Raw genomic sequence first — 57,671 nt, forward strand, 5'->3', positions numbered from 1 at the left:
GCATGGCGAAGCCCAGGTGGCGCGGGCGCAGGTGCGTGAGTTTTTCGCGGTAGTGCACCAGGCCGATCACCAGGCTGATGGCCAGCACCACCAGCCCGGAACGTGAGTTGGTCTTGGTCATGCCGGCCAGCAACAGCACCACGCAGGCCAGCCAGAACAGCCGCTGCAGGCGGTTGGGGCTGCTGAACACCAGCCACAGGGCCATGGGCACCGCGATGGCGATGAGCATGGCGAACACGTTGGGGTCTTCGAGCAGGCCCGAGGCGCGGCCTTCGTCCTGGTACTTGGCCGAGAACATCGCCATGGCACAGGTGACGCCCACGCTCAGGGTCACCAGGCGGTACATCATCGGCAGGTTGAGTTCGCGTCCGATCAGCAGGGTGAGCACGAACAGCACCAGGCCCACCGCCAGTTCTCGAAAGTGCCCCATGGACATCTCGCTGCTTTCACTGGCCAGAAAGCTCAGCAGGTACAGCGCCATAAAGGCCAGCAGCAGGCGCCACATGGAGCTGCGCAGGCGTTCGCCCGGCAGCTGCCCCACGGCCAGTTGCAGCAGCAGCACCATGGCCAGCGCGGCGCCGATGAATTTCGAGGCGGTCAGCTCGCTGTCCTTGAACAGGCCCTCCAGCGGCACCAGGGTGATGATGGCCAGCAGGCCCCACGCCGGGCGGCGGTACAGCACCAGCACGCCGGCCAGGCCGATCACCGCGCCGGGGGCCAGGAACGGGTACGGACTGGCCAGCAGTACCACGCTGACGATCGCCAGCAGGCCGATCAGGGACAGGGGAATGATCATGCGCAGGTCTCCTTGGCCGCACCTGCCGTGCCGCGATAGACCTGGGCCCAGCGTTGCGCCAGCGTCGGCAGGTGATAACGTTCACGTTGGGTGCGTCGTGCCTGGGCGATCAGCTCGCCGGCCTGGGCCGGGTCGAGCATCAGCGCTTCGAGCTGGGCGGCCAGTTCGTCCACCGCCAGGGGGGGGGCCAGCAGCCCGCTGCGCCCGTGCTCGATCACGTCGGGGATGCCGCCGACACCAAAGGCCACCACCGGCACGCCATCCTGCATGGCTTCGAGCAGGATCATCGGGGTGCCTTCGGTGCGCGAGCTGATCACCAGCGCATCCAGGCGCGCCATCCATTGGCGCATGTCTTCCTGAAAGCCTGGCAGGCGGATGCGCTCGTGCAGCCCGGCGGCATCGACGCGGGCCTGCAGGGCTTCGCGTTCCGGGCCGTCGCCGAGCATCACCGCGTCCAGGTGCGGGTGGCGCTGGCACAGCGGGATCAGCGTATCGAGGAACAGGTCAGGGCCCTTTTCGCTGCTCAGGCGCCCCACGTAGCCTGCCAGCCAGCGTTCGTGGCCGTGGGCATGGGCGGGCAGGGCGCCAGCATCCGGCAGGCCGTTGGGGATGACATCGAGCTTGCGCTGCGCCACGCCGGCACGCAGGTGGATCCGGCGGATGCTCTCGGCCACGCACACCACCTTGCCGATGGTGGCGGTGCGGCACAGTTGCAGGCTCAGCCAGGTGTACAGCCGCTGCTTGCGGCTGCTGGGGGTGAAGCCGTGCTGGGTGGCGACCATCGGCAGGCGCCACAGGGTGGCGCCCACCCAGCCGAACAGCAGGCCCTTGAAGTTGTGGCTGTTGATCAGCGGCTGCTGGCTGCGGTACTGGTCCAGCGCCCGCAGCACCTCGCGCAGTCCGTTGCAGGTGCGACAGTCCACGCCGGCGGCGGCAAAGCGCGCCACCAGCGTCTGCGGCGCGCCCAGAAACAGCACCACGTGCTGTCCCGGGGTGGCCTGGCAGTGGTCCAGCAACATCCGTTCGGCGCCATAGAAGCCGCCACTGCCCAGCAGGTGGATGATCGGCCGCTGCGGGCTCATGGCTGCGTTCAATTGCGCACCCAGTGCACCAGCCGTGGCAGCGACCAGCCCTTGTGCGGATTGTGCGTTTCCGGGGTCTGGTCGTTGATCACCAGCAGTACCGGCAAGCCCAGCTGCTGGGTGATCTGCGCCGGGTGCTTGAAGCGATGGTCGAAGAACTCGCGCACGTACACCAGGGCGATGCCCAGCAGCAGGCCGGTGAGCATGCCGAACGGAATGATCAGCATCGGCTTGGGAAAGGCCGGCTCGGCGGGCTCATAGGGCGCACTGAGAATCCGTGCGTTGGACACGTCACCCGACAGCAGGCGCTCGCCACGGGCTTCCTCGTAGCGCTGGGTGTAGGTGAAGAACGCCTTGTGCAGGGCATCGATCTCGGTATCCAGCTGACGCGCCTTGCTCTGGGTTTCCTGCAACTGGTGCACGCGGCTCTTGTAGTCGGCGATGCGCTGGGTTTTCTGCGCGATCACGTTCTGCACCACGGCCAGGTCCTTCTCGCGCTCCTGGATACGGTTGGCGACGATCTTGAGAAACTGCTGGCGGGTCTTGGCGATCTGCTCGCGCTGCAGCAGCATCTGCTCGCTGCCGGGCTGGAACACTGCCAGGTCGCTGACGTAGGTCAGTACCTGGGTGGTCAGCTGCTCGCCCAGTTGCTTGATCTCGCGGTCCTCGAAGGCCACGTTGTCGACGGTCTGGGTGAAGGTGAAGGGGAAGGCGAAGTCGCGCATGTTGGCGTTGCTGGCCGCAGCCAGGCTGGTCTTGAGGTATTCCAGCCACTGCTGGCTCTGCAGCAGGCGATCGCGGTACTGGTTGAGTGCCTGTTCCTCGGTGTTGATGGCATTGAGGCGGAAGGTGATCTCTTCCTTGGGGTCGGACGAGCCGATGCCTTCGAGCATGCCCAAGCGCTTGCTTTCCAGGTCATCCATGCGCACCTGGTACTGCATCTTCTTCTGCTCGTAGAACTCCTGCGGCAGTTCGTTGGACTGCAGGTTCTGGCGGTTGCGCAGGTAGTTGTCGAGCAGACGGCTGACGAACAGCGTACCGACCTTGGGGTCGGGGAAGCTGTAGGTGATCGACACCACGTTGGAGCCGGGCAGGGTCTCGATCTTCAGGTCCTTGATCGCGTCGTCGGTCAGGGTGTCGAGCTGGGTATCGCGTACCGGGTCGACCTCCAGCCCGAACAGGCTGCGCACCGGGTTGACCACATACTCGCGCAGCGGGTTGACGATCAGGCTGCGGATCGGCCCGAACACCAGGCGCTGCAGCAGGCCGGGGGGCACGTCATACAGGCCCTCGTCGCGCAGCTGGGTGATGGTCTGGCGGATCAGCGTGGGTGAACGCAGGATGTTGCTCTCGGTCTCCATGTCGGCCAGCGAAGGCGGAATGAACTTGTCGGTCTCCTGGGCCAGGGCGGTGTTGGTATCGCTCTGGGAGAGCTTTTTCGACTGCACGATCACTTCGGCCGTGATGTCGAAGCTCTGCTTGAGCACCAGCGGCAGCAACAGGGCAATCACTGCGAACACCAGGAATACCCGCTTCACCAACTGACGGTTGGCGAAGAGGATCCTGAAGAATTCATGCAGGTAGTTTTCTTTGGTAGTCATGCGCGTGCACCTGCCTGGGTTTAGTTATCGCTGTCTTTGTTGTCGACGCGGTAGGAGAAGCTGAAGCCCACCCCCTGGAACAGCACCACGTCGGCCAGTTGCCGGGCCAGTTCGCCGGCGCTGGCCAGCTTGGTCTTGGGCACGTAGAGCATGTCGTCGGGCTGCAGATAGGCCACCTGCGCGGCGCTGGCGTCCAGGGCCTTGTCGACGTTGTAGGGCACGGCCTGCACCTGGTTGCCGTTGCGCCGCATGATCACCACCGAGTCGAGCCGGGCCTTGAGGCTGGGCCCGCGGGCCAGGGTCAGGGCTTCGAGCACCGATACCGGGCGCCGGATCGGATAGGCGCCGGGCTGGGCCACCTCACCGAGCACATAGATCTCGTTGACCGCAGTGGACTTGAGCATCACGTCCACCGTCATGCGCCCGGGCAGGTCGGCGTAGCGCTTGTTGAGGAAGGTCTGCAGTTGGGTGACGGTCATGCCCTGCAGCGGCACCGCGCCCACCTCCGGAAAGCTGGCCTGGCCGTCGGTGCCCACGGTGATCTCGCGGCTCATGCCGGTGGCGGGGTGGTTGAGTGCGCTCTTGAGGTTCTGTTCGTTGGTCAGCGGGCTGATCACCTGCACGGTCATCTGGTCGCGGTTGGGCTGGAACAGGCGCTTGTTGCGGTAGGCCTGCTGGATGGCCTGGCGCGCTTCGTCCGGGGTCATCCCGGCGACGTTCACCGAGGTGTTGGCCCGTGGCAGTTCGATGGTGCCATCGGGCAGCACCAGCTGGTTGCCGTTGAGCGAGCTGGCCGCAAGGAAGCCCAGGCCGACGGTGTCACCGGGCTGGATGCGATAGGCCTGCGAGCCGCTGGTGCTGATATGGAAGATCACATCGAGCACGTCCCCCGGGCGCAGCGCCTGCTCGCCGCGTGGCAGCTCGGTGTCCTGGGCGTTGGCCGCGTTGGCAGTCATGATCTGCACCGGCATCTGGCGTGGCTCCTGGCTGGTGCAGGCTGCCAGAGGCAGCAGCGCCAGCAGGGCGAACAGTTTCACATTCATAGCGTCATCCTTAGCCTGGCTGCTCAGAGATTGTTGTAAAGCCATTTGGGCATGTAGTAGCGGCGTCGGTTGAACACGCTGCCGATCAGCTTGGCGCCGGCCTGGGTCAGGCGCTGGGCGGCGGCCTGGGCGACCTCCCAGCGGGTGTCCTCGGCGGTGACCACCAGGATCACGCCATCGACCAGGGTGCCGATCACCAGGCTGTCGACGCTGGAGTACACCGCCTCGCCGTCGATGACCACGAAGCGGTAGTGCGCGCTGAGCTGGCTCAGCAGGGCACGCAGGCGGTCCGGGTTGAGGCGTTCGTTGCCACGCCGGTACTGGCCGCACGGCAACATGTCGAAAGGCTGGTCGGACACCCGCACCAGGCAGTCCTGCAGCACGGGCGGGGTGTCCTGCTCGAACAGCAGGTCGCGAAAGCCGGGCAGCTTCTGCAGGCCCATCTGCTGGGTCAGGCTGTTGCTGGTAGGGCTGCTGTCCACCAGCAGTACCGGTCCGCCGCTCATCAGCGTCAGCTGCTTGGCGAAGGCCAGCGCACTGGTGCTGGTACCGCTGCCGGTATTGGCCGCGGTCAGCAACAGCACGCGCTGCTCCTGGTCCAGCACGGTGGACGTCAGGTTGGTTTCGCTGGGGGTGGCGATGGTCAGACTTCTCGAAGTAGAACCGTCCATTCAACTTGCTCCGTGGCCGCTGAAGACTTTGAAGGGGGTCTTGAGCAGGATCTTCAGGTCCAGGCTCAAGCTCTGTTCGGCGATGTAACTCAGGTCAAGCTCGACCCGCTGGTCGAAGTCGATGTTGCTGCGCCCCGAGATCTGCCACAGGCCGGTCATGCCGGGGTAGATGCTCAGGCGCGCCAGGTGGCTGTCCTTGTAGCGATAGGCGTTGAAGGAGGTCGGGCGAGGGCCCACCAGGCGCATTTCGCCGCGGATCACGTTGAACAGGTTGGGCAGCTCGTCCAGGCTGCTGCGCCGCAGGAAGCTGCCGATGCGGGTTACGCGCGGGTCCTTGTCGATCTTGAAGTCGATGGCGTCGGCGCCGTGCTTGTTCAGGTGGCGCACCGACTCCTTGAGGTCCTCGGCGTTGGCGACCATGGTGCGGAACTTGTACATGCCGAAGCTGCGCCCGCGGTAGCCGGTGCGCTGCTGCACGAAGAACACCGGGCCGGGGCTGCTCAGCTTGACCAGCACGGCCAGCACCAGCAGCAGCGGTGAAATCAACAGCACGATCATCAGCGCGCCGATGAACGACAGCACGCGGTTGGTGCGCGACAGCGTCCACGGCCGCCCGCCGGCGCGCCCGGTCATCCAGCCACGGCCCTGCATGTGAATCGCCGCATCGATGCGCATGCGGTGATTGGGGTCCATGCGTTTGTCCTGGCGCAGGGCCTGGGTTTCAGCACTTTTCTGTTGGCCTGTCATACCACCCTCCGTTGATGCTCGGGCGCGGCAACCGGCGTTTGCCCGATGGACCGCACAGCGTCGTCGGGCGTGTGCGCGTAATAATCGACGAACCAGGCGACGAAGCGGCGCAGCCCTTCGTCCAGCGAGATGCACGGGGTGAAGCCGGTGGCCTGGGCCAGGGCACTGGCATCGGCGCAGGTGTCCAGCACGTCACCTGGCTGCAGGGGCAGCAACTCGACCTGGGCGGTGCGCTGCAGGTGTTTTTCCAGCAGCGCCACGTAGTCGGTCAGGGCCACCGGCCGTTGCCCACCGATGTTGTAGATGCGCCAGGGCGCGTGGCTGCTGGCCGGGTCGCTGGCCAGGCGGTCCCAGGCCGGGTCGCTGACCGGGGCCAGCGGGATCAGGCGCACCAGGCTTTCGACGATGTCGTCGATGTAGGTGAAGTCGCGCTGGTGCTGGCCGTAGTTGAACAGCTTGAGAGGGTGGCCCTGGCTGATGGCCTGGGCGAACTGGATGGGCGACATGTCCGGGCGCCCCCAGGGGCCGTACACGGTGAAAAAGCGCAGCCCGGTGGTGGGGATGGCGAACAGGTGGCTGTAGCTGTGGGCCATCAGTTCGTTGGCCTTCTTGCTCGCGGCGTACAGCGACAGCGGATGGTCCACTGCGTCCTGCACGGCATAGGGTGTGCGCTGGTTGCTGCCGTACACCGAGCTTGAGGAGGCATACAGCAGGTGCTGCACCGGATGGCGGCGGCAGGCCTCGAGCATGTTGAGGAAACCCACCAGGTTGCTGTCCACGTAGGCGCGCGGGTTGTCCAGCGAATAGCGCACCCCGGCCTGGGCGGCCAGGTGGATCACCACCTCGGGGGCGAACTCGGCGAACAGCGCCTCGATGCCTGGGCCGTCGGCCAGGTCCAGGCGGCGCAGGTCGAAATCGCCGGCCTGGGCCTGGACCCAGCGCACGCGGTCTTGCTTGAGCGCGGGGTCGTAGTAGTCGTTGAAATTGTCCAGGCCCACGACCTGATGGCCGTCGCGCAACAGGCGCAGTGTGCAGTGTGCGCCGACGAAGCCGGCCGCACCGGTGACCAGTATTCTCATGGCGCCGATACCTGCGGTTGTACCTGGCGCAGGCCGATGCCGCTGTAGGTCAGGCCGAAGGTTGCCACCTGTTCGGGGCTGTAGAGGTTGCGTCCGTCGATGATCAGGCGTTGGCGCAGCTTTTGCGCCAGCAGGTTGAAATCCACCACGCGGAAGGTCTTCCACTCGGTGCAGATCACCAGCGCATCGGCATCCTCCAGGGTGTCGTCACGGGTGGCGCACAGTTGCAGGTCGTCGCGGTAGCCATACAGGCGCCGGCATTCGGCCATGGCTTCGGGGTCAAAGGCGCGCACCGTGGCGCCCTCGGCCCACAGCGCCTCCATCAGGTAGCGGCTGGGGGCTTCGCGCATGTCGTCGGTATTGGGTTTGAAGGCCAGGCCCCACAGGGCGATGGATTTGCCCTTCAGGCTGCCGGGGAAGCTACGCTTGAGCTTGCTGAACAGGATCTGGCGCTGGCTGTCGTTGATTTCGCTCACGCTCTGCAGCAGGCGCAGCGGCATGCCGCTGTGTTCGGCGGTATGCAGCAGCGCACGCAGGTCCTTGGGGAAGCACGACCCGCCAAAGCCACAGCCCGGGTAGATGAAGTGATAGCCGATGCGTGGGTCCGAGCCGATGCCCTTGCGCACCGATTCGATGTCGGCACCGAGGAACTCGCTGAGGTTGGCCAGTTCGTTCATGAAGCTGATGCGCGTGGCGAGCATGGCGTTGGCCGCGTACTTGGTCAGCTCGGCGCTGCGGTTGTCCATGAACATGAGCTTTTCATGATTGCGGCAGAACGGCGCGTACAGCTCGGACAACTGCTGCTGGGCCTGGTCATCGGCGGTACCGACGATGATCCGATCCGGGCGCATGCAGTCGGCCAGGGCGCTGCCTTCCTTGAGAAACTCGGGGTTGGAGACCACCCGCACCTGCAGTTGATGCTTGCCCAGCCGGTCGAGCTCCTCGCGGGCGAGCGCGGCCACCTTGTCGGCGGTGCCCACCGGCACGGTGGACTTGATGATCAGGGTGCGGTGCGCCGCCATCAGGCCGGCGATCTGCCGGGTGACGCCCAGCACGTGGGAAAGGTCGGCCGAGCCGTCTTCGTCCGGTGGGGTGCCGACTGCAATGAAGATCAGCTCGGCGTGGGCGACGGCATCGCTGGCCTGGGTACTGAACGACAGCCGACCTTCCTTGATGTTTTCCTCGAGCATGCCCGACAGGCCAGGCTCATGAATAGGTGGAACACCTTGTCGCAACTGACTGATTTTATGGGCGTCTACATCGACACAAAGTACCCGGTGACCTACGTCAGCCAAAGCGGCAGCTTGCACAAGTCCGACATAACCGGTGCCAAATACGCTCACATCCATGCTGGCGTGCCTCGTATGGAGTAATGAAAGTGAAACAGCGGGTGTGAATTCGGTATAGACCAGCTGAGCCGGTTTGTGTCAAACCTATGGCATGTATCTGTAGAGTTACAGGTGGTAGGAGTTCCACTGTTTTGCCATCAACCCTTTTCCAATCCGTACCTTAGCGTCGAAATGGGCTGGCACTTGGCCGGTTGTCAATGCGATGAACGGTCGTAGCCCGCGTAAAACGTGGCTCGTGGAATGTGGGTTGTTTCGCGAATGCATCAGATTCCCGCTTGAAAAACGTCATAATCGGCGCCCTGCATTTCGTCATTTTTTTGACAAACTGTGGTTTGCGCTTTGTCGGCATCCTGCTACCGTGTGGGAAACCTCAGTGGGCTGGGGGGAAACATTTCTGGCGGGGAAGTCATGCGCGTTTACATCAAGGGACTGTTGCTGCTGGTCTACCTTCTGAGTTTCCATGCGTACTACCTCGAGCGTCTCGAGGCGATCGGGCTGGGGGTGGCACTGGTGTTGTATGCCGGTGTGTTCGTGCTGCTGGTGGCTGCCCTGTGGCTGTGCGCGAACATACGCCAGGGCCTGGTGCGCTGGCTGTTTGCAGTGGGGTTCTGTGCCAGCGCGGTGTTTTTCGACGCCTATACGCGCATAACCGCCGAATACCTCACCTACAGCGCCTTCGTTTCGATGGTGTATTCGGGTGGGTTCATCGGCGAGGCGCTTGAGCAGTACCACAGCGTGATCCTGGGGGTCGCGGCCAAGGGGCTGCTGTTGCTGCTGGGGCTGGGCCTGCGCCCGGACCCGGTGCAGCGGCTGCCCGGCACCCTGGCGTGGGCCGCACCGCTGCTGGGCCTGGCGCTGTTGACCGGCATCCTGTTCGTGCGTGCCGGCGAGGGCGCACGCGGCCTGCCGGTGATGTACACGCCGCTGGCCTACCTGAACCTGTTCCTCTACGAATCGCTGCACGACAGCGTGGGCCCGCGCCAGCCAGTGACGCTGGCGCGCAGCGGCCCGCCATTGGCGCGCGATATCGTGCTGATCATCGACGAGAGCGTTTCGGGCAACTACCTGGACCTCAATACCCCCAACGGGGTCACCAGCAACCTCACCCACCCCCAGCCGGGGGCCAGCATCTTCAACTACGGCTATGCCGCCTCCATCGCCAATTGCAGCGCCGACACCAACGTCACGCTGCGCTACGGCGGCACCCGCAGCGATTACCTGCGCATCAACTCGACCCTGCCGTCGATCTGGCAGTACGCCAAACAGGCCGGGCTTGGCACCGTCTACATCGACAGCCAACGCACCGGCGGCAACCTGCAGAACCTGATGGATGCCACCGAAAAACGCGACATCGACCAGTTCATCCAGTTCGACACCACCCCGGTGCGCGACCGCGACATGGCCGCACTGCAAAAGCTCGTGGAGCTGCTGGGCGACGGCAAGCCGCAACTGATCGTGATCAACAAGGTGGGGGTGCATTTTCCGGTGCACGACAAGTACCCGGATGCGTTCATGACCTACACGCCGGCGTTGCCGCGGGGCCACTATGCCGACATCGCCGATACCGGTCAGCGCGACGGGTTCAGTGGTACCCCGCAGGACTGGGTGCTGTACCGCAACTCGTACAAGAACAGCGTGCTGTGGAGCGTGGGCGAATTCTTCAAGCGCCTGTTTGCCCAGGCCGACCTGAGCCAGGCGGTGATCATCTACACCTCCGACCATGGCCAGGACCTGCATGAGCGCGGCAACCCGGGGCTCAACACCCACTGTGGCGAGAACCCGGTGGAGGAAGAGGGCCTGGTGCCGCTGGTGGTGATCCAGGGCCAGGGCCTGAAGACTTTGGACTGGCAGGCGCAACTGGCGACCAACAAGGACCGCTCCAGCCACTACAACATCTTCCCCACGCTGCTGCAGTTGCTGGGGTATGACGCTGCGGCGGTCGAGCCGATCTACGGACACGCGCTCAACGTGCCGACCAACGATCCGTTCAGTTTCAACTACCGCTTCAATGCACGCCTTGGTGCCAAGCCCGAGTTCAAGCATATCGACCTGGACGTGGTGGTCACACCGGGGCCGCAGGGCATGCCGGTGGGCTCGGCCCAGTAAGCTGACCGGCCCGATGCCTCAGGAACCGGAGGCCGGGCACCCGGCCCGGGTGTCATCGGCCGCCTGGGCTATCAGCCCTGCAAGACGCGCCACGTTGCGTTGCTGGGCTGCTACCAGCTCGGCAATCCCGGTGCCCGCCGCACTGCGTACCAGGCTGTGGCAGCGCAGGGCGGGGCGGTTGGCATCGCCGCCCAGCGTACGCAGGCGCCAGCGCGCCTCCAGCAGGGCGTATTGCCCGGGTACCGAGTCGAAGCGCTGCACCTCCAGGCGCAGGCCCAGGGTGCGCGGTGCATTGCTGTTGAGCTGGCCACTCAAGGCGCTGCGCAGTTCATCCACCAGGCTGGCGCCCCACCATTCACTGTCGAGCACCGCCAGGCCGCTGTCGCCCTGGCGCACGACGATCTGCTCGCGGTCGACCTGGGGCGGCACGCTGATGGACTCTATGCGTACGTCTACCGCACGGGTCGCCCCGGCCTGCAGCTGCGCAGGCACCAGGGTGTGGTAGTGCACCGGCTCGCTGCGACAGGCCGCCAGCAACAGCGCGATGCCAAGCAGCGAAGGTTTGAGCAGATAGGTCATGGGGCGGGCTCCAGTGCTCATTGGCGCGAGGAAGGTTGCAAGGCATCGGCAGGGGCATTGTCGGGCCGCCCGCGCAGCAGCGACTCGGGGTTGCGCTTGAGGTAGTCGGCCAGCTCGCGCATCGAGCGGGTCATGCGGCCCAGGTCGTCCAGGGTCTGCGACAGCTGCTCGCGCTGTGGCGAGTCGTCGGCCAGGGTCGCATTGGCACTCTTGAGCGTGGTGCTCATGTCCTGCAGCGTGCCCTCGATGCCGGGCAAGGTCTTGCCGTTGAACTGCTTGAGCGCCTTGCGCAGCTCCACCAGGTTGGCGTCCAGGTTGCCGGCGATGCGTTCGATGGGCAGCTTGTTGATCTTCTCGACCATGGCCTGGAACTGCTCCTGCAGTTGCTCCAGGCTGCTGGGGATGGTCGGGATGGTGATGGGGCGCGCGGTCGGGTCGAAGGTCACCTTGGGCGCCTTGGGGTAGAAATCCAGGGCGATGTACAACTGCCCGGTCAACAGGTTGCCGCTGCGGGCCTGGGCGCGCAGGCCGTTGTCGATGAAGGTGCCCATCAGGCGGACGCCGGCCTGTTCATCGTCAGGGTTGTGATTGAGCACCTTGAGCATCTTGGTATGCGCCTGGCCCAGGCGTTGCGGGTAGATCACGATGCCCACATTCACCGGAAAAGTGCGGGTCTTGGCGTCGAAGTCGAGGTTGATGGCGACTACCCGGCCGAATTCCATGCCCAGGAACTCCACCGGTGCGCCCACCTTGAGCCCGCGCAGCGACTGGTCGAAGCGCAGCGCCAGGTACTGCGCCTTGCCCGCCGGCGGGGCGAGGGCGGCGGGGCGGTCGTCGAACAGCTCGAAGGTCTTGTCCTCGGCTGCCGGCTGGTCGTCGGGACTGTAGTCCGGGGCCCTGAAGGCCACGCCGCCGACCATCAGCGACGACAGCGACTCGGTGCGCAGGGCAAAGCCGTTGGCACCCACCTCGACATCCACGCCGCTGGCGTTCCAGAACCGCGTGTTGTCGGTGACGAAGGCATCGTTGGGGGCGTGCACGAACACTTCGACATTGACCCCTTTGCCGTTGGCGTCCAGCGCGTACGACACCACCTGGCCGACCTGGATCTTGCGGTAGTACACCGGCGAGCCGACGCCCAGCGAGCCGAGGTCGGAGGCATGCAGGTTGAAGCGCTTGCCGGGTTCGCCGTAGGTGATTGGCGGTGGTGTCTCCAGGCCGGTGAAGGTCTTGGCGCGGGTGTCCGACTGCCCGGCATCGGCGCCGATGAAGTCACCGGAGAACAGCGTGTCGATACCCGTTACGCCGCCCGCACCGATGCGCGGGCGCACCACCCAGAACAGCGAGTCCTGGCGGGTGAAGTTCTCGGCCTGCTTGACCAGCTTGATGGTGGCGGTGACGCTCTTCTGGTCCTGGCTGAGCTCCACTTCGCTGACCTGGCCGATCACCACGTTGCGGTACTTCACTGCTGTCTTGTTGGCCTCCAGCCCCTGGCCGGTCTTGAAGGTGACCTGGATACTGGGGCCTTCCTGCAGCCAGTTGTGCACCACCAGCGAGATGCCCACCAGCACTGCCACGATCGGCACGATCCACACCAGCGACACGCTGAAGCGCCGGGTCTGCACCGCCGGGCGAGCCGGTTGTGCCGCGCTGTGGTTGCTGTCTTCACTCATGCGCGGGTTCCTTGCCGTTGGGCGGTTGCCAGATCAGGCGGGGGTCGAAGCTCATGGCCGCGAGCATGGTGAACACCACCACCATGCCGAAAAACAGAATGCCCAGGCGCGGCTCGATGTCGCCCAGGGCCTGGAACTTGACCAGTGCGGCAACCAGCGCCACCACGATCACATCGAGCATCGACCAGTAGCCGATCAGCTCGACGAAGCGGAACAGCTTCGAACGCTGGCGCTGGGCCCAGGTACTGCCGCGCTGCACCGTCACCAGCAGCAGGCCCAGGGCCACGAACTTGGTGGCCGGCACCGCGATGCTGGCGATGAAGATGATCAGTGCGATGTCCCATGAGCCATGGGCCCAGAACTCGAGCACGCCGCTCATGATGGTGCTGTCGTCGCCGGCACCGAACAGCTTGGTGTTCATCACCGGCAGCAGGTTGGCCGGAATGTAGAACACCAGGGCGGCGATCAGGTACGCCCAGGTTCGGGTCAGCGACTCGGGCTTGCGCTCATGCAGCGGCGCTGCGCAGCGAGGGCACTGGGTGGGGTGGTCGCGGTTGTCGCAGGCCAGCCCGCAGGCATGGCACAGCACCAGGCCCAGCTCGCTGGCCAGCGGCGGCGCGTTCAAGACAGGTACACCCACAGGTCGCGGATATCGCGCCCGGCCAGGCGGATCATCAGCAGGCTCAGGGCGGCCAGGGCGATCAACCCCAGGCCTGGCAGCACATCGAGCAGCCCGGCCAGCTTGAACACCGCCACCATCGACCCCAGCAGGCACACCTCCAGCATGCTCCACGGGCGCAGGGTTTCCAGCCAGCGCATGCACAGGCTGAAGGCCGGCGAGCGGCGCCGGCCCAGGGCATGCACCAGCACCCACAGCAGCAGCAACAGCTGGAACATCGGCGCGATGATGATCGCGATGGCGGCCACCAGGGCGATGAAGGTGATCGGCCCGGTGGCCAGGGCGCGCACCGAGTCCCATAACGTGGCGCTGTTGTGCAGGCCTTGCAGGCTGATGCTCATCACCGGGTAGAAGTTGGCGAACATCCACAGGATCGCTGCAGTGAAGCTCAGCGCCAGGCGCTGCTGTACATCCAGGCCGTTATGGCGCTGCAGCACGGCGCCGCAACGCAGGCATAGCGCTTTCTGGTGTTTGGCGAGCTCGACCCGTTCATACACGCAGTCGCAGTGTTCGCAGATGATCAACCGATCGGTGCTGGCCACGCTTGGCACTCGCAACAGGGACTAGCTCAATATAGAAGCGCATGGCAATTGAGCAAATCGGCGCCGTTGGGCCATGGTCTATGCTTGACCCTTTGACCCCTTCCAACGCCGCTTTGCAGGAGGCCTGCGCATGCCTACGCGTCGCCGTTTTCTCGCCACCAGTGCTGCCCTGGCCGCTGGCCTGGGGCTGCTGCTGAGCCGCCCGCACGCCCTGGCGCAGCCCCACACGGCGCTGCTCGAGCGCAAGGTGCCGTCCACCGGCGAGGCCTTGCCGGTGATCGGCGCCGGCACCTCGGGCAGTTTCGAGGTGACGGCGGGTTCCCCCGAGTACCAGCAGCTCAAAGCGGTGCTGCAGGTGTTCTTCGACGGTGGCGGCCGGGTCATCGATACCTCGCCCAACTATGGCGGCGCCGACGCGATACTGGGCCAGTTGCTGGAGGAGGGCGGTTGGCGCGAGCGCACCTTCCTGGCCACCAAGATCGCCGCCGACAGCCAGGCTGCGGCGCAGGCGCAATGGGCCCAGACGCTGCGCAGCCTGCGCACCGACAAGGTCGATCTGCTGCAGGTGCACAACCTGCGCGACTGGCAGCGCCAACTGCCCTACGCCCGTGAACTCAAGGCCCAGGGCAAGACCCGTTACGTGGGCGTTACCCATTACACCGATGGCGGGCTGGACGAACTGGAGCGCATCCTGCGCCGCGAGCCGCTGGACTTCATCCAGATCCACTATTCGGTGAATGCGCCTGGCGCCGCGCGCACGGTGCTGCCGCTGGCGCAGGACAAGGGCGTGGCGGTACTGATCAACCGCGCCTTCGACGATGGCAGGCTGTTTGCCAGGGTCAAGGGCCAGCCGTTGCCGGGCTGGGCCAGCGAAGCCGGCATCGGCAGCTGGGCGCAGCTGTTTCTCAAATTTGCCCTCAGTCACCCGGCAGTGACGACCGTGATCCCGGCCACCAGCCGCCCGGACCGTCAACGCGACCAGCTCAAGGCCGGCAGTGGCGCGTTGCTCGACACGGCCCGGCAGCAGGCGCTGATCAAGATGTTCGGCTGATGCGCCTGCTGGGCCGGCTGTTCACCTTTCACGACGACGAAACCCCGGCGGTGGTGGGCGGCCTTGCGCTGTTCTTCCTGCTGTTCGCCGGCTATTTCATGCTGCGACCGGTACGCGAGACCATGGGGGTGGCCGGCGGCGTCGACAACCTGCAATGGCTGTTCACCGGCACTTTCATCGTCACCTTGCTGGCATTGCCGCTGTTCGGCTGGGTGGTGGCGCGGGCCCGTCGGCGCAGGATCCTGCCCTGGACCTACGGCTTTCTGGCAAGCAACCTGCTGGCCTTCGCCCTGGTGTTCGCGGTGCAGCCCGACAACCTGTGGGTGGCCCGGGCGTTCTACATCTGGCTGTCGGTGTTCAACCTGCTGAGCATCTCGCTGGCCTGGAGCGTACTGGCCGACCTGTTCAGCAACGAGCAGGCCAAGCGCCTGTTCGGGTTGCTCGCAGCCGGTGCGAGCCTGGGCGGGCTGGTGGGGCCGATACTGGGTACCCTGCTGGTGGGCGTGGTCGGGCATGCCGGGCTGGTGTTGCTGGCCACGCTGTTTCTGCTGGGCAGCATCGGCGCGGCAACCTACCTGCAGCGCTGGCGCGACCGTGCGCCCTTGCCGGCGGAGGCCGAACACCCGCGCTCCCGGCCGCTGGGCGGCAACCCGTTCGCCGGGGCCGGCGAGGTGCTGCGCTCGCCCTACCTCTTGATGCTGGCGCTGTTCGTGGTGCTGCTGGCCAGCATCAGTACCTTCCTGTACTTCGAGCAGGCGCGGCTGGTGGCACAGACCTTTACCGATCGCACCCGCCAGACCCAGGTGTTCGGCCTGATCGACACCGTGGTGCAGGCGCTGGCGATCCTCACCCAGTTGTTTTTCACAGGGCGCATCGCGCGGCGCATGGGGGTGGGCGTGTTGCTGGTGGCGGTGCCGCTGGTGATGGTGGCCGGCTTCCTGTGGCTGGCCCTGGCCCCGGTGTTTGCGGTGTTCGTGGTAGTGATGGTGGTGCGCCGTGCGGGGGAGTATGCGCTGGTACGGCCGGGGCGCGAGATGCTGTACACCGTGCTGCCGGCCGAGCAGAAGTACCGCGCCAAGAACTTCATCGACACGGTGGTCTATCGCGGTGGCGATGCGCTAAGTGGCTGGGTCAAGCGCGGGCTGGATGTGCTGGGTGAGCACCCGCAACTGGCGATGCTGATCGGGGCGGGGATTGCGCTGGAGTGGGCGGCTACCGGGGGCTGGCTGGGCAGACGGCAGCGGCGATTGGAGCAACGCAATTGAACGGTGTTGGCTTGCTTCGCCGGCAAGGCCGGCTCCTACAGGGGGTTGCGCCGTTCACAGAACCCCGTAGCAGCCGGCCTTGCCGTGCAGTCAGTCGAGCACTGCCACCGGTTCCGGGTTGCGGCTCACCCACCATCCAAACCCGGCGGCGGTAAAGAACATGATCAGGCTGTACAGCGCCGCCGGAATGGCCATGGTCGAGTTGTTGAGCAGGGTCGGGCTCAGCGCCAGTGCAATCGCCAGCGTACCGTTGTGGATGCCGATCTCCATGCCGATGGCGATGGCCTGGCGCTTCGGAATCTTCAGTATCCGCGGCACATAGTAGCCCAGCCCCAGACTCACCAGGTTGAACAACAGCGCGGCTGCGCCTACCAGGGGCGCGTACTCGACCACGGTGGCCCAGTCTTTCATCAGCGCCAGCATCACCGTGCCGGCCAGAAACAGCGCCGCCACCAGCTTCATCGGTTTCTCCATGCGCGCCGCGAAGGCCGGGGTCAGGCGCCGCACCAGCATGCCCAGCGCCACCGGCACCAGCACGATGGCAAACACCTGCAGCACCTTGGCGAACTGCAGCGGGATGGCCTGGTCGGCGCTCATGAAGTAGCTCAGCGACAGGTTGACCAGCAGCGGCATGGTCAGGATCGCGATCAGCGAGTTCACCGCCGTCAGCGTGATGTTGAGCGCCACGTCACCGTGCGCCAGGTGGCTGAACAGGTTGGCGGTGGTGCCGCCGGGCGAGGCCGCCAGCAACATCAGGCCGACCGCCAGGGCCGGTGCCAGGCCAAAACCGTTGGCAATCAGAAAGCAGATGAAGGGCAGCAGCAGGATCTGGCACACCAGGCCGATGACCACCGGCTTGGGGTATTTCACCACCCGGGCGAAGTCGGCCAGGGTCAGCGAAAGCCCCAGGCCGAACATGATGATGCCCAGCGCAACGGGCAGGAAGGCGGTCAGCAATGGCGAAGCGGTCATGGCAGCAACTCGCAGAAAAGAGGTGTCGGCATTCTAGGCCACCAGATCGCCATGTGCTGCTGGGGAGGCCCCGTAGATACAAGTCTTTACGAAAAGGTGCGCAGCGTGCACCGGGCAGGTTGCGCGCACCGTTATGGGGCAAATGCATGCACCGCTCGGGTCGCCCGCCGCGCTCAAGGGGCGTGGCAGAGCGATTCCCGGGCGTTGGGCACAGCCCTTGCTAAAGTCTGTTGAAAGGCCCGGGTACTGGAAGACAGCAGCCAATTAGAAGAAGCCGTTACGAACACGGCGAGGAGTGGGGTATGTCCGGAGCTTTTTTTGACGAAATGTATGCCGCAGGGGGCCAGTGTCGCCCGCATTACCGCGAGTTTGCCCGCTGGCTGGCGGACACGCCGCTGGAACTGCTGGCGCAACGCCGCCGCGAAGCCGACCTGCTGTTCCACCGCGCAGGCATCACCTTCACGCTCTACGGTGACGAGCAGGGCACCGAACGCCTGATCCCGTTCGACATCATTCCGCGCAGCATCAAGGCCAGCGAATGGCAGGTCATCGAGCGTGGCTGCATCCAGCGGGTGCAGGCACTGAACATGTTCCTGGCCGATATCTACCATGAACAGCGCATCCTCAAGGCCGGCATCATCCCGGCCGAGCAGGTGCTGGCCAACGAGGGCTACCAGGTGGCCATGCGCGGCCTGGGGCTGCACAGGGGCCTCTATGCGCATATCGCGGGGGTGGACCTGGTGCGCGATGGCGACGGCAGCTACTACGTGCTCGAGGACAACCTGCGCACCCCCAGCGGCGTGAGCTACATGCTCGAAGACCGCAAGATGATGATGCGCCTGTTCCCCGAGCTGTTCGCCGCCCAGCGCATCGCGCCCATCGACCATTACCCCAACCTGCTGCTCGACACGCTCAGGAGCGCCAGCCCGCTGGACAACCCCACGGTGGTGGTGCTGACCCCGGGGCGCTTCAACAGCGCGTACTTCGAGCATGCGTTCCTGGCCCGCGAAATGGGGGTGGAACTGGTGGAAGGCGCCGACCTGTTCGTGCGTGACGACCGCGTGTTCATGCGCACCACCTGCGGCCCGCAGCCGGTGGACGTGATCTACCGCCGGCTGGATGACGCCTTCCTCGACCCGTTGACCTTCAACCCTGAGTCGATGCTCGGGGTGCCCGGCCTGATTGCCGCCTACCGCCTGGGCAACGTGGTGCTGGCCAATGCGGTCGGCACCGGGGTGGCGGACGACAAGTCGATCTACCCCTACGTGGGCGAGATGATCCGCTTCTACCTGGACGAAGCGCCGATCCTGAAGAACGTGCCCACCTGGCAGTGCCGCAAGCCGGCCGAGCTGTCCCATGTGCTGGCCAACCTGGAGCACCTGGTGGTCAAGGAAACCCAGGGTTCGGGCGGCTACGGCATGCTGGTGGGGCCGGCGTCGACGGCAGCGCAGATCGAAGCGTTCCGCCTGCGCCTCAAGGCTCGCCCGCAGGACTACATCGCCCAGCCCACCTTGTGCCTGTCCACCTGCCCGACCTTTGTCGAAAGCGGCATTGCCCCGCGCCATATCGACCTGCGCCCGTTCGTGCTGTCGGGCAGCCAGACCCGCCTGGTGCCCGGCGGCCTCACGCGGGTGGCGCTGCGCGAAGGCTCGCTGGTGGTCAACTCGTCGCAGGGCGGCGGTACCAAGGACACCTGGGTGGTGGAGGACTGAACCATGCTTTCAAGAACCGCTGCAGACCTCTACTGGATGTCGCGTTACCTGGAGCGCGCGGAAAACCTCGCGCGCATGCTCGAAGTGAGCTATTCGCTGTCGCTGATGCCCCAGGCCGGACGCAGCGACGGCCACGCGGAGCTGGCCATGTCGCTGCTGGCGGCCGGCACGCTGGAAGACTACAAGGCCCGCCACGGCGCGCTCGACACCGAGCACATGCTGCACTTCTTTGCCCTGGACGAGGCCAACCCCGGCAGCATCTACTGCTGTTTGCGTGCGGCGCGCAGCAATGCCCACGCCGTGCGCGGGCGCATCACCGCCGACATGTGGGAGAACATCAATGCCACCTGGCTGGAGATGCGCGCCATTGCCGGCAACGGCCTGGGCCGCTACGGCATCAGCCAGTTCTGCGAATGGGTGCGGGAGCGTTCGCACCTGTTTCGCGGGGCCACCTCGGGCACCATCATGCGCAACGAGGCCTATGGCTTCATTCGCCTGGGCACCTTCATAGAGCGCGCCGACAACACCTTGCGTCTGCTGGATGCGCGCTACGAGATGTTTGGCGAGGAGTCGGAGGAGGTCAGCGACAAGTCGGCCCGTGGCTACTACCAGTGGAGCGCCTTGCTGCGCGCCCTGTCGTCGTTCGAGGCTTTCAACGAGATCTACCGCAACGCACCGAACGCCGAGCAGGTTTCGGAAATGCTGCTGTTGCGCGCCGAGGTGCCGCGCTCGCTGCATGCCTGCATCCAGGAGCTGGACCTTGAACTGTCCAACCTGCCCGGCATCAACGGCCGCCCGGCGCAGCGCCTGGCCGCCGGCCTCAACGCTCGCCTGCGCTACACCGGCATCGACGAGATCCTCGATGCAGGCCTGCACGCCTGGCTGATCGAGTTCATCGATCAGGTACGCGACCTGGGCCAGGCCATTCACGACGCCTACCTGGAGGTGGTATGAAACTGTCCATTCGCCACGACACCACCTACAGCTATGCCAACGAGGTGTGCACCAGCATCCAGTTCCTGCGCCTCACGCCCCAGGACAGCGAGCGCCAGCGTGTCATCGACTGGCAGGTGGACATGCCGCGCAAGGTGCGCAGCCAGCTCGACCCCTATGGCAACGTGCTGCATGTACTGACCCTGGACGAGCCCCACGGCGAGATCGTGCTGTGCGCCCACGGCCAGGTGGAAATCGACCCCACCCGCGAGGTGGAGCCGGACCTGCAGTCGCCGCTGCCGTTTCTGCGCAGCAGCCCGCTGACCGCCGCCGACGAGGCGCTGCTGGCGTTTGCCGCGCAGCATTGCGGCGAGCGGCGCGACAGGGCGGCGCTGATCGAGCTGATGAATGCGCTGGCCGAGCACATGCCCTACAGCCCCGGCGCGACCGAGGTGGGCACTACCGCGGCCGAGTCGTTCGCCAGGCAGGCGGGGGTTTGCCAGGACCATACCCATGCGTTTCTGGCCTGTGTGCGCAGCCTGGGTATCCCGGCGCGCTACGTGTCGGGCTACCTGTGCACCGAGGACGCCACGCACCTTGCCAGCCATGCCTGGGCCGAAGCCTGGCTGGGGGAGGGCTGGTACAGTTTCGATATCACCAATCGGCTGGCCAGGCCCGAGCGCCACCTGAAGCTGGCGGTGGGGCTGGATTACCTGGATGCGTGCCCGGTGCGCGGAATGCGCCGGGGCGGGGGGATGGAGCACATGCTGGCCAAGGTGCAGGTGGAACTGATGGTGCAGGTGCAGTAGCCAGGCGATGCAAGGTGTCGACGCCATCGCGGGTCAAGCCCGCTCCCACAGGGGCCACGGCAATCCTGTGGGAGCGGGCTTGACCCGCGACGAGGCGCTGCAGATCGAGGGTCAGGCGCGCTCGATGGCCAACGCCACACCCTGCCCACCACCGATGCACAGGGTCGCCAGGCCCTTCTTCGCATCACGCTTGATCATCTCGTGCAGCAACGACACCAGCACCCGGCAACCCGAGGCACCGATCGGGTGGCCCAGGGCAATCGCGCCGCCGTTGACGTTGACCTTGCTCGCGTCCCAGCCCAGCTCCTGGCCCACCGACAACGCCTGGGCCGCGAAGGCTTCGTTGGCTTCGATCAGGTCCAGCTGATCCAGCGACCAGTCGGCCTTCTGCAGGCAGCGACGGGTCGCGCTGACCGGGCCGATACCCATGATCGCCGGGTCCACGCCCGCATTGGCATAGGCCGCAATGCGCGCCAGTACCGGCAGGCCCAGGGCCTTGGCCTTGGCCGCGCTCATCAGCAGCACCGCCGCTGCGCCGTCGTTGAGGCTCGAGGCGTTGCCCGCCGTCACGCTGCCGTCCTTCTTGAACGCCGGCTTGAGCTTGGCCAGCGACTCGGCGGTGGTGCCGGCGCGGGGCTGTTCGTCGGTGGCGAACACCAGCGGCTCACCCTTGCGCTGCGGGATCTGGATCGGGGTGATCTCGTCGGCAAATCGGCCGGCCTCGATGGCCGCGCAGGCCTTTTGCTGCGAGGCGGCGGCAAAGGCGTCCTGGGCCTCACGGGTGATGGCGTACTTGTCCACCAGGTTCTCGGCGGTGATGCCCATGTGGTAGTCGTTGAAGGCATCCCACAGGCCGTCGCTGATCATGCTGTCGATCATGCTGGCATGGCCCATGCGCAGGCCGGTACGCGCGGCAGGCAGCACGTAGGGGGCCAGGCTCATGTTCTCCATGCCGCCAGCGATGATCACCTCGGCGTCGCCACAGCGGATCGCCTGGGCGCCCAGGTGCAGGGCCTTGAGGCCCGAGCCGCAGACCTTGTTCAGGGTCAGGGCCGGTACCGCATGGGGCAGGCCGGCCTTGATCGCGGCCTGGCGCGCCGGGTTCTGGCCGCTGCCGGCGGTGAGCACCTGGCCCAGAATCACCTCATCCACTTCGCTGCCGGCCAGCCCGGTCTGCTCCAGCAGGCGGCGGATCACCGCTGCGCCCAGCTCCGGGGCCGGGATGGCGGCCAGCGAACCCTGGAAACTGCCGATGGCGGTACGAGTGGCCGCGACAATGACGACGTCTTGCATGGAATATTCTCCTTGTTAGTGGTCCAGTGGCGTGAGTGTTGCGCCATTACATATATTTGTTAAGTTGATTTTTGAGATGGATTGATCGATAAACCTCAACAATTCCCCCTTTTGCCGGAGTCAGCATGACCGTCAAGCAGCTGCGTGCCTTCTGGGCAGTGGCCCAGAGCCTGAGTTTTGCGGTGGCCTGCGAGCGTCTGCACCTGTCGCAGTCGGCACTGAGCCTGACCATCAAGTCGCTGGAGGAGGGCCTGGGCGGGCGGCTGTTCACGCGCACCACGCGCAACGTCACGCTGACCCCGGAAGGCGAATCGCTGCTGCCCCTGGCGCGCCGCCTGCTTGCCGACTGGGACAACGCCGAGGACGAGATCCGCCAGCGCTTCACCCTGCAGCGCGGGCGCGTGACCATTGCGGCGATGCCGTCGTTCGCCGGCAACCTGCTGCCGCCCATCCTGAAGAACTTTCGCACCCGCTACCCGAACATCGGGGTCACGGTGAACGACGTGATCAACGAACAGGTGCTGGAGATGGTGCGTGACCGCCAGGTGGAACTGGGGGTGGCGTTCGAGCCGTTCGAAGGCTCGTCGCTGGTGTTCTCGCCCCTGTACGTCGACCGGTTCACTGCCGTGGTGCCGCTGGATTCGCCCCTGGCCGCGCTGGATGAAATCGACTGGCAGACCTTGCTGCAGCAGCCGTTCATCACCTTGCAACGGCCCTCGAACGTGCGCGTGATGCTCGAAGAGCACCTCAAGGCGCGCGGCATGAAGCTGGCGGTGGAGTTCGAGAGCCATCAACTGGTGACAGTGGGTCGCATGGTGGCCAGCGGGCTTGGGGTCAGCGCGGTGCCGGCCCTGTGCGCCGGCCAGATGCACGAGCTGGGCGCGCGCTGCATCACCCTGCGCGACCCGGTGGAACGTGCCATCGGGGTGCTGAGCAAGCCGGGCCACGAACTGTCGGCTGCGGCCCAGGCGTTGTTCGACAGCCTGCATGAACAGCAGGCCGAGGCCAGGCGCTAGACGGCGGCGAGCAGGCTGCGCAGGGGCACCTTGTTCTTCATCACCGGCGACTTGATCACGATGTAGCTGAAGTACTTCTCGATGCCGATGTTCTGGTCGAGGATGGTTTCCATCAGCTCCTGGTAATGCTGGATGCTGCTGGTCAGAAAGCGCACCAGGTAGTCATAGCCACCGCTGATCAGGTGGCATTCGAGCACTTCGTCGATGTTGCGAATGCTCGATTCGAATTTCTGAAAGTCGGAGCGTTTGTGGTCGCTCAGTGTGACTTCGGTGAAGATGGTTACCGAGTTGGCGAACTTGGCCAGGTTCAGGTGGGCTTCGTAGCCGCTGATATAGCCTGCCGCCTCGAGTCGCTTGACCCGTTGCAGGCACGGGCTGGGCGACAGCCCCACGGCTTCGGCCAGGCTGACGTTGGTCATGCGGCCGTCTTTCTGCAACTGGACCAGGATGTTGATATCGATCCGATCGAGCTTGGTTGCCGCTTCCATTCCTGACTCCTGAAATGCGGGATGACAAAAAAACACACTTTCACCCACGGGGCCTTCGCTGGCAAGGCCGCTCCCGGCGGGAGCCGGCATTGCCAGCGAAGGTGGCGCCGCAGAGGGGCGGATTACGCCGTAGCGCGGGTCAACGCCTGGTCGAGCATGCGCAGCGCTTCGGAGATCTGCGCCTCGGTGGTCACCAGCGGTGCCAGGAAGCGCACCACGTTGCGGTACACGCCGCACTTGATCACCAGCAGGCCGGCTTCACGGGCCTGGTCGATGATGGCCTGGGCCAGGTTCGCGTCCGGGGTCTGCGCGGCGTCGTCGGCCACGATCTCGATGGCCTGCATGAAGCCCAGGCCACGCACGTCGCCGATGCACGGGTAGCGGTTCTGCAGGGCCAGCAGGCCTTCACGCAGTTGCACCGCACGCTGCTCGCCCTGGGCCAGCAGGTCTTCTTCCTCGAACAGGTCCATCACCGCCAGTGCAGCCGCGCAGGCCACGGCGTTGCCGCCGTAGGTGCCGCCCAGGCCGCCCGGGGTCGGCGCGTCCATGATCTCGGCACGCCCCACCACACCCGACAGCGGCATGCCGCCGGCCAGGCTCTTGGCCACGGTCACCAGGTCAGGCTGGATGCCCGAGTGCTGGAAGCCGAACGGCTTGCCGGTACGCCCGAAGCCGGCCTGGATCTCGTCCAGGATCAGCACGATGCCGTGGCGCGTGCAGCGTTCGCGCAGGGCACGCAGGAAGGCATCGGGGGCGCGCAGGAAGCCGCCATCGCCTTGCACCGGCTCGATCAGGATGGCCGCCACGCGGTCGGGGGCCACGTCGGTGGCGAACAGGTGGTCGAGTTCGGCCAGGGCGTCGTCACTGCTCACGCCGCGGTATTCGTTGGGGTAGGTGGCGTGGTAGATCTCGGCCGGGAACGGGCCGAAGTTCTGCTTGTACGGCTGGCTCATGCCGGTCAGGGTGACGCCCAGCAGGGTGCGCCCGTGGAAGCCGCCGCGGAACGAGATCACCGCCGGGCGGTTGGTGTAGCCACGGGCGATCTTGATGGCGTTCTCCACCGCTTCGGCGCCGGAGGTGAACAGCACGCTCTTGTAGGCTTCGCCGCCACCGACCATGGCGTTCAGGCGCGCTGCCACGTCGATGTACGACGCATAGGCCACCACCTGGAAGCTGGCATGGGAGATCTCGCCCACCTGGCGGCGCACGGCCTCGACCACACGCGGGTGGTTGTGGCCGACGTTGAGCACGCCGATGCCGCCGACGAAGTCCAGGTAGCGCTTGCCGTCCACGTCCCACAGCTCCGAACCCTGGGCGTGGCTGACCACGATCGGGTGGGCGGTGGCGATGCCGCGGGGTACGTGCTGCTCGCGCAGGGCCAGCAGGCGTTGATTTTCAGTCAGTGCAGAATTCATGGTGCAGCTCCATTAACTAACGATGGTGTCAGGGGTTCGGGAACGCAGGTATTCAGTCGAGGCCGCCCATGTGCCAGGCCTTGATTTCGAGGAACTCGTCCAGGCCGTACTTGGAGCCTTCACGGCCGGTACCGGACTGTTTCATGCCGCCGAACGGGGCCACTTCCATGGAGATGATCCCGGTGTTCAGGCCGACCATGCCGAACTCCAGGCGCTCGCCCACACGCCAGGCGCGGCGCATGTCCTGGGTGAAGTAGTAGGCGCCCAGGCCGAACGGGGTAGCGTTGGCGATGGCCAGGGCCTCGGCTTCGTCCTTGAAACGGAACAGCGGGGCAACCGGGCCGAAGGTCTCTTCGGTGGCCAGCAGCATGTCGGTGGTGGCGTCCAGCAGCACGGTCGGCTGCACGAACAGGCCGGTGTCGTCGGGCATGCCGCCAATCGAGATGCTGGCGCCTTTTTCCACCGCATCGCCGATGTGGCTGGCTACTTTGGCGACGGCGGCGGCGTTGATCAGTGGGCCGATGGTCACGTTCTCGCCCAGGCCGTCACCCACCTTCAGCTCGGCCACGGCAGCCCGCAGGCGCTCGGCGAAGCGGTCGTAGATGCCGTCCTGCACCAGAATGCGGTTGGCGCACACGCAGGTCTGCCCGGCGTTGCGGAACTTGCTCAGCATCACCCCGGCAATCGCCAGGTCGAGGTCGGCGTCGTCGAACACGATGAACGGCGCGTTGCCACCCAGCTCCAGGCTCAGGCGCTTGAGGGTGTCGGCGCACTGGCTCATCAGCAGCTTGCCGATGCGCGTGGAGCCGGTGAACGACAACTTGCGCACGGCCTGGTTGGCGGTCACTTCGCTGCCTATGCCGGCAGGCAGGCCGGTGAGCACGTTGAACACCCCGGCCGGGATGCCGGCACGATCTGCCAGTACCGCCAGGGCCAGGGCCGACAGCGGGGTCATCTCGGACGGCTTGACCAGCACGGTGCAGCCGGCGGCCAGGGCCGGCGCGCATTTGCGCGTGATCATCGCGTTGGGGAAGTTCCACGGGGTGATGGCCGCCACCACGCCGATCGGCTGCTTGAGCACCAGGATGCGGCGGTCGTTGGTGGGCGCGGGGATGGTGTCGCCGTAGATGCGACGGGCCTCTTCGGCAAACCATTTGACGAAGCTGGCGCCGTAGCCGATTTCGCCGCGCGACTCGCTCAGGGGCTTGCCTTGTTCGGCGGTCATGATCAGCGCCAGGTCTTCCTGGTTTTCCAGGATCAGGCTGTACCAGGCTTCCAGGTGACGTGCGCGGGTGGCGGCGGGGACTTCGCGCCAGCTTTCGAAACGGGCCTGGGCGGCCTCGATGGCGCGTCGCGTCTCGGCGGCGCCGAGGGCCGGGACCCGGGCGATTTCGCTGCCGTCGGCGGGGTTGATCACGGCAATCGTTTCGCCGTTGTCGGCATCGATCCAGCTGCCATTGACGTAAGCGCGTTCGACAAGCAGCGAGGGGTCACGCAGTGTGCTTTTCAACATGGAGAGGGTGCCTTCTACGGGTCCGGTGAATGGCACGATTGTAAGAACAGGCACGCAGTGACCGATGCCGAGATGACCGCTTGGGCCAGGCATAAATGCCGTATTGAGGGGGTTGGCAGCACACTATGCTGCGGGGGTGGTCGAGGTGTCTCCAGCGCCGGTCAAGCCCGCTCCCGCAAGGCCTCTGACGGCCTGCTGGAGCGGGCCTGGCCCGCCACCTGGCGGTACAGGCAGCAGATTGTTTGTCAGGCGTCGTTCTGCAGGCGGTACATCTCGGTTGCCACCTGCAGCTGAAAGCGCGCCTGCGGGTTCTCCATCGACAGCTGCAGCAGCTCTTCGATGCGCTCCACGCGGTAGCGTAATGTGCTGATGTGGATGTCCAGGCAGCGGGCGCTGCTGGCCAGCTGAAAGCCTTCGCTGGCCAGGGTGCACAGGGTTTCCATGAGCATGGCACCGTTCTTGTGCCGGGTCAGCGGGGTCACCAGGCGCTCCAGCAGCATGCGCCGTGCATCGTCGTCGCCCATCAGCGCCCGCGGAAACAGCACTTCGTCAAACCCATGCAGCTTGCCCGGGCGCAGCAGCGGCAGCAGGGTGGCCACATCCCCGGCGCCCTGGGCCATGCCTGCCACGCCCCGGTGCACGCGGCTGGCGGCCATGGCGCCGCCGTCCAGTCGAATATGCTTCCAGATCGACTCGGGCATCACATCGGCCGGCACGATCAGGCTGATCTGGTTCAACGACACCGACAGCAGGGGCGCGATTCCCAACCCCTGCATGATCTCGGTGATGCGCTCGGCCTGTTCCTTGCGCCGCTGGAAGCCCTCGCGGCTGAGGGGAATCGGCTCGTCCAGCAACACCAGGCACACGCGGTAGTCGCGGGTATGACACCAGCCGGACACCAGCGCACGTTCGATGGCGCGTGGCGTTTCGGGGAACTTGCCTTCCAGCAGCCCTGCCACCAGGGCATGGCCGAGGCGGTTTTCCTGGTCCAGCAATTCGCGTTGATGGGACAGCTGCAAGGCGGCGATCAGCGCAGCATGTTCCACTGCGCGGCAGTGCAGCTCCTCGAAGCTGTCCCGCTGGCCCTTGAGCCACACCACCCCGACCCGCTCGCCCTGCAGGCGGATGGGGCAGCCCAGGCGAAATGCGCCGGCATCGGCGTCCAGCTCCAGCACCTGCGGCTCGACCCCCTGCAGCAGGTTGGCCTGCTCGTTCAGGTGGCGCATCACGGCAAGCTCCACGGCGTCATTGGCCGGCTCGCTGGCCCCCAGCACACTGCCGGAGCTGGCCACGATCAGCGCCGGCAGTTCCAGGGCGCTGGTGAGTGCGCTGGCCAGGCTCTGCAGGTTGTCGGCCTCGATGGCAGCGCGGGTGAGCATGCGGTGGATAAGGTCGGAGCGACGGATGATGCGGGTCTGGAAGTTGATGATCTGTTCGAGAACCTGCTGGGTGATGTCGCTGAAGGCGACTTCCCAGGGCAGTTCCAGCAAAGGGAAACAGCAGCGGTCGGCTTCTTCGATGGCCGCCTGGGGGAAGTGTTCGTGAAAGTGCGGGACTGCCATCACGACCCCGGCCAGGCCCAGCTCGGCCAGGCGGCGAACCATGTCGCGGCATTTTTGCGGGTCTTGCGGCCAGTTGTAGCCGGTGGTCAGCAGCAGGTCGCCCTTTTTCAGCCAGTTGAAGATGTCGGGGTGATCGACGATATGCACCCACGCCAGGTCGCGGTCCAGGCATTGCCTGCCCGCGACCACGGTGGCCTGGCTGAGGGAGGTCTGTTCCAGGGCTGTGGCGAGTTTCATGTGCAATCCACGATCCAGACACGATAGAGGATCGCAGTCTAGCGGACTGGACATGGCTGCGGGGAGGGCCCTGGACAGGAGAATAGAACCTGTGCGCTGATCATCCATGAGGCGCACAGGGAGGGGAAATCAGGACTTGCTAGCCCAGGCGTTGAACTTCTGTTCAAGCGTTTCTGCGTTCTCGAGCCAGAACTCGACGTTTACCCGCAGTGCATTCTTCTGGTTCTCTGCCGCGGTGGGCAGGTCGTCAGCCAGCGACTTGTCGAGCATTTCGGCGGCCTTGGTGTTGGACGGGCCGTAGGCCATCTGCTCGGTGTAGAGCTTCTGCTGCTCAGGCTGCATGGCGAACTTGATGAAGTCGTAGGCCTTGTCCAGGTTCTTGGTGCCGCGCGGGATGGCCCACTCGTCGAACTGGTACAGGTTCTGGTTCCAGACGATCTTCAGGTTGCTGCCGCTCTGCTGTGCAGCGTGGATGCGGCCGTTGTACGAGGACGCCATCACCACATCGCCAGCCACCAGGTACTGCGGCGGCTGTGCACCGGCTTCCCACCACTGAATGTACGGCTTGATCTCGTCCAGTTTCTTGAAGGCGCGGTCCACACCTTCTTTGGTGCTGAGCAGCTTGTAGACTTCGGCAGGCGGCACGCCGTCGGCCATCAGGGCGAATTCCAGCGAGCCACGGGCAGACTTGCGCAGGCTGCGCTTGCCCGGGAATTTCTTCACGTCCCAGAAGTCGGCCCAGCCGGTAGGGGCGACCTTCAGTTTGTCGGCGTTGTAGGCCAGCACGTTGGACCACACGAAGATACCGACGCCACAGCCGTCGTCACTCTTGGTGCCTTCGATCCAGTCGCCCGGCGTGCCGAGGCGTTCGTAGTCGAGTTTTTCGAACAGACCTTCTTCACAGCCACGGGCTCGGTCGGTGTCTTCGGTATCGAGCACGTCCCAGGTCACGGTCTTGGTGTCGTTCATGGCGATGAGCTTGGAGATTTCACCGTTCCACTCGCCAGCGATCACCTGGGTCTTGGTCTTTTCTTCGTAGGGCTTGTAGAACGCGGTGACCTGCGCGGCCTTGCTCGCGCCACCATAGGAGATCACCGTGAGCTTGTCGGCAAAGGCACTGTTGGCCAGCATCAGGCCACCGAGCACGGTGAGGGTGAAGAGTTTTTTCGACATTCGAACGCTCCAATCAAGACTGTTATTTCGAGTTATGTTTGGCAGTTGCAAGCGGGCGCAAAATAGATGAAAGGTGCTGATTTTTATAGTGGCAAGGTGCCTGCTGTGTTTGAGAGTGAGTTGAGGCTAATGGATAAGCGCTGCCATGGGTATCTATTAAACGCAGGATAAGCCTATTTTTTTATCCTGCGCTTTATAGGAAGGTGCTTCGTACTTTAGTGGCGATCAAACCATACGGTCTGCGCGTTGCAGAACTCGCGAACGCCGAAGTGCGAGAGTTCGCGGCCAAAGCCGCTCTTCTTCACCCCACCGAAGGTCACGCGCGGATCACTGGCGCTGTAGCCGTTGATGAACACGCCGCCGCACTCCAGTTCGTCGGCCAGTTGTCGGGCCAGTGCCGCATCCCGGGTGTACACGGTCGAGGTCAGGCCGAATTCGCTGTCGTTGGCCAGCTGCAGGGCGTGGCGCGCATCCCGGGCAGTGATGATCGAGGCCACCGGGCCGAACAGCTCCTGGCGGAACGAGGTCATCTGGTCGGTGACGTCGGCCAGTACCGTGGGCGCGTAGTAGTTGCCCGGGCCGTCGACCTTGTGCCCGCCCAGCAGCAGCGTGGCGCCTTCGGCCAGGGTGGCCTGGACCTGCTGGTCGAGCTCGTCGCGCAGGTCATGACGCGCCATCGGCCCCAGGTAGGTGTCGGCCAGCAACGGGTCGCCCATCACCAGCGCGCGGGTTTTCTCGACGAACTTGCGGGTGAATGCCTCGACCACGCCGGCTTCGACGATCAGCCGCTTGGCTGCCGCGCACACCTGGCCGGTGTTCTGGTAGCGGCCGATCACGGCAGCCTGTACGGCGGCATCCAGGTCGGCATCGTTCAACACGATGAACGGGTCGGAGCCGCCCAGTTCCAGTACGCATTTTTTCAGCGCGGCACCGGCCTGGGCACCGATGGCGGCACCGGCACGCACGCTGCCGGTAAGGGTCACGGCGACGATGCGCGGGTCCACGATGGCCCTGGATACGCCCTCAGGCGTCACGTTGAGCACCTCGAACACGCCTTCGGGGAATTCGGCCTGCTGGAACGCATCGCGCAGCAGGTAGGCCGAGCCCATCACATTGGGCGCGTGCTTGAGCACGTAGGTGTTGCCGGCGATCAGCGCGGGTACCGCACCGCGCAGCACTTGCCACAGCGGGAAGTTCCACGGCATCACTGCGAGGATCGGGCCCAGTGGGCGGTATTCGATGTGGGCCTTGGCGTCGGGTACCTGGGTCGGCTCGGGGGCCAGCATGGCCGGCCCGTTCTCGGCGTACCACTCGCACAGCTGGGCGCACTTTTCCACTTCGCCGCGGGCCTGGGCCGCAGGCTTGCCCATTTCCAGGGTAATCATCCGCGCCATGGCCTGGGCGTTGTCGCGCAGCACGCCGGCCAGTTTCACCAGCAGGGCCGAGCGGGTGGCCAGCGGGGTACGCCGCCAGCCGGCAAACCCGGCAGCGGCGCGGCCCAGGGCGGCGTCCATCAGTGCGTCGGTTTCATAGGCGTAGTGGCCGATGCGTACACCGGTGGCCGGGTTGATCGAGAGGGCATGGGTGTGGCTGGTTATGTCGGTCATGGCGGGCGTTCCTGTCAGAAGGGAAACAGGGGCCCAGCGTAATGCCGTGCTAATCTTTCGAAAACTGAATAATAAAAACGGTTTCTTTCACGTTTGGAGAATGTTTTTGGACCTGGTACAGCTTGAGATCTTCACCGCCGTGGCCGAGCACGGCAGCATCAGCGCAGCCGCCCAGCACATCCACCGCGTGCCGTCGAACCTGACCACGCGGATCAAGCAGCTGGAAGCCGACCTGGGGGTGGAGCTGTTCATTCGTGAAAAGCTGCGCCTGCGCCTCTCGCCGGCCGGCTGGACCTTCCTGGAGTACGCCAAGCGCATCCTGGCCTTGGTGCAGGAGGCCCGCCTGACCGTGGCGGGAGAGGAACCCCAGGGGGCGTTCTCGCTGGGCTCGCTGGAAAGTACCGCAGCGGTGCGCATCCCCGCGTTGCTGGCGGCCTACAACCAGCAGTACGCCAAGGTCGAGCTGGACCTCTCCACCGGGCCGTCGGGCACCATGATCGAAGGCGTGCTGTCGGGACGCCTGGCGGCGGCCTTCGTCGACGGCCCGGTGCTGCACCCCTCGCTGGAGGGCGTGCCGGTGTTCGAGGAGGAGATGGTCATCATCGCGCCGCTCAACCATGCGCCGATCCATCGTGGCCAGGACGTCAACGGGCAGAGCATCTATGCGTTCCGGGCCAACTGTTCGTACCGCCATCATTTCGAGCGCTGGTTCACCCAGGATGCCGCCGTGCCGGGCAAGATCTTCGAACTGGAGAGCTACCACGGCATGCTCGCCTGCGTGAGCGCAGGGGCGGGGCTGGCGCTGATGCCACGCAGCATGCTCGAGAGCATGCCGGGGTGCGCCACGGTCAGCGTGTGGCCGATGTCGCAACGTTTTCGCTACCTGCGCACCTGGCTGGTATGGCGCAGCGGCACGGTATCGCGCAGCCTGGCGATGTTCGTGAAACTGCTGGAGGAGCGGGGCGCGGTGCTCCAATAGTGCGGCGTGGCGCCACTGCGGTCTGGCGGTTATCGCACTTTTTGCGTTTTTTCGGCTCTATTCATCGCCAGGACGCGTCGATCCCCGACGCGGCCCGTGAACCCAGACCCCGGTGCCGATGGTTTATCCGCTTTGCGTTCCACCCCAGCGCGTGCTGCGCCGGCTGTTGCTGGCGGGCACGCTGATGGCCTGCGCCGCTGGCTGTACCCAGCAGCAGGGGCGCGATATCGCCACCCAGCTGGGCAACGGCCGGCCCCAGGAACTGTTCCAGACCAGCGTCGATCGCATGGCCACGCTGTCGATGCAGGACAACCTGCAGAGCCTGTACCTGTTGATGAGCAAGCTGTACCTGCGCAACCCCAACCAGTGGCGCGAATCGGGCTTTCTCGATGCTGCCAGTGCCGAGCGGCAGATCCGCCAGGCCATCGAGCAGCGCCAGGCCTTGCCGCAGCTGGGCGAGCGCCGCGACCTGGCGGCACTGAGCTATGCCCTGAGCCCGGAGTTCAGGGGTGACCGCGTTGGCGCGTTCATCTACGCCATCGGCAGCATGCTGGTGACCGCCCATGGCGGGCGTACCGAATTCTTCATCACCGACACCATCGACCCGCAGTTCGTCAGCAACGCAGCGCGCAACATCGAGAAGGCCACCTGGCTGCTGAGCCAGCGCCAGGATGCCAATGGCGTGCTGTTGCTGTTCTCCAACGAAATCTCCGAGGCGGGCAGCAACCTGAGCTTTGCCGTGGAGTTCGGCAAGATCGTCGCGCGCCTGGACCTGCTGACCCAGATGCTCGACGAGCGCTACCGGCGCATCGGCCTGAACTATGCGCAGAGCCTGTTGCTGATGAACTTTCTGCCGGTGCAGTGAGGTGTCTGCCTGGCGCCTTTGGGCGCAGATTCACTGAACCATCGCGGCGTCGCCTGACCTAACGCAATACCATTCGGGAGATGACGCATGCAAAACAACGGTTATATCTGGATCACATTGGCGGTAATCCTGGCCCTGGTGGAACTGTGGGCCATCAAGAGCATCATCGGCAGCAAGAGCAAGGCCGACCGCAAGATGTTGTGGATCGTGCTGGTGGTGTTCGTGCCGCTGGTCGGCCTGATCGTGTGGGGCGTGGCGGGGCCCAAGGCGATCAACAACAACGCGGCCTCTCGCAACGGCTGACTCAACGGCGCAAATTGAGCTTCGGGTTGCTGGCTGACATGGCCATTTGACACCCCTCCATTCGCCATCTAGCGTTGAGCGCGAAATTGCGCATTCGCGCAGACCCCACTGGCAAGGAGGCTAGACGGCCATGATCAGCCCGGCATCGATCAAATCCATTCGTGTGCACCCAGGGCTCGGCGTTGCCCGTGTCGGCAACGCCGATGGCGATGAGGAGTACGTACTCGCCGCGCAAGTGCCAGGGGCACTGGCCAGCAGCGCCGACGGGCAATTTCGCGATGCCAGGGGCCAGGTGCGGCGCCAGGCCGTGCGCTTTCGCCTCTATGCCGAACTGCACGACGGCACCGTACAGGAACTGAGCCTGGACGACGGCGTGCAGATCGAATGGACCGTGGAAGTCGCCAACCTCAAGGCCGGCTGGTACGCCTTCGAAAATGCCATGGACCTGCCCGGCCAGTACGCCATCGCCGAAAAACGACGCAACCCGCACGTGACCGGCGCGCAGCGCCAGGCCCTGGACATCCGCCCCGGCCCCAGGACCATCAGCGGCCGCCGCCAGCAAGGCAAGCCCTTCAATTTCGACACCGGCACCTTCCACGGCAAACCCGTGTACCTGGGCGAACTGCGCACCGACGAGGCCGGGCGCCTGATCGCTCTCGGCGGGCACGGCCACAGCGCACCGCGGGTGGACAAGACTCCACCGACAACCTTCGCCAACAACGACGACTGGCACGACGACGTGTCGGACGGCCCGGTGTACGCACGGGTGACGTTCAACAACGGCCAGCGCCTGGATGCCGAGCCCGGCTACCTGGTGGTGACGCCCCCCAACTACGCGCCAGGGCTATTCGGCGTGGTCACCATGGAAGAGGTGGTGCGTGACCTGTTCGTGCGCCAGGGTCAGCTGCCGGCCGAACCGGGCTGTTCGTTCACCCGCGATATCTGGCCGATCTTCGAGCGCATGACCCACATGCAGTGGACCAACCAGGGCCTGTTCATGCTCAGCGGCCACGGTTCGCCACTCGATACCCAGAACCCCGACGTGGTGGCGCGGCTGGCCGACCCCGGTGAGGCCAGTGCGGACTTTCGGCGCAAGGTCTTCGCGCTGTTTCGCGACCCCGCCAGCACCGCCGAGTTCGCACCGGCGCTGTTGCCCCTGTACGGCGACTATTACGGCGACTATGACCTCGACCCCCAGCCGCCATCCGCGGTCGGGCTCGCGGTCACCCCGCTGATGTACCAGGCCTTGAGCCAGTGGGCGCAAGGCGAATTCGTCGCCGACTGGCAGGGCGCGCCGGTGCCGGCAGACTTCGACACGCTCGAACCGCGCGCCCAGGCCCAGGCGCTGGACCGCGCCGGCCTGCATGAATGCCTGGGCGGCCCGTTCCACCCGGGCATCGAACTGACCTGGTTCATGCGTGTGCCCAGCGTGTGGCGCAGCCCTTATCGCCTGGCGGTACTGCCCCAGGGGCAGGCGGTGCGCCAGGATTTCGGGGACGAACTCACGCCACAGGTGTGCCTGGCACCCCAGGGCCCGCTGGACGGCGTGGGCCCGGGTTCGCTGACCCGCGCGCTGGGCGTGCCGTGGCAGACCGACGAGGCCTCGTGCCTGTCGGATGCCGAGTACGAGCCCAGTACCTACCTGTCGTTCCCCAGCTACTGGGGGGCCCGCGTGCCCAACCAGGTACTGAGCAGCGAGGCGTGGGAGCGTGTGGGCGCAAGACGTACCACGCCAGCGCAGCAGCTCAAGCATTTTTCCTACCGCGAGGACTGGCTGCGCGACCTGAAGGGCAGCTACTTCACACGCATCAACCTGATGGTGAGCCACTGGTGGGAGTTGGGCATTCTGCTGGCCCATGACGCCACCCCCGAGGCGACCGCACTGGGGTTGCCGGCGCGGGCCTGGATCGAAAGCGGGCGGCCCGAGCGGGTCACCGGCTCCAATGCCAAGCTCGACCTGCTGGCGGTGATCGAGGCCCTGGATTCGCCGCCACCGTTGCTGGGCGAGACCGAACTGGAGCCGCCCAGGCAGAAGGTACCGCCACGTCGTCGGCTGCGCAGGGACGAGATTTGAACCCCGTGCACGACGTGCTGGTGGTGGGCGCCGGGCCGGCCGGCACGGCGCTGGCCATCCGCCTGGCGCAGGCCGGGTTGCAGGTGGGGCTGGTGGAGCGTGAACCCGAGGCTGCGCTGCGCCCCGGCGAGTGCCTGTCCCCCGAGGCGTTGCCTGCACTTGCCGCACTGGGGCACGCCGACCTGCTCGACGACAGCACCGTGGCGCGACGCTGCTGCGGCGTGCAGTCGATCTGGCTGACCAGCGAGCCGGTATTTCGCGACTACTTCTGCGAGCGCGCCGCCCATGGCGCGTTCCTGGAACGACGGGTGTTTGACGCCCGGCTGCGGGAAAGGGCGGCGGCGCTTGGGATCACCCGTGAAGACGACGTGCGGGTGACCCATGCCGATTTTGCCGACGACAGCATTACCCTGGGCGGTCGGCGAGGTGAACACCCCTGGCGCGGGCAGGCACGTTTCGTGGTGGATGCCACCGGCAAGGCCAGTTGCATCGCCCGGCTCGGCGGGGCACGACGCCAGCGCCTGAGTCGTCAGGTGGCCGTCGCGGCGCGCCTGCCCCGAGGTGGCTCGGAACTGGCCGACACCGAGTGGCTGCTGATCGAGGCGGATGCCCAGGGCTGGTGGTCCGGGGCCACCACCGCCAGCGGCCAGCGCCACCTGGTGCGCTTCTTTCCCGGCGGTGACGGTCAGCGCACCGCGCCGCAGTTGGCCGAGCAACTGCAGCGCACGCGCCTGATGCAGCGCTATGCAGGTGCCGACGAACTGGCCGCAGCGCAGGTTCAGGTGCTGGATGCCGGCTGCAGTGCACTGCAGCGCTGTGCATCGGCGCACTGGCTGGCGGTGGGCGAGGCGGCCATCGCCTTCGACCCGGTGTCGTCCCAGGGGCTGACCCACGCCCTGGGTGCCACCGACCTGGCTGCCCGCGCCATCCTGGCCAGGTTGCAGCAGGGCCGTCTGGACCTGCTGCACCAGTACGACCGGCACACCCGTATCACCCTGGGGCATTCGCTCAAGGGCCTGGCGCGGCACTACGCGCAGTGCCAGCCGTTGATGGCGGCGGGCTGAGGGCAGGGCGCCGGCGTTCCGGATTGCGGAATAAATTCCTCATCTGCAATACTGGCGCCGAATCCCTTCACTGGAACACCCTCTCCATGACGTATCGCCTGCAGGCTGACGCCGTGACGCTTCGCTACGACCAGCGCACGATCTCCACGGACCTTTCGGTGGCTATCACCGAAGGGTCCTTTACCGTCATCGTCGGCCCCAATGCCTGTGGCAAATCCACCTTGCTGCGGGCCTTGTCGCGCCTGCTGGTGCCTTCGAGCGGCACGGTGCTGCTCGATCAGGTCGATATTCACACGCTCGCGGCCAAGGACGTGGCCCGGCGGCTCGGCCTGCTGCCCCAGAGCGCGGTTGCGCCCGACGGCATCACCGTGGCCGACCTGGTGGCCCGCGGGCGCTACCCGCACCAGTCGTTCCTGCGCCAATGGTCGCAGGCCGACGAACAGGCCGTGACCGCGGCCATGCAGGCGGCGCAGGTCAGCGAGCTGTCCGAGCGCCTGCTGCAGGAGTTGTCCGGCGGCCAGCGCCAGCGGGTATGGATCGCCATGGTGCTGGCGCAGCAGACGCCGGTACTGCTGCTCGACGAGCCCACCACCTACCTCGATATCGCGCACCAGATCGAACTGCTGGAACTGCTGGCCGAGCTCAATCGCCAGGGCCGCACCATCGTTGCGGTGCTGCATGACCTCAACCAGGCGTGCCGCTATGCCTCGCACCTGATTGCCATGAAGGCCGGCGCCATCGTCGCCCAGGGCGACCCGGCGCGCATCTTCACCGAGGCCCTGGTGCAGGAGGTGTTCGGCGTGGCCTCGATGATCATCGCCGACCCGGTCAGCGGCACGCCGCTGCTGGTGCCCTTGTCGCGCGAGCGGGCGGTGGTGTCAGGCGCCTTGCCACGGCAGGCCGCCGGTTGACTGGTTGACCCGGCTGGCCGCCCGGAACAGCGCATCGCGGTCTTCGGGCGTCTTGAGCTGACCCAGGTCGGTCACCGTGGTCACCACACACACGATCTCGCCCTGGGCGTCGAACACCGGCGCGGCCTGCCCGGTGACATTCGACAGCAGGTGGCTGGTCTTCTCGGCCCAGCGGCTGCTGCGCACCTCGTCCAGCACAGCCTTGGCCGGCGCCGTGCCGCGAAAGTGCGCCGGTTGCAGCTTGCGCGCCGCATCGATGGTGGCCTTGGGCAGGAAGGCCTGGAACACCAGCCCGCAGGCGGTGTTGTCGATGGGCAGCACGTCGCCCAGGGCCAGCGGGTTGATCGAGAAGAACGCGCTGCGGTACCAGCGCACCAGCGTCGGGCCACGGTCGGTCCAGATCGCCACGCCGCCGCTGGCCGCATGCTGGTGGGCCAGCGCCTTCATGTGCTGGGCTGCGATCTCCACTGCATCCACCCGCTTGAGCGCACCGATACCGATGCTCAGCGCCGCCGGGCCCAGGTCGTACAGGCTGCTGGCCGGGTCCTGCCTGGCCAGGCCCTCCTTGACCAGACTCTGCAGATAGCGGTGCGCGGTGGACGCGCCGGTCTGGGTGCGCCGCGCCACTTCCCCCAGGGCCAGTTCGTGCTCGGCGCTGGCCAGTACGTTGAGAAAGCGGGCGGCGATGGCGACGGACTGAATGGTGCCCGAACGTTTTTCGCCCGGCGCGTGCGGGGCGTCATCCGCAGCTGGAATGGTTTTTTTCAACGGGCCTCTCCTCATCGCCGGCTGGCGGCTGTTCCTCATCAGGCATCAAGTGTGCGCCGCTTGTGCGCGGCGTCGGTGCGCATGATACCGACTTTTCCGAGCGCTGGCCGGGCCCCTGGATTTACCACATTGCAGAATGAATTCTCTATTGAGGAATGAAGTGGCCACATGATACCTTTCGCACAAACGATTATGATTATCATTTGGAGCGTATCTTGAAGGCCTATTCACCCCTTGAACTCACCTGCGGTTTCAGCGTGCTGACCCTGGCGACCGTGCTCGGCATGGCGCCTGCGATGGCCGATGATGCCGTTGCTGCCCCGGGCAAAGGCGCAGTCACCTTCGAACCGATCATGATCACCGGGGAAAAGCTCGAGCGTGACCTGAAGAACACCGCCTCCTCGGTGTCGGTCAAGACTGCCCGCGACATCGAGCGCCAGAACACCGGCAACGCCAGCGTGCATGAAGTGCTCAATGACGTGCCCAACGTGATCTACACCGACTCGGTAGGCGCGCCGATCATCCGCGGCCAGGACACCCAGGGCCCGAACAACGGGCAGAACCAGTTCTGGGGCGGCACCGTGCCACGGGCCACCATCAACCTGGACGGCCACTACCTGAACTACAACGAGATGTTCTTCGGCGCCACCTCGGTGTGGGACGTGGACAGCATCGAGGTGTTCCGCGGCCCGCAGACCACCTCGCAAGGCGCCAACGCCATCGCCGGCGCGATCATCGTCAACACCAAGGACCCGACCTTCACCCCCGAGGCCGCCTACCAGGCCGAGATCGGCAACTACAACGCCAAGCGCACCTCCATCGCGCTGTCCGGGCCGCTGATGGGTACCGACCTGGCCGGGCGCCTGGCGGTGGACTACTCGGCGCGCGATACCTTCATCGACTACACCAACCCCAACTTCCAGAAGGGCAAGACCGACCACGACTTCAGCGCGCTCACCACCCGCGCCAAGCTGCTATGGCTGCCCACCGACATCCAGGGGCTGGAGGCCAAGTTCACCTTCTCGCACAACGAGAGCAACCGCCCCACCCAGGAAGCCGCTTCGGCGCCGTACCACAAGCTCGATCACACCACCACGACCATGCCCAGCTGGGAGCAGAGCACCAACACCAGCGTGCTGGACGTGAGCTACGACTTCGACAACGGCCTCAAGTTGATCAACCAGGCGCAGTATTCGTTGTCCAGCGTGCAGCGCTACACCGGCATCCCGGGGCAGGGCGACGCCGACATCAAGCAGAAGAACCTGTCCAACGAAACCCGCCTGGTGTTCGGTGACCAGCTCAGCGTGCTCAGCGGCGCCACCGGCCTCTACGTGGCGCGCACCAGGACCGACGAAACCCTCAACCTGGCCGGGCTGTCGGCGTTCGACGACACCAAGGAAAACCTCGGCCTCTTCGGCGAGCTGAACTACCGCCTGAGCGACCTGTGGACCCTGAGCACGGGCCTGCGCTTCCAGCAGGACCGTATCGAGCGCGACGGCAACTCGGTGCTGGCGCCCACTGCGCTGGACTACCAGAAGACCTTCACCGCCGTGCTGCCCAAGGTATCGCTGGCCTACGCCGCGACCCCGGACTGGACCGTGGGCGCGATGGTCAGCCGCGGCTACAACCCGGGCGGTGTCTCGCTCAACCTGTCGACGCGCCAGTGGCAGTACTTCAAGGAAGAGTCGGTGTGGAACTACGAGCTGTTCACCCGCGCCAGCCTGCTCGATGACCGCCTGCGCCTGAGCGGCAACCTGTTCTACATGGACATGAAGGATTCGCAGTACAACATTCCGGTGGTGATCTCCACCGGGATCAGCCAGTCCTACACCATCAATGCCGAGAAGGCTCACGCCTACGGCATGGAACTGAGCGCCGACTACCAGCTGCTCGACAGCCTGACCCTCAAGGCCAGCGCCGGCACCCTGCGCACGCGCATCGACCGCATCACCAGCAACGACAGCTACCAGGCCAACGAGTTTGCCAAGTCGCCCGGCTACACCCTGAGCTTCGGGCCCAGTTGGGACGTGACCGACAAGCTCAACCTGTCGGCCCAGGTGCGGCATATCGACGGCTACTACTCCGACACGGCCAACAACTCGTCCTATTCGGTCGACTCCTACACCCTGACCGATGCCCGCGCCAGCTACCAGTTCACCCCGGCGGTGGAACTGTACGGCTACGTCAAGAACGTGTTCGACGACCGCTCGGCCACCTACCTGCAGCAGAACCGCGGCATTGGCGGCACCGAGGCGAGCATGACCACGCCACGCATGTTCGGCGTGGGCGTCAAGGGCTCGTTCTGAATCAACCCACTGTCAACGGCGGCCCTGGGGCCGCCGTACTCGATCACTTGCACCCGGAGCTTTGATGACCTCGCCCAAGCGACTCCATATCGGCCTTTCACTGGCCCCCACCTGGCTCAGCGGCGACGCCTGGCGGCGCGCCGACAGCAACGTCGAGGGCCTGTTCACCAGTGCCTTCGCCATCGATCTGGCGCAGCGCGCCGAAGCCGCGCACCTGGACTTCGTGTTCCGCCCCGACGTCAGTTGCCTGCCGGTGGAAATGCTCGAAAGCGGCCCTGGCTTCACCAGCCTCGACCCCACCATCCTGCTGGCCGCCGTGGCCCAGCAGACCTCGCACATCGGCCTGGTGTCGACGGTGTCGACCACCTTCTATCCGCCGTATGTGGTGGCGCGCCAGCTGCAATCGCTGAACTGGATCAGCAACGGGCGCGTGGGCTGGAACATCGTCACCGCCTTGCAGGGGCACGAGAACTTCGGCCTTGAGCAGATGCCCGACGCCGACGAGCGCTATGCGCGGGCGGCCGAGTTCACCGAGCTGGTGCACCAGCTGTGGGGCAGCTTCCCGTTCGAGGCGCTGACCATCGACCGTGCCAATGGCTGCTATGCCGACACCACCCAGGTGCGCCCGGTCAACCATGAGGGCACCTACCTCAAGGTCAAGGGCCCGCTGAACCTGCCAGCCTTCCCCGGCACGCGCATTCCGCTGATCCAGGCCGGTGCCTCGGAGTCGGGGCGGGATTTCGCCGCCTCGGTGGCCGACCTGGTGTTCGCACCCACGCCCGACAAGGAAGCGGCGCTTGAACTGCGCCGTGACCTGGGCCGGCGCGCCGAACGCCACGGCCGCTCGGCGCAGGCGATCCGCCTGCTGCCGGGCCTGAGCCTGTACCTGGCCGACACCCGCGAGCAGGCCCGGGCGGTGTTCATGCAAACCCACGGGCGCATGAACCGCGCGCGCAAGCTGGCCTCGATCAAGGAAATGACCGGGCTGGACCTGGCCGACTGGCCCCTCGACCGCCCGGTGACCCGCGCCGACCTGCCGGTGGTTGCGCCGGACGCCTCCAGTCGTACCCACAGCAGCCTGCTGCGCCGGCTGATCGAGCGCGAGTCGCTGAGCATCGACCAACTGCTGCTGCGCCCCGAGGTGATCTCGGCGGCGCACTGGCAGGTGGTCGGCACCGTCGACGATGCCTTCGAGCAGATCGCGGACTGGGCTGCCAGTGGCGCCATCGACGGCTTCATAGCCGCGCCCGGTGGCTCGGTCGAGTCGCTGAACCTGTTTCTCGACCAGTTGATGCCACGCCTGGTGCAGGCCGGCCTGTTCCGCAAGGGCTACAGCGGCTCGACCTTCGCCCACCACCTTGACGAGCAGGACTAGACGATGAAAAAGACTGTGGTGGCCGTGCTGGCCATCGTCGCTGTGGCCAGCGTCGCCCTGTGGCTGGCCCGGCAGCCCGCCGAGCTTGCGGACGAGGCGCCGACGGCGTCGGCGCAGGCCTCGCCCAAGCGCATCGTGTCCACCTCGCCGAGCGTGACCGGCATCCTGCTGGCCATGGACGCGCCGTTGGTGGCCAGTGCCGCGACCACGCCCAGCCGCATCTCCGATGCCAAGGGCTTCTTCACCCAGTGGGCCGAGGTGGCCGACCAGCGCGGCGTGCAGGTGCTGTACAAGAACCTGGTGTTCGACCTCGAAGCGGTGGTCGGGCAGGCGCCCGACCTGCTGGTGGTGTCGGCCACCGGCGCCGACAGTGTGCTGCCCCACCAGGCCGAGCTGCAGGCCCAGGGTATCGACACGGTGGTGGTCAACTACGCCAACCACAGCTGGCAGGAGCTGGCGCGCCAACTGGGGCAGGCCAGCGGCCTGCAGGCGCAGGCCGAGGCGGCCATCGAGCGCTTCGACGCCTACGCCGCGCAGGCTGCAGCGCGCATCACGCCACCTGCCGGCGCGGTCAGCGTGGTGGGTTACAACCTGGGTGGCAGCTATTCGGTAGCGCGCCTGGACAGCCCCCATGCGCAGCTGCTGGCAGCTCTCGGGTTCGCGGTGGCCGGCTTGCCGCAAGGGTTGCAAGGGCAGGTCAAGCGCAGCTCCGACGTGGACTTCATCTCCCGTGAAAACCTCTCGGCGGCCATCACCGGCGACACGGTGTTCCTGCTGGGCGGCAGCGACGCCGACGTGCAGGCGTTTCTCGCCGACCCGGTGCTGGCCAACCTGCCGGCGGTGGTGCACAAGCGGGTGTATGCACTGGGGCCCAGTTCGTTTCGCATCGACTACTACTCCGGGCGCGAGATGATCGACGCCGTGGCGCGGGCGTACCGCTGAGCCATGGTGCGATCAAGACGTTTTCAGGGCCTGCTGCTGGGGCTGCTGTTGCTGGTCGTGGCGGTGCTGGCGAGCCTGGTGGTGGGGTCGCGCAGCATCGGCGTGGCCCAGGTATTCGAGGCGCTGTCGGCCTACGACCGGCTCGATGACCAGCACCTGATCGTGCGCGAACTGCGGGTGCCGCGCACGCTGGTGGCGATACTGGCCGGGCTGGCGCTGGGCCTGGCCGGTGCGATCATGCAGGCGGTGACCCGCAATCCGCTGGCCGAACCGGGCCTGCTGGGCATCAACGCCGGGGCCGGGGTAGGGGTGATCGTCGGTGTGGCCGTGCTGGGCCTGAGCAGCATGAGCGGTTACGTGTGGTGCGCCTTCGTCGGCGCCGGGCTGGCCGGGGTGGCCGTGTTCATGCTGGGCCGTGCCCAGGAGACCGGCACCAACCCGGTGCGCCTGGTGCTGGCCGGCGCCGGTCTGTCGGTGATGCTGGCCTCGGTCACCGGCATCATCATCCTCAATGCGCCGGCGCAGGTGTTCGACCAGTTTCGCCACTGGGCATCGGGCTCGCTGGAAAAGAGCGGCTTCGAGGCGGTGGGGGTGCTGGCGATGGCCGTGGTGCCGGGCGCTGTCACGGTGCTGGCGCTGGCCGGCAGCCTCAATGCCATGGCCCTGGGCAAGGACCTGGGCCTGGCGCTGGGGGTGAACGTGCGCCTCACCTGGCTGCTGGCCTGCCTGGCAGTGATGCTGCTGGCCGGCGCTGCCACCGCCGCTGCCGGGCCGATCGGCTTTGTGGGGCTGGTGGCGCCGCACCTGGCGCGCCTGCTGGTGGGCCCGGACTACCGCTGGATCCTGCCGTACTCGGCACTGTTTGCCGGCGTGCTGCTGCTGGGGGCCGATGTGCTGGGCCGGGTCGTGGCGGCGCCGGCGGAAGTGGCGGCGGGTATCGTCGCGCTGCTGATCGGCGGGCCGTTCTTTATCGCGCTGGTGCGCACATTCCGGTTGAGCAAGCTATGAACACTACCGCTACACGGGTCGTCCGCCTGGCCGCCCTGTCGTTTCGCTGGCAGCCACGGGGGTTGCTGGTGTGTGCCGTGCTGGTGCTGCTGGCCCTGGGGCTGGGGGTGCTGCTGCTGGGCATCGGCACCTTGCCGTTGACGCCGGGCCAGGTGCTGGCCAGCCTGCTGGGGGCAGGGCCGAGCCCGACCACCGAGCGCATCGTGCTGCGCGTGCGCCTGCCCCGGGTGCTCACCGCGTTGTGCGTGGGCGCTGCATTGGGCATGGCCGGCTCGATCTTCCAGTCCATCTCGCGCAACGCGCTGGGTTCGCCCGACATCATCGGTTTCACCACCGGGGCGGCGAGCGGGGCGATCGTGCAGATCATCCTGTTCGATGCCGGCCCGCTGGGGGCGTCGCTGGCGGCGGTGATCGCCGGTGTGGGCACCGCTGCGCTGGTATTCGTGCTGTCGATGAAGGGCCGCACCACCGGCGGCTACCGCCTGGTGCTGGTGGGCATCGGCGTGGGCGCGATGCTCTCGGGGCTCAACACCGTGCTGCTGGTGATGGGCAACCTCGACCAGGCCATGTCGGCGCAGATCTGGCTGGCCGGCTCGCTCAACACCCGCACCTGGTCGCATGTGCTGCCGGCGGCGCTGGGCCTGCTGCTGGTGGTGCCGGTGGCGGTGTACCACGCACGGCGCCTGAACATCCTCGAACTGGGTGACGACAGCGCCGCCCAGCTGGGTGTGGCGGTGGAGCGTACCCGCTTGCTGATGGTGATGGCGGCGGTGGGCCTGACCGCGATCGCCACCGCGGCGGCCGGCCCGATCAGTTTCATCGCCCTGGCCGCGCCGCAGCTGGCACGGCGCCTGACCACTTCGGCGCAGGTGCCGCTGGTGAGCGCAGCGCTGATGGGGGCGGTACTGCTGTTGGCCGCCGACCTGCTCAGCCAGCGTTTTGTGGCCAACCTCAACCTGCCCATCGGCCTGACCACCGGCCTGCTGGGCGGGGTGTACCTGCTGTGGCTGCTGGCGCGCAATCGGCGCGCCTGAAAGGAGGACGACACGTCGCGATTCATCACCTTTACGTAAACGTAACCTTGTGCCACTCTGCCGATCAGGTTGTCTGCGCCTGCGGGTGACGGCCCTGCAAATCTCAAGCACACTCCCTTGAGTTACATTGCCTTAAGTGCACAACGTTCGACGGGCGCTGGAGTAAGCGATGGCACGCACCATTCTAATAAAAAACGCCGCTGACCCTTTGCAGGAGTCACGCCAGGCACGCATGAAACTGGTCCATGACGGGGAGTTGCCGCTGGGCATGTTGCGCGACGAGATCGATGCCTCGTGGCGGCGCAGCCTCGGCCATGGCCTGAGTTGCCTCGAAGGCGAGCGGCACGAGCTGGCCGCCCCGCAGCGCGGTGAACTCAAGCGCCTGCTGGAAAGCAACCGGCTGCTGATCGACGCCGCCACGCCGGAGCTGGAGTACCTGGTGTCGCGCCAGGGCAAGGGCGGCATCATCATCCTCGGCGACGCCCAGGCCAACGTGCTGGCCATCGAGGGCAACACCGAGCCACTGCGCCAGACCGGGTTGCGCGACCTGCACCCGGGCAGTTGCTGGAGCGAGTCGGTGCGCGGCACCAATGCCATCGGCACCGCCGTGGTGGAAGGGCGCCCCACGCTGATCAACTGCGGCGAACACTACCTGGACCGCCTGAGCCCGTTCTCCTGCACCTCGGTACCGCTGCGCGACCCGCGCGGCGAGATCATCGGGGTGCTCGACCTCACCCGCGAAGGCGTCATGGCCCAGCCCCAGGACAATCTCTCGACGCTGCTGCTGGCGGCCGGCAACATCGAAAGCCGCATGTTCGGCCTGTGTTACCCCGAGCAACTGGTGGTGGCCTTCCACAACCGCCCGCAGTACCTGGGCAGCGCCTGGCACGGCCTGCTTGCCCTGAGCCTGGACGGCGAGGTGCTGGCCGCCAACGACCAGGCCTGCGCCTTGCTGCAGGTATCGCGCGCCGCCCTGGTGGGGCGCAGCTGCAGCGACCTGATCGGCGAACGCTCCAGCGCCTTCATCAGCCGGGTATGGCAGGGCGGCATCAGCAGCGTGCAGACCGCCAAGGGCGAGTTCTATTTCCGTTCCCAGCACCTGCCGCGCCAGCCCGTGATTGCCGCGACACCTGCACCCGCTGCCCCGGTGGCCGCGCAGAAGAGCGTCGACCTCGAGGCCCTGGCCGGGCGCGACAGCAGCCTTGCGCGCACCTTGCGCATGGCCCTGCAGGGCCTGAAGAACGAACTGCCGGTGCTGCTGCTGGGCGAAACCGGCACCGGCAAGGAAGTGGTGGCGCGCGCCCTGCACCAGGCCAGCCCGCGTGCCGGCAAGCCGTTCGTGGCCGTCAACTGTGCGGCCATACCCGAGGGGCTGATCGAGTCCGAACTGTTCGGCTACCGCGAAGGGGCCTTCACCGGCTCGCGCCGTGGCGGCATGGTCGGGCGCCTGATGCAGGCCCACGGCGGCACCCTGTTTCTCGACGAGGTGGGTGACATGCCGCTGGCCCTGCAGGCACGCCTGCTGCGGGTATTGCAGGAGCGCCGGGTGGCGCCGCTGGGCGCCGGCGAAGAGCAGGACATCGACGTGGCGGTGATCTGCGCCACCCACCGCGACCTCAAGCGCCACGTGCTCGAGCAGCAGTTTCGCGAAGACCTCTACTACCGCATCAACGGCGTGAGCCTGCGCCTGCCGGCACTGCGCGAGCGCGACGACCTGGGCACCCTGATCGACAGCCTGCTGCACAAGTTCGGCGCCCACGGCGTGCGCCTGAGCAAGGAGCTGGCCGCGTTGCTGAACAACTACGACTGGCCCGGCAACATCCGCCAGCTGGAGATGGTGGTGCGCTCGGCGGTGGCCATGCGCGAGCCGGGCGAGCCACTGCTGGGCCTGGAACACCTGACCGACTGCCTGCTTGAAGACCTCAGGGGCAGCACCCAGCAGCCGGGCAGCATCCGCGAAAACGAGGAGGAGCTGATCCGTGGCGCCCTGGCGCGTCATCACGGCAACATCACCGCGGCAGCCGATGCCCTGGGCATCAGCCGCGCCACGCTGTACCGCAAGATCAAGCAGCTGCGCAGTTGAACCGCCTGGGTCGAGTGCTGCTGCGCCTGGTCAATACCGACCCGGTGGGTGGACCTCGGCATTGCAGGCGGCGGGCCAGGTAGTGGTCTCAGCTGTCTCAGAGTTAGACAGTCATCGCGAAATTGCACGTCCGGGCACCGCTTTAATCAATCTTGTTTATCAGGAATGTCTGATAACTAACTGTTAAACAAAGATTTGTTTTTGTTGGCATGCACTCTGCTTGGTGTGAGTCAGATGTGCACTACAGCCCCTCGCCGGGCGCGGACGATTTATAAAAACAATACCGTGGAGGTCCGACCTTGAAGACAACACGACTCCGGCATTCCCTGCCTGCCGGCACGCTGGCCATGCTGGCCTGTGCTGTTCTGCCCCCCGCCATGGCCGAAGATGGCAAGGCGATTCTCAATGCCAAGTGCATGGCCTGCCATACCCCTGAGGGCAACGACGCCCTGAGCCGCATCAGCTACCAGCACAAGGGGCAACCATGAATCAACCGAGCTATACCCAGGGGCGTCAGGACAAGGACCTGCTCGCCATGACCATCGGAGCGGCGTTCGACGCCACCGCGGCCAGGTTCGCCGCGCGTGAAGCGCTGGTGGTGCGCCACCAGGGCCTGCGCTACAGCTGGCAGCAACTGGCCGAGGAGGTTGAGCGCCACGCCCGGGCCCTGCTGGCCCTGGGGCTGCAGCGCGGCGATCGCCTGGGCATCTGGGCGCCCAACTGCGCGCAGTGGTGCATCACCCAGTTCGCCAGCGCCAAGATCGGCGTGATCCTGGTCAACATCAACCCCGCATATCGCAGCAGCGAGCTGGAATACGCGCTCAAGCAGTCCGGCTGCAACTGGGTGATCTGCGCCGACGCGTTCAAGACCAGCGACTACCACGCGATGCTCCTCGGCCTGGTGCCGGAGCTGGCCAGCGTCGCCCCCGGCAGCCTGAACTGCCAGCGCCTGCCGGCCCTGCGCGGTGTGGTGAGCCTGGCCGAGCAACCACCCCCAGGCTTTCTGCCCTGGGCGGGCCTGCAAGGCATGGCCGAGGCGGTGACCGTGCAGGCCCTGGCCGAGCGCCAGGCCGGCCTGCACTGGCACGACCCCATCAATATCCAGTACACCTCCGGCACCACGGGTTTCCCCAAGGGGGCAACCCTCAGCCACCACAACATCCTCAACAACGGCTACATGGTGGGCGAGAGCCTGGGCCTGAGCGAGCACGACCGGCTGGTGATCCCGGTGCCGCTGTACCACTGCTTCGGCATGGTCATGGGCAACCTGGGCTGCCTGACCCATGGCTCGACCATGATCTACCCCGGGGATGCCTTCGACCCGCTGAGCACCCTGCGCGCCGTTGCCGAGGAGCGCGCCACCGCGCTCTACGGTGTGCCGACCATGTTCATCGCCGAACTGGACCACCCGCAGCGGCATGAATTCGACCTGTCGAGCCTGCGCACCGGGATCATGGCCGGCGCTACCTGCCCGATCGAGGTGATGCGCCGGGTGATCGACGAGATGCACATGAGCGAGGTGCAGATCGCCTATGGCATGACCGAGACCAGCCCGGTGTCGCTGCAGACCGCCGCCGAGGACGACCTGGAGCTGCGCGTCACCTCCGTGGGGCGTACCCAGCCGCGCCTGGAGAGCAAGCTGGTGGACAGCGACGGGCTCACGGTACCCCGCGGGCAGATCGGCGAGCTGTGCACCCGTGGCTACAGTGTCATGCTCGGCTACTGGGAAAACCCCGAGGCCACCACCGCGAGCATCGACCACGAGGGCTGGATGCACACCGGCGACCTGGCGGTGATGGACGAGCAGGGCTATGTGCGCATCGTCGGGCGCAGCAAGGACATGATCATTCGCGGGGGCGAGAACATCTACCCGCGGGAGCTGGAGGAGTTCTTCTTCACCCACCCGGCCATCGCCGACGTACAGGTGATCGGCATTCCGTGCAGCCGTTATGGCGAGGAGATCGTGGCCTGGGTCAAGTTCCACCCTGGACACAGTGCCAGCGAAGACGAACTGCGCGAATGGGCCAGGGCGCAGATCGCCCACTTCAAGGTGCCGCGGCACTTTCGCCTGGTGGACGAGTTCCCCATGACGGTCACCGGCAAGGTGCAGAAGTTTCGCATGCGCGAGATCAGCATCGAGGAACTGACCCTGGCCAGGCAAGGCCGGCTGGCGGGCAGGGGATAGGCCTGCGCCGCCGGGTGCGGGCGGTCATGCAGGGCGCATGACCGCCCGGGCGGCACTCAGTGCGTGCCGCGCGGCACGGTCTTGAGCAGGTCCTCGGGGCTGATATGGCCCACGATGTGCTTCACGCTGCCCGGCTGCGGCAGGTCGAGGATGTGCCCCTTCATCTTGCCGATCACGTGCATCTCGCACGGCTTGCAGTCGAACTTCAGGGTCAGTACCTCGTCACCGTGAATCAGCTGCATGGGCGCAACCTTGGTGCGCACGCCGGTGACGCCCTTGGCCTGTTTGGGGCACAGGTTGAACGAGAAGCGCAGGCAGTGCTTGGTGATCATCACCGGCACTTCGCCGGGCTCTTCGTGGGCCTCGTAGGCCGCATCGATCAGCTTGACCCCGTGGCGGTGGTAGAAGTCGCGGGCCTTCTGGTTGTACACGTTGGCCAGGAACGACAGGTGCGACTCGGGGTATACCGGCGCCGGCACCGTCTCGGCCTTGCGGCTGCCGCGCGGGTGCGCGGCAACGCGGGCGGCGGTGAGGCTCTCGATCACGTCGCGGCGCAGCGCCTTGAGCTGGGAGTTGGGAATGAAGTACGCCTGCGGCGCATCCAGGCGAATGCCGGTGGCGTGGTACTGGGTGGTGCCCAGCTGGCCGAGCAGGTCGTGCAGTTGCTCCAGCGCCTGCTCCGGCTTGTTGGCCGGGCCGAACGGGCCGGGCAGGGTGGCACTGGCGCTGATGCCTTCCTCGCTGGTGGCGGTCAGCTCAAGGCCGTGTTCACGCAACTGCGCGACCCAGCCCAGGCCGATACGGCGTTCGGCCGACGTCTTCTGCAGCGCCTGCTGCCAGTTGTGGTCCAGGTTGCGGCTCAGTGGATGGTTGGGGCGCAGCTGGTGCAGGCCCTTGGGCATCTCGTTGGGCTCTACGCGGTAGCGGTAGCGCTTTTCGCCGTCTTCGTCGAACTCGCCCCTGGCCTCGGCGATGTTGGCACGAAAGCCGACCACCTCACGCTTGACCAGCACGTTGAGGCCGTCGCCGTTGGACAGCGGTGCATGGGTGACCACCTGCAGGTCGCGCTTGCCGACCTTTTCCACCACACCCACCGGCAGGCCGGTGAAGGTGGGCGAATCGAACGCGCCGATGTCGATCTTGCGCTCGCTCACGAAGTAGTCGGTGCTGCCGCGATGGAAGGTCTTGTCCGGGTCGGGTACGAAGAAGTGCGCGGTATGGCCGCTGGAGGCGCGGGCCAGGTCGGTGCGGTCTTCGAGCACTTCGTCCAGGCGCTGGCGGTAGTAGGCGGTGATGTTCTTCACGTAGCCCATGTCCTTGTAGCGGCCCTCGATCTTGAACGAACGCACGCCAGCCTCTACCAGGGCGCGGATGTTGGCGCTCTGGTTGTTGTCCTTCATCGACAGCAGGTGCTTCTCGTAGGCGATCACGCCGCCTTTTTCGTCCTTGAGGGTGTAGGGCAGGCGACAGGCCTGGGAACAGTCGCCACGGTTGGCACTGCGTCCGGTCTGGGCGTGGGAGATGTTGCACTGCCCGGAGAACGCCACGCACAGCGCGCCATGAATGAAGAACTCGATGGCCGCGTCGGTTTCGTCGGCGATGGCGCGGATTTCCTGCAGGTTCAGCTCGCGGGCCAGCACCAGCTGCGAGAAGCCGGCCTGGTCGAGGAATTTGGCCCGTGCCAGGGTGCGGATGTCGGTCTGGGTGCTGGCGTGCAGCTCGATGGGCGGAATGTCCAGCTCCATCACCCCCAGGTCCTGCACGATCAGCGCATCGACGCCGGCGTCGTACAGCTGGTGGATCAGCTTGCGCGCCGGCTCCAGCTCGTTGTCGTGCAGGATGGTGTTGATGGTGGTGAACACCCGCGCGTGGTAGCGGTGGGCAAACTCCACCAGCCCGGCGATATCGCTCACCTCGTTGCAGGCGTTGTGGCGGGCACCGAAGCTCGGGCCACCCAGGTACACCGCATCGGCGCCATGCAGGATCGCCTCGCGGGCAATCGCCACGTCGCGGGCGGGGCTGAGCAATTCCAGGTGATGCTTGGGTAGGGACATGTCTTTTTAGTCTGGCTGGTCACGGTAGCCGCGCATTGTAGCCGCGCAACGCGCTGTCGGCACCTTTGCCGACAGGCGTCATGCAGATTGACCAGCCCCCTTCGCCGGTGAGGCCGGCAAAGGGGCGCCAGGGCAGGGGTCAGAAGCGCCCGTCCAGGCCGATGCGGAACATCTCGTTGCGCTCGTCGGTGGCCAGCGCGGTCTTGTACGAGAAGCCCAGGCGCCAGCTCTGGCTGAGGCTGAAGTCCAGGCCCAGGTCCAGGTCGACGAAGTTGCTGTCCATCGGGTCGGGTGACAGGCGATACAGCACGCCGTCGTTGGTCTGGTCGGTGTAGCGCATGCGGTAGTCGTCGCTGTGGCTGAAGTTGTGACCCCACGCCAGCCCGACCCGCGGCATGAGCACGCCGGCGCCGGTCTGGATGTCGTAGCCGCTGCGCACGCCCAGGAACGAGGTGAAGGTCCGCTGGCGCTGTTGTTCGTACGACAGCCCGTAGATACCGCCGCCCCGTTCGCTGAAGTCGTCCAGCTTGGTGAAGCTGGCGTTCAGCCGTGTGTACGGCGCCAGCGACAGGGCGCCTTCGCGGTACTCGTAGCTGGCGGTCAGCGAGGCGAACAGCTGGTCGGCGTCGCGCGAGCCATGGGCATAGCCGTTGGACGGGTCGGCAGTGACGTAGCGGCGCGAGTCGAAGCGGATGCGGTTGTAGCCCAGCAGTGCATCGATGTAGATCTCCGACAGCGGGTTGACGCTCAGGTACGCCGCCAGGCCCAGGGCGTCGGCCTCGCTGCGGGTGTCCTGCTCGCCGATGTCGGCGCGGTCGTTGCCGTAGCCAAAACCGATGCCCACCACGGCCCTTGGCGACAGGCGATAGTCGACGCCGGCGCTCAGTCCGTAGGTGACGAAGCTGTTGTCCTTGGCGCCGCGTGCGCGGTTGGAACCGGTGTTGATGAAGCCATCGGTCCAGTAGGCCACGGCCTCTTCGACGCACTCGCCGGAGGTGGCGCGGGCGGTGTCGCGCTGTTTGCGACGGGTGTCGTCCGCGTCCTCGTCGTCATTGCCCTTGCCGTTGCCTTCGAGCTCGTCGCGCAGCGCCTTGCCCAGGCTGCCCAGGCCGAGGTTGTCGCGGCCATGTTGAACGTTGGCGTTGAACGAGTTGCGGTCACAGGTAGGGCGGTGCAGTTGCTCCAGGCGCCGGTTGAAGTTGTCCATCTGGGTGCTGGCAAAACGATCCGCTGCGCGCGATTGCGCGTTTAGCAGGCCGATCACTTCGGCGTCCTTGCTGGGGTCGGGACGTGCCTGCACGCTGAAGGTCACGGTGCCGGTCGCGCTGGCACCGCTGGTGCTCTCCAGGCTGAAGGTGACCACTGCTGTGCCGGCAAAGGCAGCGGCAGGCACGAAGCGCAGGTTGAAACCGGACAGGGCGGCACGCGCTGCTCGCGCAGGGGCCACCGATGTCAGGCTGGCATGCCCGGCTGACGCTGGGCTCAACGACAGCACGCGGGCGCGCAGGAACGGCCCTCCGGTGGCCCCACGGGTAAGGTCGACGCTGGCGACAGCACCGGGGCTGAGCGCCTCGCTGGATGACACCACGGTGACCACCTGGGCGGCGATCGCCAGGGTAATGCTGCGGCTGCCGGTGGCGCCGTTGGCATCGGTGGCGGTAACGGTCAGCGTGGCGTTGGCGGCCTCGGTCGGCGTGCCGCTGATCACCCCGGTCGCCGGGTCGAGCTGCAGGCCATTGGGCAGGCTGCCGGCGCCGATGGCGTAGCTGTACGGCGCCATCCCGCCGCTGGCACCCAGGCCGAAGCTGTAGGCGCTGCCCACGGTGCCTGGCGGCAGTGGGCCGGAGGCCGGGCTCATTACCAGCGTCGGTGGGGTGATGGTGAGGCTCACCGTGGCGGCTGCCGAGGTGCCGCCCGGGCCGGTGGCGGTGTAGGTGAAGCTGTCAATGCCCGAGTAACCGGCAGTCGGGGTGTAGCTGATGCGGGTGCCACTGACCTGCGCAGTACCGTGCTGTGGGTTGCTGGCCACGGCCACGCTTGTGACCGGGGCACTGCCCAGGCTCAGGGTCAGCGGGTTGTTGCGGCTGTTGGCGGCCACACTGGCCGACACGTTGCCGACCACGGGCGCCTGTGCCACGACTGTCAGGCTCAGCGTACGGCTGCCGGTGGCACCGTTGGCATCGGTGGCGGTAACGGTCAGCGTGGCGTTGGCGGCCTCGGTGGGCGTGCCGCTGATCACCCCGGTCGAGGTGTTGAGTGTCAACCCATTGGGCAGACTGCCGCCGATGGCATAGCTGTACGGCGCCATCCCGCCGCTGGCACCCAGGCCGAAGCTGTAGGCGGTGCCCACGGTGCCTGGCGGCAGCGAGCCTGACGCTGGGCTTAGCACCAGGGTTGGCGGGGTAACGGTAACGTTCACCGTGGCAGGTGCCGAGGTGCCGCCCGGGCCGGTGGCGGTGTAGGTGAAGCTGTCAATGCCCGAGTAACCGGCAGTCGGGGTGTAGGTGATGCTGGTGCCACTGACACTGACCTGCGCAGTACCGTGCTGTGGGTTGCTGGCCACGGCCACGCTGGTGACCGGGGCACTGCCCAGGCTCAGGGTCAGCGGGTTGTTGCTGCTGTTGGCGGCCACACTGGCCGACACGTTGCCGACCACGGGCGCCTGCGCCATGACTGTCAGGCTCAGCGCCTGGCTTGCCTGGAAATTCTGGCTGTCAGTCACCCTGACGGTAAAGCTGCTGGTGCCGGGTGCGGTTGGCGTACCGGCCAGGCTGCCGGTCGGGGCCAGGGTCATGCCGGACGGCAGGGCGCCCGAAACGATGGTGTAGCTGTACGGCGCGGTTCCGCCACTGGCACTGATACTGGCCGTGTAGGGCACGTTCTGGGTGGCGTTGGCCAGTGTGGTCGTGCCGATAACCACGGTGGGTGGCGTGATGGCGAGGTTGACGGTTGCAGGCGCCGAAGTCCCCCCCGGGCCGGTGGCGGTATAGGTAAAGCTGTCGACGCCGGCATAGCCTGGGGTCGGGGTATAGGTGAAACCCGTGGCCCCGGTGATGTTGACGGTGCCATGTGCAGGGGGTGTCACCACGGCCAGGCTGGTGGTCGGCCCCCCGCTGAGGCTTGCGCTGATCGTGCTGGCGCCGCTGTTGGCTGCGAGGGTTTGGTTGATATTGGCTGCTACCGGCGCTTGCTGGCCAACCACGAAGGAATAGGGACGCACTCCGGTGAATCTGTTGGTATCACTGGCCCGCACCCCGAAAGTGAACGTACCGGCGGTGGTTGGTGTGCCACTCAGGGTGCCTGTGCTGGTAAGGCTCATTCCTGCAGGCAGCGCGCCGAAGGCGATACCGTACTCGAAGGGTGCAACCCCACCGCTGGCGCTGATCGACGTGCTGTACCCCGTGCCCACCGTAGCTGCGGGCAAGGTAATCGGCGTGATGTCTATGAAGGGCGTGGCAATGGTGAGGGTATAGGTCTGACTGACGCTGGTGAGGTTGCTGGAGCTGTCGACCGCCGTGACGCTGAAGGTGTAAGTACCGGCTTTGGAGGGGCTTCCGGTCAGGGTACCGGTACTGGAAAGGGCGATTCCGGTCGGTAGGCTGCCACCGTTGATGCTGAAGGTGTAGGGCGCGACACCCCCACTGACGGTGAGCTGTTGGCTGTAGCTGCTGCTGTAAATGGGGGCCGGCAATGTCGCCGGGGTGATGGCCATGCTGCCGGCAACGATGGTCAGTGTATAGCTGCGCGTGCCGGTGTAGCTGAACGCGTCGGTGACCTTGGCCGTGAAGCTGAAGTTGCCGCTGCTGGTCGGCGTGCCGCTGAGCGTGCCGTTGGATGCCAGGGTCAGGCCGCTGGGCAAGGCTCCAGATGCAAGCGAAAAGGCGTAGGGCGCGTTACCCCCGCTGGCAGCCAGCGAGGTGGTGCTGTAGGCGATACCGGCAGTACCCGCAGGCAGTGATGCAGGGGCGATGCTGATGGTCGGGGAACCGACGGTAACGGTCACGGTCGCCGGGGCAGAGGTGCCTGCACTGTTGGTGGCGGTATAGGTGAAGCTGTCCGTGCCTGCAAAACCGACCGTGGGTGTGTAGGTGACGCTGGTGCCGCTGGCCGTTACTGTGCCGTGGCTTGCTGAGGTACTGATGGCCACGCTGCTGGCGACGCCCCCCGAGAGGCTGAGTGTGACAGGGTTCGCGCTGCTGTTGTGGCCGACAGAGGCGCTGACCGGGCCGGCAACCGGCGGTGCAATGTAGGTGAAGGCATTGGTCAACGACGCCGAGCCGGCGGCAGTGGTGACACTCACGTTGACCACGCCGGCGTTGCCGGCCGGGATTGTGGCGGTGATCTGGGTGGGGCTGTTGATGGTCCAGCCGGTTGCCGATACTCCGCCAAAGGTGACGCTGCTGGCGCCGGTCAGGCCGGTGCCCGTGAGGGTCACGCTGGTGCCACCGCCGATGGGGCCTGAGTTGGGGGTGACGGTGTTCAGGGTCGGCACGGCGAGGTAGGTATAGGCATTGACCGAAGTGGCACTGCCCCCCGGCGTGGTGGCCACGACATTGACGGGCCCGGCGGCATGCGCGGGCGCAATGGCGGTGATCGATGTCGAACTGTTGACGGTGAAGCTGCTTGCCGGTGTGCCGCCAAAGGTGAGGCTGGTGGTGCCGGTCAGGCCTGTGCCTGAGATAAACACTTGATTGCCGCCGGTGGTGGCGCCGGAATTGGGCGTAGCGATGGTCAGGGTCGGTACGGCGAGGTAGGTGAAACCATTGGTCAGCGTGCTCGTACCGCTTGCCGTTGTGACCGTCACGTTGACCGGGCCTGCCGTGTAGGCGGGGACGGTGGCGGTTATCGAGGTCGGGGAAACGACGATGATGTTGGTAGCGGGCACACCAGCGAATGTCACGTCGGTGACGCCGACAAAATTGGTGCCGGTCAGGGTCACAGAGGTGCCGCCGATGGCGGGGCCGCTGCCGGGCGATACGGCGGTCAGGGTCAGGGGCGGTGTTGCGCCTGTGACCTTGAGGGTGTAACGGGCCTTGCCCACGACGTCGTTGCTGTCAAGGGCCGAAATCCAGAAATCGTAGTTGCCGATGGCTGTGGGGGTGCCATGCAGGGTGGTGGTCGCACTTCCAGGCGACGTTTCCAGAACCAGACCGGGCGGCAGGCAGTTGGTCGGCATGCTGGTGTCATCCTGGTCACATTCGTACCACTCGAAGATCGGCATGGCGCCGCCGGTGGCGGTGATAGTGACAGGTTGCATCGATGTGTTGACCGCCACATCCCGCAGGGCGGTGCCACTGGCGGGGTCAAGGGTCGGGGCGGCACTGGCCTGGCCGCACAGCAGCAGCGAGACGAGCATCAGGCCCAGCAATGCAATGCTGCGGGCCATGCGGTGACGAAGGTCAATCAGGGATCTGTTCATGGGGCTTCCTGCCAGGTAGCGGTATTACTCGCTTGCGGCGCGGGTCAAGAGTCATCGGAACAACCCGTATGCCGTGACTGGCAGTGCGGGTTTTGCAGCGTTGAGGTAACGGCGGCGGCGTGGTCAGGGTTCCATGGGGGCACCCTCGGCACAGGTCTGCGTCAGTGGCCGTTGCATCTGCAGGTACAAGCCCTGCTCGCCAACTACCTCGAAGCCCAGGCGCGCATACAGCCGGCGCGCCGGGTTGAACGGCTCCACACTCAGGGCACAGCGCGTGTGCTGGCCGTCGGCCAGCGCGAGCACCGCAGCCAGCAGGGTGCTGCCCAGCCCCTTGCCCTGCCAGGCAGGCAGCAAGGCGATATCGACCACCCGCACTTCGCTGGCGTCCACCTGCAGGCACAACCTGCCGATCGGTTGCCCCTGGTGCTCCAGCAACAGGAATTCGGCCGAGCGATAGTGCAGGGCGTAGTGGCGTTGCTGCAGCTCGGCTTGGGCGTGCAGAAACGCGACCCGCTGCGCGTCGGTCCACCCTGGTGCGGCACGCACCTCTTCCCAGCGGCGCGTCACGAACAGCGCCCGCAGAAACCCGTCATCCGCCTCGGCCTGCAGGCGCAGGCCGGGAACGAACGACGATGGCAGCAGGCGGGCCAGGCGCTCGAGGCTAGTCATTGCGGATCGGGTACTCCCCTTCGACGCAGATGCAGTACGCCAGCGCCAGGTAGGGTTGCATCAGGTTGCGCTCGATGTTGCCGTTGCCAGTGCCGGCGTCAGTCATGCTGCCTTCGGCCAGCGTCTGCGTGGTGCCCACAGTGTTGTACAGGTTGATGTTGCGTGGCTGGGCCAGGTAGGTGGTGGTGCTCGGGATGTCGACCCTCTGGTCCGGCTCGGTACCATCGCGCGCGGTGAACCCATGGTTGTGTGGCGGGTAGTTCAAGGAATTGAGCGCTACCTTGTCGGCGCCAGCGGTACTGGCGAAGGCTGCGTTTGGCAACCCGGTACCCTGGCCGGCTCCCATCACCACACGACCATTGAGATTGGGCAGCATGAACGTGGTCTTGCCATCGCCGCCGAATCGGTTGCCGATCACCGAAAACAGCACGCTGTACTGCTGGATCAACAACGAACGCCCGTCGCAGGGAAGAAAATTCTGCGGCACGAAACTGTAGGGCAGAAGCCTGATTTCACCATAGAAAGCGTCCATGGAATGCTCTTTCCTTGATTCAGAGAGGGGTGGGCTTACTGCTGCGACGGGTAGATCCCGGCCAGCGCGATGATGTAGTTGAGCGCCATGCTGCCCATCAGGTTGGC

Annotated in this window: 47 protein-coding genes (2 of these 47 only partly in view); 21 read left to right on the forward strand and 26 right to left on the reverse strand. The window is 66.1% G+C overall.

The genetic code is table 11. The features are described 5' to 3' along the window. The 8 genes in view from LOY33_RS11690 to LOY33_RS11725 are tightly spaced (at most 23 nt apart) and all read right to left on the reverse strand, a layout consistent with a single transcriptional unit that may run on beyond the window. Positions 1-796, reverse strand: the 5' portion of a protein-coding gene (locus LOY33_RS11690; protein ID WP_054914458.1) for an O-antigen ligase. Its footprint begins 575 nt before the window's first position; only the first 796 of its 1,371 coding nucleotides appear in the window; its start codon is at positions 794-796; its stop codon lies off the left edge, out of view. Further along, a complete protein-coding gene (locus LOY33_RS11695; RefSeq protein ID WP_100632730.1) occupies positions 793-1,878 on the reverse strand; it encodes a glycosyltransferase family 4 protein in 1,086 nt (361 codons plus the stop codon). Before LOY33_RS11695 ends, LOY33_RS11690 begins: the two co-directional genes overlap by 4 nt. Before the next feature lie 8 nt (positions 1,879-1,886). Continuing rightward, a complete protein-coding gene (locus tag LOY33_RS11700; protein ID WP_043860605.1) occupies positions 1,887-3,479 on the reverse strand; it encodes a GNVR domain-containing protein in 1,593 nt (530 codons plus the stop codon). Between the two features lie 20 nt (positions 3,480-3,499). Then, positions 3,500-4,522 carry a polysaccharide biosynthesis/export family protein gene (locus LOY33_RS11705; protein ID WP_043860606.1) on the reverse strand — a complete coding sequence of 341 codons (1,023 nt, stop codon included), beginning with the start codon at positions 4,520-4,522 and terminating at the stop codon, positions 3,500-3,502. 23 nt (positions 4,523-4,545) lie between these two features. After that, the gene (locus LOY33_RS11710; RefSeq protein WP_043860607.1) at positions 4,546-5,193 is read right to left on the reverse strand and encodes a CpsD/CapB family tyrosine-protein kinase; all 648 of its coding nucleotides are present in this window, start codon (positions 5,191-5,193) and stop codon (positions 4,546-4,548) included. Continuing rightward, entirely contained in the window at positions 5,194-5,940 is a 747-nt protein-coding gene (locus tag LOY33_RS11715; RefSeq protein ID WP_043860608.1) for a sugar transferase, read from the reverse strand. Further along, positions 5,937-7,019, reverse strand: a complete 1,083-nt coding sequence (locus tag LOY33_RS11720) for an NAD-dependent epimerase (RefSeq protein WP_043860609.1) — start codon at positions 7,017-7,019, stop codon at positions 5,937-5,939. The genes LOY33_RS11715 and LOY33_RS11720 overlap by 4 nt, the downstream gene beginning before the upstream one ends. Beyond that, positions 7,016-8,368, reverse strand: a complete 1,353-nt coding sequence (locus tag LOY33_RS11725; protein ID WP_043860610.1) for a UDP-glucose/GDP-mannose dehydrogenase family protein — start codon at positions 8,366-8,368, stop codon at positions 7,016-7,018. The genes LOY33_RS11720 and LOY33_RS11725 overlap by 4 nt, the downstream gene beginning before the upstream one ends. Positions 8,369-8,776: 408 nt before the next feature. Between LOY33_RS11725 and LOY33_RS11730 the strand changes: the two genes are divergently transcribed. Further along, entirely contained in the window at positions 8,777-10,474 is a 1,698-nt protein-coding gene (locus LOY33_RS11730) for a sulfatase-like hydrolase/transferase (protein WP_104572482.1), read from the forward strand. Between the two features lie 18 nt (positions 10,475-10,492). Here LOY33_RS11730 and LOY33_RS11735 read toward each other — a convergent pair whose 3' ends face one another. From LOY33_RS11735 to LOY33_RS11750, 4 genes are read right to left on the reverse strand one after another with little or no spacing between them, the layout of a single operon-like run. Next, positions 10,493-11,053, reverse strand: coding sequence for a membrane integrity-associated transporter subunit PqiC (locus tag LOY33_RS11735; protein WP_043860612.1), 561 nt, complete (start codon positions 11,051-11,053; stop codon positions 10,493-10,495). A gap of 17 nt (positions 11,054-11,070) precedes the next feature. Then, entirely contained in the window at positions 11,071-12,726 is a 1,656-nt protein-coding gene (locus tag LOY33_RS11740) for an intermembrane transport protein PqiB (protein ID WP_078481192.1), read from the reverse strand. After that, positions 12,719-13,351, reverse strand: a complete 633-nt coding sequence (locus LOY33_RS11745) for a paraquat-inducible protein A (protein ID WP_043860614.1) — start codon at positions 13,349-13,351, stop codon at positions 12,719-12,721. Before LOY33_RS11745 ends, LOY33_RS11740 begins: the two co-directional genes overlap by 8 nt. Beyond that, positions 13,348-13,947 carry a paraquat-inducible protein A gene (locus LOY33_RS11750; RefSeq protein WP_258662693.1) on the reverse strand — a complete coding sequence of 200 codons (600 nt, stop codon included), beginning with the start codon at positions 13,945-13,947 and terminating at the stop codon, positions 13,348-13,350. Before LOY33_RS11750 ends, LOY33_RS11745 begins: the two co-directional genes overlap by 4 nt. A gap of 130 nt (positions 13,948-14,077) precedes the next feature. On the opposite strand from LOY33_RS11750, the gene LOY33_RS11755 reads away from it, so the two are divergent. Both LOY33_RS11755 and LOY33_RS11760 read left to right on the forward strand, forming a co-directional pair. Beyond that, on the forward strand, positions 14,078-14,998 hold the full coding sequence (locus tag LOY33_RS11755) for an aldo/keto reductase (protein ID WP_043860616.1): 921 nt from the start codon (positions 14,078-14,080) through the stop codon (positions 14,996-14,998). Beyond that, positions 14,998-16,263: an NTP/NDP exchange transporter gene (locus LOY33_RS11760; RefSeq protein WP_258662694.1), complete on the forward strand. Its 1,266-nt coding sequence runs from the start codon at positions 14,998-15,000 to the stop codon at positions 16,261-16,263. The genes LOY33_RS11755 and LOY33_RS11760 overlap by 1 nt, the downstream gene beginning before the upstream one ends. Positions 16,264-16,353: 90 nt before the next feature. Here the strand turns inward: LOY33_RS11760 and LOY33_RS11765 are convergent, their stop codons facing one another. Continuing rightward, the gene (locus LOY33_RS11765; protein WP_054914467.1) at positions 16,354-17,235 is read right to left on the reverse strand and encodes a bile acid:sodium symporter family protein; all 882 of its coding nucleotides are present in this window, start codon (positions 17,233-17,235) and stop codon (positions 16,354-16,356) included. Between the two features lie 302 nt (positions 17,236-17,537). On the opposite strand from LOY33_RS11765, the gene LOY33_RS11770 reads away from it, so the two are divergent. From LOY33_RS11770 to LOY33_RS11780, 3 genes are read left to right on the forward strand one after another with little or no spacing between them, the layout of a single operon-like run. After that, positions 17,538-18,947: a circularly permuted type 2 ATP-grasp protein gene (locus tag LOY33_RS11770; RefSeq protein WP_043861213.1), complete on the forward strand. Its 1,410-nt coding sequence runs from the start codon at positions 17,538-17,540 to the stop codon at positions 18,945-18,947. A 3-nt stretch (positions 18,948-18,950) separates the two neighbouring features. Further along, the gene (locus LOY33_RS11775) at positions 18,951-19,901 is read left to right on the forward strand and encodes an alpha-E domain-containing protein (protein ID WP_043861214.1); all 951 of its coding nucleotides are present in this window, start codon (positions 18,951-18,953) and stop codon (positions 19,899-19,901) included. Next, the gene (locus tag LOY33_RS11780) at positions 19,898-20,689 is read left to right on the forward strand and encodes a transglutaminase family protein (protein ID WP_054914468.1); all 792 of its coding nucleotides are present in this window, start codon (positions 19,898-19,900) and stop codon (positions 20,687-20,689) included. The genes LOY33_RS11775 and LOY33_RS11780 overlap by 4 nt, the downstream gene beginning before the upstream one ends. A 111-nt stretch (positions 20,690-20,800) precedes the next feature. Here the strand turns inward: LOY33_RS11780 and LOY33_RS11785 are convergent, their stop codons facing one another. After that, complete coding sequence (locus tag LOY33_RS11785) at positions 20,801-21,982, reverse strand: acetyl-CoA C-acetyltransferase (protein WP_043861216.1); 1,182 nt, start codon at positions 21,980-21,982, stop codon at positions 20,801-20,803. 125 nt (positions 21,983-22,107) lie between these two features. Here LOY33_RS11785 and LOY33_RS11790 point away from each other — a divergent pair, with 125 nt between their 5' ends. Continuing rightward, positions 22,108-22,998, forward strand: coding sequence for a LysR family transcriptional regulator (locus LOY33_RS11790; RefSeq protein ID WP_043861217.1), 891 nt, complete (start codon positions 22,108-22,110; stop codon positions 22,996-22,998). Here LOY33_RS11790 and LOY33_RS11795 read toward each other — a convergent pair. From LOY33_RS11795 to LOY33_RS11820, 6 genes are all read right to left on the reverse strand, one after another. Beyond that, positions 22,995-23,486 (reverse strand): Lrp/AsnC family transcriptional regulator, encoded by a 492-nt coding sequence (locus tag LOY33_RS11795; protein ID WP_043861218.1) that lies wholly within the window; start codon positions 23,484-23,486, stop codon positions 22,995-22,997. The two genes, LOY33_RS11790 and LOY33_RS11795, sit on opposite strands and share 4 nt — an antisense overlap. A 122-nt stretch (positions 23,487-23,608) precedes the next feature. After that, a complete protein-coding gene (gene gabT / locus LOY33_RS11800) occupies positions 23,609-24,901 on the reverse strand; it encodes a 4-aminobutyrate--2-oxoglutarate transaminase (RefSeq protein ID WP_043861219.1) in 1,293 nt (430 codons plus the stop codon). Positions 24,902-24,953: 52 nt separating this feature from the next. After that, positions 24,954-26,414 carry an NAD-dependent succinate-semialdehyde dehydrogenase gene (locus LOY33_RS11805; RefSeq protein ID WP_054914469.1) on the reverse strand — a complete coding sequence of 487 codons (1,461 nt, stop codon included), beginning with the start codon at positions 26,412-26,414 and terminating at the stop codon, positions 24,954-24,956. 245 nt (positions 26,415-26,659) lie between these two features. Continuing rightward, positions 26,660-28,213 carry a PucR family transcriptional regulator gene (locus tag LOY33_RS11810; RefSeq protein WP_058540217.1) on the reverse strand — a complete coding sequence of 518 codons (1,554 nt, stop codon included), beginning with the start codon at positions 28,211-28,213 and terminating at the stop codon, positions 26,660-26,662. Between the two features lie 129 nt (positions 28,214-28,342). Then, positions 28,343-29,386 carry a polyamine ABC transporter substrate-binding protein gene (locus tag LOY33_RS11815; protein ID WP_043861222.1) on the reverse strand — a complete coding sequence of 348 codons (1,044 nt, stop codon included), beginning with the start codon at positions 29,384-29,386 and terminating at the stop codon, positions 28,343-28,345. A gap of 215 nt (positions 29,387-29,601) precedes the next feature. After that, positions 29,602-30,993, reverse strand: a complete 1,392-nt coding sequence (locus LOY33_RS11820; protein ID WP_258662696.1) for an aldehyde dehydrogenase family protein — start codon at positions 30,991-30,993, stop codon at positions 29,602-29,604. Positions 30,994-31,099: 106 nt separating this feature from the next. Between LOY33_RS11820 and ptrR the strand changes: the two genes are divergently transcribed. From ptrR to LOY33_RS11850, 6 genes are all read left to right on the forward strand, one after another. Beyond that, positions 31,100-31,972: a putrescine utilization regulator PtrR gene (gene ptrR, locus LOY33_RS11825; RefSeq protein ID WP_043861265.1), complete on the forward strand. Its 873-nt coding sequence runs from the start codon at positions 31,100-31,102 to the stop codon at positions 31,970-31,972. Between the two features lie 118 nt (positions 31,973-32,090). Next, positions 32,091-32,837: a hypothetical protein gene (locus tag LOY33_RS11830; protein ID WP_043861224.1), complete on the forward strand. Its 747-nt coding sequence runs from the start codon at positions 32,091-32,093 to the stop codon at positions 32,835-32,837. Between the two features lie 87 nt (positions 32,838-32,924). Next, complete coding sequence (locus LOY33_RS11835) at positions 32,925-33,140, forward strand: PLD nuclease N-terminal domain-containing protein (protein WP_043861225.1); 216 nt, start codon at positions 32,925-32,927, stop codon at positions 33,138-33,140. 130 nt (positions 33,141-33,270) lie between these two features. Further along, a complete protein-coding gene (locus tag LOY33_RS11840; RefSeq protein ID WP_258662699.1) occupies positions 33,271-35,214 on the forward strand; it encodes a LodA/GoxA family CTQ-dependent oxidase in 1,944 nt (647 codons plus the stop codon). 5 nt (positions 35,215-35,219) lie between these two features. Continuing rightward, the gene (locus tag LOY33_RS11845) at positions 35,220-36,278 is read left to right on the forward strand and encodes an NAD(P)/FAD-dependent oxidoreductase (RefSeq protein ID WP_229590264.1); all 1,059 of its coding nucleotides are present in this window, start codon (positions 35,220-35,222) and stop codon (positions 36,276-36,278) included. Positions 36,279-36,364: 86 nt separating this feature from the next. Further along, positions 36,365-37,189 carry an ABC transporter ATP-binding protein gene (locus LOY33_RS11850; protein WP_043861228.1) on the forward strand — a complete coding sequence of 275 codons (825 nt, stop codon included), beginning with the start codon at positions 36,365-36,367 and terminating at the stop codon, positions 37,187-37,189. Here the strand turns inward: LOY33_RS11850 and LOY33_RS11855 are convergent. Further along, positions 37,157-37,972 (reverse strand): IclR family transcriptional regulator, encoded by an 816-nt coding sequence (locus LOY33_RS11855; protein ID WP_058540522.1) that lies wholly within the window; start codon positions 37,970-37,972, stop codon positions 37,157-37,159. The genes LOY33_RS11850 and LOY33_RS11855 overlap by 33 nt on opposite strands. A gap of 200 nt (positions 37,973-38,172) precedes the next feature. Here LOY33_RS11855 and LOY33_RS11860 point away from each other — a divergent pair, with 200 nt between their 5' ends. The 8 genes from LOY33_RS11860 to LOY33_RS11895 all read left to right on the forward strand — a co-directional run bounded on the left by LOY33_RS11860 (position 38,173) and on the right by LOY33_RS11895 (position 48,890). Further along, a complete protein-coding gene (locus LOY33_RS11860; protein WP_258662701.1) occupies positions 38,173-40,263 on the forward strand; it encodes a TonB-dependent receptor in 2,091 nt (696 codons plus the stop codon). Between the two features lie 64 nt (positions 40,264-40,327). Further along, positions 40,328-41,638 carry an NtaA/DmoA family FMN-dependent monooxygenase gene (locus LOY33_RS11865; RefSeq protein WP_123753055.1) on the forward strand — a complete coding sequence of 437 codons (1,311 nt, stop codon included), beginning with the start codon at positions 40,328-40,330 and terminating at the stop codon, positions 41,636-41,638. A 3-nt stretch (positions 41,639-41,641) separates the two neighbouring features. Further along, the gene (gene fepB, locus LOY33_RS11870; RefSeq protein ID WP_100632738.1) at positions 41,642-42,580 is read left to right on the forward strand and encodes a Fe2+-enterobactin ABC transporter substrate-binding protein; all 939 of its coding nucleotides are present in this window, start codon (positions 41,642-41,644) and stop codon (positions 42,578-42,580) included. 3 nt (positions 42,581-42,583) lie between these two features. Further along, positions 42,584-43,588: an iron ABC transporter permease gene (locus LOY33_RS11875; RefSeq protein WP_088515046.1), complete on the forward strand. Its 1,005-nt coding sequence runs from the start codon at positions 42,584-42,586 to the stop codon at positions 43,586-43,588. Further along, complete coding sequence (locus LOY33_RS11880) at positions 43,585-44,622, forward strand: iron chelate uptake ABC transporter family permease subunit (RefSeq protein WP_253086649.1); 1,038 nt, start codon at positions 43,585-43,587, stop codon at positions 44,620-44,622. The genes LOY33_RS11875 and LOY33_RS11880 overlap by 4 nt, the downstream gene beginning before the upstream one ends. A gap of 169 nt (positions 44,623-44,791) precedes the next feature. Next, a complete protein-coding gene (locus tag LOY33_RS11885) occupies positions 44,792-46,705 on the forward strand; it encodes a sigma-54-dependent Fis family transcriptional regulator (RefSeq protein ID WP_254999550.1) in 1,914 nt (637 codons plus the stop codon). Positions 46,706-47,004: 299 nt separating this feature from the next. Continuing rightward, entirely contained in the window at positions 47,005-47,193 is a 189-nt protein-coding gene (locus LOY33_RS11890; protein ID WP_408980697.1) for a c-type cytochrome, read from the forward strand. Continuing rightward, complete coding sequence (locus LOY33_RS11895; RefSeq protein ID WP_258662702.1) at positions 47,190-48,890, forward strand: AMP-binding protein; 1,701 nt, start codon at positions 47,190-47,192, stop codon at positions 48,888-48,890. The genes LOY33_RS11890 and LOY33_RS11895 overlap by 4 nt, the downstream gene beginning before the upstream one ends. 56 nt (positions 48,891-48,946) lie before the next feature. On the opposite strand, the gene LOY33_RS11900 is transcribed toward LOY33_RS11895, so the two are convergent. The 5 genes from LOY33_RS11900 to LOY33_RS11920 form a co-directional block, all read right to left on the reverse strand. Then, positions 48,947-50,944, reverse strand: a complete 1,998-nt coding sequence (locus LOY33_RS11900; RefSeq protein WP_043861235.1) for a U32 family peptidase — start codon at positions 50,942-50,944, stop codon at positions 48,947-48,949. Between the two features lie 139 nt (positions 50,945-51,083). Beyond that, entirely contained in the window at positions 51,084-56,363 is a 5,280-nt protein-coding gene (locus tag LOY33_RS11905; protein WP_258662704.1) for a putative Ig domain-containing protein, read from the reverse strand. Positions 56,364-56,486: 123 nt separating this feature from the next. Then, positions 56,487-57,032 (reverse strand): GNAT family N-acetyltransferase, encoded by a 546-nt coding sequence (locus tag LOY33_RS11910; RefSeq protein WP_088515042.1) that lies wholly within the window; start codon positions 57,030-57,032, stop codon positions 56,487-56,489. Then, positions 57,025-57,564, reverse strand: coding sequence for a phage tail protein (locus tag LOY33_RS11915; RefSeq protein ID WP_043861237.1), 540 nt, complete (start codon positions 57,562-57,564; stop codon positions 57,025-57,027). Before LOY33_RS11915 ends, LOY33_RS11910 begins: the two co-directional genes overlap by 8 nt. Positions 57,565-57,599: 35 nt before the next feature. Further along, on the reverse strand, positions 57,600-57,671 hold the 3' end of the coding sequence (locus LOY33_RS11920) for a phage tail protein (RefSeq protein ID WP_058540206.1). 486 nt of this gene lie beyond the right edge of the window; only the last 72 of its 558 coding nucleotides appear in the window; its start codon lies off the right edge, out of view; its stop codon occupies positions 57,600-57,602.

Origin of the sequence: Pseudomonas sp. B21-036 (assembly GCF_024748925.1) — a bacterium.
Taxonomy (GTDB): Bacteria; Pseudomonadota; Gammaproteobacteria; order Pseudomonadales; family Pseudomonadaceae; genus Aquipseudomonas; species Aquipseudomonas palmensis.

Coding starts and splice junctions, on each gene's coding strand:
- LOY33_RS11695 (WP_100632730.1), bottom strand. CDS start 1,878: ATGAGCCCGCAGCGGCCGATCATCCACCTGCTGGGCAGTGGCGGCTTC.
- LOY33_RS11700 (WP_043860605.1), bottom strand. CDS start 3,479: ATGACTACCAAAGAAAACTACCTGCATGAATTCTTCAGGATCCTCTTC.
- LOY33_RS11705 (WP_043860606.1), bottom strand. CDS start 4,522: ATGAATGTGAAACTGTTCGCCCTGCTGGCGCTGCTGCCTCTGGCAGCC.
- LOY33_RS11710 (WP_043860607.1), bottom strand. CDS start 5,193: ATGGACGGTTCTACTTCGAGAAGTCTGACCATCGCCACCCCCAGCGAA.
- LOY33_RS11715 (WP_043860608.1), bottom strand. CDS start 5,940: ATGACAGGCCAACAGAAAAGTGCTGAAACCCAGGCCCTGCGCCAGGAC.
- LOY33_RS11720 (WP_043860609.1), bottom strand. CDS start 7,019: ATGAGAATACTGGTCACCGGTGCGGCCGGCTTCGTCGGCGCACACTGC.
- LOY33_RS11725 (WP_043860610.1), bottom strand. CDS start 8,368: ATGGATGTGAGCGTATTTGGCACCGGTTATGTCGGACTTGTGCAAGCT.
- LOY33_RS11730 (WP_104572482.1), top strand. CDS start 8,777: ATGCGCGTTTACATCAAGGGACTGTTGCTGCTGGTCTACCTTCTGAGT.
- LOY33_RS11735 (WP_043860612.1), bottom strand. CDS start 11,053: ATGACCTATCTGCTCAAACCTTCGCTGCTTGGCATCGCGCTGTTGCTG.
- LOY33_RS11740 (WP_078481192.1), bottom strand. CDS start 12,726: ATGAGTGAAGACAGCAACCACAGCGCGGCACAACCGGCTCGCCCGGCG.
- LOY33_RS11755 (WP_043860616.1), top strand. CDS start 14,078: ATGCCTACGCGTCGCCGTTTTCTCGCCACCAGTGCTGCCCTGGCCGCT.
- LOY33_RS11760 (WP_258662694.1), top strand. CDS start 14,998: ATGCGCCTGCTGGGCCGGCTGTTCACCTTTCACGACGACGAAACCCCG.
- LOY33_RS11765 (WP_054914467.1), bottom strand. CDS start 17,235: ATGACCGCTTCGCCATTGCTGACCGCCTTCCTGCCCGTTGCGCTGGGC.
- LOY33_RS11770 (WP_043861213.1), top strand. CDS start 17,538: ATGTCCGGAGCTTTTTTTGACGAAATGTATGCCGCAGGGGGCCAGTGT.
- LOY33_RS11775 (WP_043861214.1), top strand. CDS start 18,951: ATGCTTTCAAGAACCGCTGCAGACCTCTACTGGATGTCGCGTTACCTG.
- LOY33_RS11780 (WP_054914468.1), top strand. CDS start 19,898: ATGAAACTGTCCATTCGCCACGACACCACCTACAGCTATGCCAACGAG.
- LOY33_RS11785 (WP_043861216.1), bottom strand. CDS start 21,982: ATGCAAGACGTCGTCATTGTCGCGGCCACTCGTACCGCCATCGGCAGT.
- LOY33_RS11790 (WP_043861217.1), top strand. CDS start 22,108: ATGACCGTCAAGCAGCTGCGTGCCTTCTGGGCAGTGGCCCAGAGCCTG.
- LOY33_RS11795 (WP_043861218.1), bottom strand. CDS start 23,486: ATGGAAGCGGCAACCAAGCTCGATCGGATCGATATCAACATCCTGGTC.
- gabT (WP_043861219.1), bottom strand. CDS start 24,901: ATGAATTCTGCACTGACTGAAAATCAACGCCTGCTGGCCCTGCGCGAG.
- LOY33_RS11805 (WP_054914469.1), bottom strand. CDS start 26,414: ATGTTGAAAAGCACACTGCGTGACCCCTCGCTGCTTGTCGAACGCGCT.
- LOY33_RS11810 (WP_058540217.1), bottom strand. CDS start 28,213: ATGAAACTCGCCACAGCCCTGGAACAGACCTCCCTCAGCCAGGCCACC.
- LOY33_RS11815 (WP_043861222.1), bottom strand. CDS start 29,386: ATGTCGAAAAAACTCTTCACCCTCACCGTGCTCGGTGGCCTGATGCTG.
- LOY33_RS11820 (WP_258662696.1), bottom strand. CDS start 30,993: ATGACCGACATAACCAGCCACACCCATGCCCTCTCGATCAACCCGGCC.
- LOY33_RS11830 (WP_043861224.1), top strand. CDS start 32,091: ATGGTTTATCCGCTTTGCGTTCCACCCCAGCGCGTGCTGCGCCGGCTG.
- LOY33_RS11835 (WP_043861225.1), top strand. CDS start 32,925: ATGCAAAACAACGGTTATATCTGGATCACATTGGCGGTAATCCTGGCC.
- LOY33_RS11840 (WP_258662699.1), top strand. CDS start 33,271: ATGATCAGCCCGGCATCGATCAAATCCATTCGTGTGCACCCAGGGCTC.
- LOY33_RS11850 (WP_043861228.1), top strand. CDS start 36,365: ATGACGTATCGCCTGCAGGCTGACGCCGTGACGCTTCGCTACGACCAG.
- LOY33_RS11855 (WP_058540522.1), bottom strand. CDS start 37,972: ATGAGGAGAGGCCCGTTGAAAAAAACCATTCCAGCTGCGGATGACGCC.
- LOY33_RS11865 (WP_123753055.1), top strand. CDS start 40,328: ATGACCTCGCCCAAGCGACTCCATATCGGCCTTTCACTGGCCCCCACC.
- fepB (WP_100632738.1), top strand. CDS start 41,642: ATGAAAAAGACTGTGGTGGCCGTGCTGGCCATCGTCGCTGTGGCCAGC.
- LOY33_RS11875 (WP_088515046.1), top strand. CDS start 42,584: ATGGTGCGATCAAGACGTTTTCAGGGCCTGCTGCTGGGGCTGCTGTTG.
- LOY33_RS11880 (WP_253086649.1), top strand. CDS start 43,585: ATGAACACTACCGCTACACGGGTCGTCCGCCTGGCCGCCCTGTCGTTT.
- LOY33_RS11885 (WP_254999550.1), top strand. CDS start 44,792: ATGGCACGCACCATTCTAATAAAAAACGCCGCTGACCCTTTGCAGGAG.
- LOY33_RS11895 (WP_258662702.1), top strand. CDS start 47,190: ATGAATCAACCGAGCTATACCCAGGGGCGTCAGGACAAGGACCTGCTC.
- LOY33_RS11900 (WP_043861235.1), bottom strand. CDS start 50,944: ATGTCCCTACCCAAGCATCACCTGGAATTGCTCAGCCCCGCCCGCGAC.
- LOY33_RS11905 (WP_258662704.1), bottom strand. CDS start 56,363: ATGAACAGATCCCTGATTGACCTTCGTCACCGCATGGCCCGCAGCATT.
- LOY33_RS11910 (WP_088515042.1), bottom strand. CDS start 57,032: ATGACTAGCCTCGAGCGCCTGGCCCGCCTGCTGCCATCGTCGTTCGTT.
- LOY33_RS11915 (WP_043861237.1), bottom strand. CDS start 57,564: ATGGACGCTTTCTATGGTGAAATCAGGCTTCTGCCCTACAGTTTCGTG.